General features: G+C 69.2%; 51 protein-coding genes and 1 tRNA gene (2 of these 52 running past the window's edge). 28 read left to right on the top strand and 24 right to left on the bottom strand.

What is annotated here, in order from left to right; translation table 11 throughout:
• From rpsD to DTS01S_RS01790, 4 genes are all read left to right on the top strand, one after another.
• Window positions 1-480, top strand: the 3' portion of a protein-coding gene (gene rpsD / locus DTS01S_RS01805) for a 30S ribosomal protein S4 (protein ID WP_034363487.1). It extends 144 nt beyond the left edge of the window; only the last 480 of its 624 coding nucleotides appear in the window; its start codon lies beyond the left edge, outside the window; the stop codon is at window positions 478-480.
• A 112-nt stretch (window positions 481-592) separates the two neighbouring features.
• Window positions 593-1591, top strand: a complete 999-nt coding sequence (locus DTS01S_RS01800) for a DNA-directed RNA polymerase subunit alpha (protein ID WP_012202978.1) — start codon at window positions 593-595, stop codon at window positions 1589-1591.
• 186 nt (window positions 1592-1777) lie between these two features.
• Window positions 1778-2170 carry a 50S ribosomal protein L17 gene (gene rplQ / locus DTS01S_RS01795; RefSeq protein ID WP_012202979.1) on the top strand — a complete coding sequence of 131 codons (393 nt, stop codon included), beginning with the start codon at window positions 1778-1780 and terminating at the stop codon, window positions 2168-2170.
• 21 nt (window positions 2171-2191) lie between these two features.
• Window positions 2192-2268 (top strand) — tRNA-Met (locus DTS01S_RS01790).
• 82 nt (window positions 2269-2350) lie between these two features.
• Here DTS01S_RS01790 and DTS01S_RS01785 read toward each other — a convergent pair.
• Window positions 2351-2668 carry a hypothetical protein gene (locus DTS01S_RS01785; protein WP_016449180.1) on the bottom strand — a complete coding sequence of 106 codons (318 nt, stop codon included), beginning with the start codon at window positions 2666-2668 and terminating at the stop codon, window positions 2351-2353.
• 294 nt (window positions 2669-2962) lie between these two features.
• Between DTS01S_RS01785 and DTS01S_RS01780 the strand changes: the two genes are divergently transcribed.
• On the top strand, window positions 2963-4468 hold the full coding sequence (locus DTS01S_RS01780; protein ID WP_016449181.1) for a DASS family sodium-coupled anion symporter: 1506 nt from the start codon (window positions 2963-2965) through the stop codon (window positions 4466-4468).
• Between the two features lie 12 nt (window positions 4469-4480).
• Here the strand turns inward: DTS01S_RS01780 and DTS01S_RS01775 are convergent, their stop codons facing one another.
• From DTS01S_RS01775 to DTS01S_RS01745, 7 genes are read right to left on the bottom strand one after another with little or no spacing between them, the layout of a single operon-like run.
• Entirely contained in the window at window positions 4481-5068 is a 588-nt protein-coding gene (locus tag DTS01S_RS01775) for an alkylhydroperoxidase domain protein (protein WP_047326319.1), read from the bottom strand.
• Window positions 5065-5757: a CMD domain protein gene (locus DTS01S_RS01770; RefSeq protein ID WP_061287248.1), complete on the bottom strand. Its 693-nt coding sequence runs from the start codon at window positions 5755-5757 to the stop codon at window positions 5065-5067. The genes DTS01S_RS01775 and DTS01S_RS01770 overlap by 4 nt, the downstream gene beginning before the upstream one ends.
• Window positions 5754-6866 (bottom strand): putative FMN-dependent luciferase-like monooxygenase, encoded by a 1113-nt coding sequence (locus DTS01S_RS01765; protein ID WP_046984430.1) that lies wholly within the window; start codon window positions 6864-6866, stop codon window positions 5754-5756. Before DTS01S_RS01765 ends, DTS01S_RS01770 begins: the two co-directional genes overlap by 4 nt.
• Window positions 6847-8538: a dipeptide ABC transporter ATP-binding protein gene (locus DTS01S_RS01760; protein WP_017406033.1), complete on the bottom strand. Its 1692-nt coding sequence runs from the start codon at window positions 8536-8538 to the stop codon at window positions 6847-6849. Before DTS01S_RS01760 ends, DTS01S_RS01765 begins: the two co-directional genes overlap by 20 nt.
• A complete protein-coding gene (locus DTS01S_RS01755; RefSeq protein ID WP_061287246.1) occupies window positions 8535-9491 on the bottom strand; it encodes an ABC transporter permease in 957 nt (318 codons plus the stop codon). The genes DTS01S_RS01760 and DTS01S_RS01755 overlap by 4 nt, the downstream gene beginning before the upstream one ends.
• Entirely contained in the window at window positions 9488-10435 is a 948-nt protein-coding gene (locus tag DTS01S_RS01750; protein WP_012202987.1) for an ABC transporter permease, read from the bottom strand. The genes DTS01S_RS01755 and DTS01S_RS01750 overlap by 4 nt, the downstream gene beginning before the upstream one ends.
• 28 nt (window positions 10436-10463) lie before the next feature.
• Window positions 10464-12137, bottom strand: a complete 1674-nt coding sequence (locus tag DTS01S_RS01745; RefSeq protein WP_061287244.1) for a TIGR04028 family ABC transporter substrate-binding protein — start codon at window positions 12135-12137, stop codon at window positions 10464-10466.
• A 250-nt stretch (window positions 12138-12387) separates the two neighbouring features.
• Here DTS01S_RS01745 and DTS01S_RS01740 point away from each other — a divergent pair, with 250 nt between their 5' ends.
• The 3 genes from DTS01S_RS01740 to DTS01S_RS01730 all read left to right on the top strand — a co-directional run bounded on the left by DTS01S_RS01740 (window position 12388) and on the right by DTS01S_RS01730 (window position 15177).
• Entirely contained in the window at window positions 12388-12939 is a 552-nt protein-coding gene (locus DTS01S_RS01740; RefSeq protein ID WP_061287243.1) for an OsmC family protein, read from the top strand.
• 25 nt (window positions 12940-12964) lie between these two features.
• Window positions 12965-13804, top strand: coding sequence for a VOC family protein (locus DTS01S_RS01735; RefSeq protein WP_061287241.1), 840 nt, complete (start codon window positions 12965-12967; stop codon window positions 13802-13804).
• A 116-nt stretch (window positions 13805-13920) separates the two neighbouring features.
• Window positions 13921-15177, top strand: coding sequence for an Hsp70 family protein (locus tag DTS01S_RS01730; RefSeq protein WP_016451995.1), 1257 nt, complete (start codon window positions 13921-13923; stop codon window positions 15175-15177).
• A gap of 167 nt (window positions 15178-15344) precedes the next feature.
• On the opposite strand, the gene rsmI is transcribed toward DTS01S_RS01730, so the two are convergent.
• Window positions 15345-16286 (bottom strand): 16S rRNA (cytidine(1402)-2'-O)-methyltransferase, encoded by a 942-nt coding sequence (rsmI, locus tag DTS01S_RS01725; protein WP_061287239.1) that lies wholly within the window; start codon window positions 16284-16286, stop codon window positions 15345-15347.
• On the opposite strand from rsmI, the gene DTS01S_RS01720 reads away from it, so the two are divergent.
• The 3 genes from DTS01S_RS01720 to DTS01S_RS01710 all read left to right on the top strand — a co-directional run bounded on the left by DTS01S_RS01720 (window position 16286) and on the right by DTS01S_RS01710 (window position 18112).
• Entirely contained in the window at window positions 16286-16702 is a 417-nt protein-coding gene (locus DTS01S_RS01720) for a YraN family protein (RefSeq protein ID WP_016450729.1), read from the top strand. The genes rsmI and DTS01S_RS01720 overlap by 1 nt on opposite strands.
• 73 nt (window positions 16703-16775) lie before the next feature.
• Complete coding sequence (locus DTS01S_RS01715; RefSeq protein WP_016451992.1) at window positions 16776-17384, top strand: SIS domain-containing protein; 609 nt, start codon at window positions 16776-16778, stop codon at window positions 17382-17384.
• Entirely contained in the window at window positions 17381-18112 is a 732-nt protein-coding gene (locus DTS01S_RS01710) for a BON domain-containing protein (RefSeq protein WP_017406038.1), read from the top strand. Before DTS01S_RS01715 ends, DTS01S_RS01710 begins: the two co-directional genes overlap by 4 nt.
• Before the next feature lie 199 nt (window positions 18113-18311).
• Here the strand turns inward: DTS01S_RS01710 and DTS01S_RS01705 are convergent, their stop codons facing one another.
• The 4 genes from DTS01S_RS01705 to DTS01S_RS01690 form a co-directional block, all read right to left on the bottom strand.
• Complete coding sequence (locus DTS01S_RS01705; RefSeq protein WP_016450726.1) at window positions 18312-19223, bottom strand: NAD(P)-dependent oxidoreductase; 912 nt, start codon at window positions 19221-19223, stop codon at window positions 18312-18314.
• 100 nt (window positions 19224-19323) lie between these two features.
• The gene (locus DTS01S_RS01700; RefSeq protein WP_016450725.1) at window positions 19324-20460 is read right to left on the bottom strand and encodes a PilT/PilU family type 4a pilus ATPase; all 1137 of its coding nucleotides are present in this window, start codon (window positions 20458-20460) and stop codon (window positions 19324-19326) included.
• A gap of 129 nt (window positions 20461-20589) precedes the next feature.
• Window positions 20590-21222 (bottom strand): cyclic nucleotide-binding domain-containing protein, encoded by a 633-nt coding sequence (locus DTS01S_RS01695; protein ID WP_017406039.1) that lies wholly within the window; start codon window positions 21220-21222, stop codon window positions 20590-20592.
• Window positions 21223-21253: 31 nt separating this feature from the next.
• Window positions 21254-22297 (bottom strand): type IV pilus twitching motility protein PilT, encoded by a 1044-nt coding sequence (locus tag DTS01S_RS01690; protein WP_016450723.1) that lies wholly within the window; start codon window positions 22295-22297, stop codon window positions 21254-21256.
• A gap of 37 nt (window positions 22298-22334) precedes the next feature.
• On the opposite strand from DTS01S_RS01690, the gene DTS01S_RS01685 reads away from it, so the two are divergent.
• Window positions 22335-23060, top strand: a complete 726-nt coding sequence (locus DTS01S_RS01685) for a YggS family pyridoxal phosphate-dependent enzyme (RefSeq protein ID WP_017406040.1) — start codon at window positions 22335-22337, stop codon at window positions 23058-23060.
• Window positions 23061-23098: 38 nt separating this feature from the next.
• Here DTS01S_RS01685 and DTS01S_RS01680 read toward each other — a convergent pair whose 3' ends face one another.
• Both DTS01S_RS01680 and DTS01S_RS01675 read right to left on the bottom strand, forming a co-directional pair.
• Window positions 23099-24382 (bottom strand): branched-chain amino acid ABC transporter substrate-binding protein, encoded by a 1284-nt coding sequence (locus DTS01S_RS01680; protein WP_061287237.1) that lies wholly within the window; start codon window positions 24380-24382, stop codon window positions 23099-23101.
• Between the two features lie 26 nt (window positions 24383-24408).
• Window positions 24409-25131: a TetR/AcrR family transcriptional regulator gene (locus DTS01S_RS01675; RefSeq protein ID WP_016446678.1), complete on the bottom strand. Its 723-nt coding sequence runs from the start codon at window positions 25129-25131 to the stop codon at window positions 24409-24411.
• Between the two features lie 159 nt (window positions 25132-25290).
• Between DTS01S_RS01675 and DTS01S_RS01670 the strand changes: the two genes are divergently transcribed.
• The 5 genes from DTS01S_RS01670 to DTS01S_RS01650 all read left to right on the top strand — a co-directional run bounded on the left by DTS01S_RS01670 (window position 25291) and on the right by DTS01S_RS01650 (window position 33009).
• Entirely contained in the window at window positions 25291-26886 is a 1596-nt protein-coding gene (locus DTS01S_RS01670) for an AMP-binding protein (RefSeq protein ID WP_061287236.1), read from the top strand.
• Between the two features lie 16 nt (window positions 26887-26902).
• Window positions 26903-30196, top strand: coding sequence for a carboxyl transferase domain-containing protein (locus tag DTS01S_RS01665; RefSeq protein ID WP_061287234.1), 3294 nt, complete (start codon window positions 26903-26905; stop codon window positions 30194-30196).
• Window positions 30197-30298: 102 nt separating this feature from the next.
• The gene (locus DTS01S_RS01660) at window positions 30299-31441 is read left to right on the top strand and encodes a pyridoxal-phosphate-dependent aminotransferase family protein (protein WP_061287232.1); all 1143 of its coding nucleotides are present in this window, start codon (window positions 30299-30301) and stop codon (window positions 31439-31441) included.
• A gap of 145 nt (window positions 31442-31586) precedes the next feature.
• The gene (locus tag DTS01S_RS01655) at window positions 31587-32006 is read left to right on the top strand and encodes an FKBP-type peptidyl-prolyl cis-trans isomerase (protein WP_047219586.1); all 420 of its coding nucleotides are present in this window, start codon (window positions 31587-31589) and stop codon (window positions 32004-32006) included.
• Between the two features lie 88 nt (window positions 32007-32094).
• Window positions 32095-33009 (top strand): DMT family transporter, encoded by a 915-nt coding sequence (locus DTS01S_RS01650; protein ID WP_061287230.1) that lies wholly within the window; start codon window positions 32095-32097, stop codon window positions 33007-33009.
• Between the two features lie 9 nt (window positions 33010-33018).
• Here DTS01S_RS01650 and DTS01S_RS01645 read toward each other — a convergent pair whose 3' ends face one another.
• Together DTS01S_RS01645 and norR are read right to left on the bottom strand one after the other, a co-directional pair.
• On the bottom strand, window positions 33019-34200 hold the full coding sequence (locus DTS01S_RS01645) for a Fic family protein (RefSeq protein ID WP_016451984.1): 1182 nt from the start codon (window positions 34198-34200) through the stop codon (window positions 33019-33021).
• A gap of 125 nt (window positions 34201-34325) precedes the next feature.
• Window positions 34326-35897, bottom strand: coding sequence for a nitric oxide reductase transcriptional regulator NorR (gene norR / locus DTS01S_RS01640; RefSeq protein WP_017407871.1), 1572 nt, complete (start codon window positions 35895-35897; stop codon window positions 34326-34328).
• A gap of 120 nt (window positions 35898-36017) precedes the next feature.
• Here norR and hmpA point away from each other — a divergent pair, with 120 nt between their 5' ends.
• A complete protein-coding gene (gene hmpA, locus DTS01S_RS01635) occupies window positions 36018-37244 on the top strand; it encodes an NO-inducible flavohemoprotein (RefSeq protein ID WP_017407870.1) in 1227 nt (408 codons plus the stop codon).
• A gap of 123 nt (window positions 37245-37367) precedes the next feature.
• On the opposite strand, the gene DTS01S_RS01630 is transcribed toward hmpA, so the two are convergent.
• Entirely contained in the window at window positions 37368-37625 is a 258-nt protein-coding gene (locus DTS01S_RS01630) for a DUF3297 family protein (protein ID WP_016446670.1), read from the bottom strand.
• Window positions 37626-37745: 120 nt separating this feature from the next.
• Here DTS01S_RS01630 and DTS01S_RS01625 point away from each other — a divergent pair, with 120 nt between their 5' ends.
• Window positions 37746-39050 carry a DUF445 domain-containing protein gene (locus DTS01S_RS01625; protein WP_016446669.1) on the top strand — a complete coding sequence of 435 codons (1305 nt, stop codon included), beginning with the start codon at window positions 37746-37748 and terminating at the stop codon, window positions 39048-39050.
• 166 nt (window positions 39051-39216) lie between these two features.
• Here the strand turns inward: DTS01S_RS01625 and DTS01S_RS30275 are convergent, their stop codons facing one another.
• On the bottom strand, window positions 39217-39384 hold the full coding sequence (locus tag DTS01S_RS30275; protein WP_156493763.1) for a hypothetical protein: 168 nt from the start codon (window positions 39382-39384) through the stop codon (window positions 39217-39219).
• Between DTS01S_RS30275 and DTS01S_RS01620 the strand changes: the two genes are divergently transcribed.
• Together DTS01S_RS01620 and DTS01S_RS01615 are read left to right on the top strand one after the other, a co-directional pair.
• The gene (locus tag DTS01S_RS01620) at window positions 39383-41410 is read left to right on the top strand and encodes a ligand-gated channel protein (RefSeq protein WP_016451981.1); all 2028 of its coding nucleotides are present in this window, start codon (window positions 39383-39385) and stop codon (window positions 41408-41410) included. The two genes, DTS01S_RS30275 and DTS01S_RS01620, sit on opposite strands and share 2 nt — an antisense overlap.
• An 81-nt stretch (window positions 41411-41491) precedes the next feature.
• Complete coding sequence (locus tag DTS01S_RS01615; protein WP_061287301.1) at window positions 41492-42436, top strand: siderophore ABC transporter substrate-binding protein; 945 nt, start codon at window positions 41492-41494, stop codon at window positions 42434-42436.
• Here the strand turns inward: DTS01S_RS01615 and DTS01S_RS01610 are convergent.
• The gene (locus tag DTS01S_RS01610; RefSeq protein WP_017406244.1) at window positions 42412-43413 is read right to left on the bottom strand and encodes an arsenic resistance protein; all 1002 of its coding nucleotides are present in this window, start codon (window positions 43411-43413) and stop codon (window positions 42412-42414) included. The genes DTS01S_RS01615 and DTS01S_RS01610 overlap by 25 nt on opposite strands.
• A gap of 127 nt (window positions 43414-43540) precedes the next feature.
• The gene (locus DTS01S_RS01605) at window positions 43541-45223 is read right to left on the bottom strand and encodes a sigma-54 interaction domain-containing protein (protein WP_061287299.1); all 1683 of its coding nucleotides are present in this window, start codon (window positions 45221-45223) and stop codon (window positions 43541-43543) included.
• Window positions 45224-45446: 223 nt separating this feature from the next.
• On the opposite strand from DTS01S_RS01605, the gene DTS01S_RS01600 reads away from it, so the two are divergent.
• Genes DTS01S_RS01600 through DTS01S_RS01575 form a run of 6 tightly spaced genes read left to right on the top strand, consistent with a single transcriptional unit; the run spans window position 45447 to window position 52190 of the window.
• Window positions 45447-46994: an acyl-CoA carboxylase subunit beta gene (locus DTS01S_RS01600; RefSeq protein ID WP_061287226.1), complete on the top strand. Its 1548-nt coding sequence runs from the start codon at window positions 45447-45449 to the stop codon at window positions 46992-46994.
• A gap of 29 nt (window positions 46995-47023) precedes the next feature.
• On the top strand, window positions 47024-48043 hold the full coding sequence (locus DTS01S_RS01595; RefSeq protein WP_061287225.1) for a tripartite tricarboxylate transporter substrate binding protein: 1020 nt from the start codon (window positions 47024-47026) through the stop codon (window positions 48041-48043).
• A 10-nt stretch (window positions 48044-48053) separates the two neighbouring features.
• Window positions 48054-50162 carry an acetate--CoA ligase family protein gene (locus DTS01S_RS01590; RefSeq protein WP_061287223.1) on the top strand — a complete coding sequence of 703 codons (2109 nt, stop codon included), beginning with the start codon at window positions 48054-48056 and terminating at the stop codon, window positions 50160-50162.
• Window positions 50159-51520 carry an acetyl-CoA carboxylase biotin carboxylase subunit gene (locus DTS01S_RS01585; protein WP_061287221.1) on the top strand — a complete coding sequence of 454 codons (1362 nt, stop codon included), beginning with the start codon at window positions 50159-50161 and terminating at the stop codon, window positions 51518-51520. The genes DTS01S_RS01590 and DTS01S_RS01585 overlap by 4 nt, the downstream gene beginning before the upstream one ends.
• Window positions 51521-51531: 11 nt before the next feature.
• Window positions 51532-51756: an acetyl-CoA carboxylase biotin carboxyl carrier protein subunit gene (locus tag DTS01S_RS01580; protein WP_016446660.1), complete on the top strand. Its 225-nt coding sequence runs from the start codon at window positions 51532-51534 to the stop codon at window positions 51754-51756.
• Entirely contained in the window at window positions 51753-52190 is a 438-nt protein-coding gene (locus DTS01S_RS01575) for a PaaI family thioesterase (protein WP_016451973.1), read from the top strand. Before DTS01S_RS01580 ends, DTS01S_RS01575 begins: the two co-directional genes overlap by 4 nt.
• A gap of 7 nt (window positions 52191-52197) precedes the next feature.
• Here the strand turns inward: DTS01S_RS01575 and DTS01S_RS01570 are convergent, their stop codons facing one another.
• From DTS01S_RS01570 to DTS01S_RS01560, 3 genes are read right to left on the bottom strand one after another with little or no spacing between them, the layout of a single operon-like run.
• Window positions 52198-52626 (bottom strand): hypothetical protein, encoded by a 429-nt coding sequence (locus DTS01S_RS01570; protein ID WP_034363519.1) that lies wholly within the window; start codon window positions 52624-52626, stop codon window positions 52198-52200.
• 35 nt (window positions 52627-52661) lie between these two features.
• Window positions 52662-54041: a heavy metal sensor histidine kinase gene (locus DTS01S_RS01565; protein WP_043789226.1), complete on the bottom strand. Its 1380-nt coding sequence runs from the start codon at window positions 54039-54041 to the stop codon at window positions 52662-52664.
• Window positions 54038-54727: a heavy metal response regulator transcription factor gene (locus tag DTS01S_RS01560; protein WP_026062596.1), complete on the bottom strand. Its 690-nt coding sequence runs from the start codon at window positions 54725-54727 to the stop codon at window positions 54038-54040. Before DTS01S_RS01560 ends, DTS01S_RS01565 begins: the two co-directional genes overlap by 4 nt.
• 153 nt (window positions 54728-54880) lie before the next feature.
• Between DTS01S_RS01560 and DTS01S_RS01555 the strand changes: the two genes are divergently transcribed.
• Window positions 54881-54960, top strand: partial view of a hypothetical protein gene (locus DTS01S_RS01555; protein ID WP_223275155.1) — the start only. It continues 331 nt past the right edge of the window; only the first 80 of its 411 coding nucleotides appear in the window; it begins with the start codon at window positions 54881-54883; its stop codon lies off the right edge, out of view.

Below are 54960 nucleotides of genomic sequence, written 5' to 3'. Positions count from 1 at the left end.
ACTTCCGACTTCGGCCTGCAGCTGCGTGAAAAGCAGAAGGTCAAGCGCATGTACGGCGTGCTGGAAAAGCAATTCCGCCGCTACTTCGAAGCCGCCGACAAGAAGAAGGGCAACACCGGTGCCAATCTGCTGTCGCTGCTGGAGTCGCGTCTGGACAACGTGGTGTACCGCATGGGCTTCGGCTCGACCCGCTCGGAAGCGCGTCAGCTGGTGTCGCACAAGGCCATCACGGTCAACGGCCAATCCGTCAACATCCCTTCCTACATGGTGAAGGTGGGTGACGTGGTCGCCGTGCGTGAAAAGTCCAAGAAGCAGGCCCGCATCGTCGAAGCCCTGCAACTGGCTGGTCAAGTCGGTTTCCCCGCATGGGTGGAAGTGTCGGCCGACAAGGTTGAAGGCACGTTCAAGAAGTCGCCTGACCGCGACGAGTTCGGTGCAGACATCAACGAATCCCTGATCGTTGAGTTGTACTCGCGTTAATTCCGCGCAGCGACATTTCTGTAAAACCGTCCCCCAGCCGCGAGGCATCGCGCTGGGGTGCTTCACCAGCCTTACCGGTGTAACGAGCCGGGGGTATTGAGAGGAAGTCTGCATGCAAACCAATTTGCTGAAGCCCAAGACGATCAATGTCGAGCAGCTTGGCCACAATCGCGCCAAAGTTGTTCTGGAGCCGTTTGAGCGTGGCTACGGCCATACGCTGGGCAATGCCCTGCGCCGTGTCCTGCTCTCGTCCATGGTGGGTTACGCAGCGACGGAAGTGACGATTGCTGGTGTGTTGCACGAGTACTCGTCCATTGACGGTGTCCAGGAAGATGTGGTCAACATCCTGCTGAACCTCAAGGGTGTGGTGTTCAAGCTGCACAACCGCGACGAGGTCACGCTCTCCCTGCGCAAGGATGGCGAAGGCGTCGTGACGGCGCGCGACATCCAGACGCCCCACGACGTGGAAATCATCAACCCTGATCATGTCATCGCCAACCTGTCGCAAGGCGGCAAGCTGGACATGCAGATCAAGGTCGAGAAGGGCCGCGGCTATGTGCCCGGCAATGTGCGCCGCTATGGCGACGAGTCCACGAAGTCGATCGGCCGTATCGTGCTGGACGCTTCGTTCTCGCCCGTCAAGCGCGTGAGCTACGCCGTCGAATCGGCCCGCGTTGAACAACGCACCGACCTCGACAAGCTGGTGGTGGAGATCGAAACCAATGGTGCGATCACTGCCGAGGACGCCGTGCGCGCCTCCGCCAAGATCCTGGTGGAACAGCTCGCCGTGTTCGCTCAGCTGGACGGCGGCGATATCGCCAGCGTCTTCGATGCTCCGGCCGGTGGCCGTGGTGCCGCAACCGCCTTTGATCCCATCTTGCTGCGTCCCGTGGACGAGCTGGAACTCACCGTGCGTTCGGCCAACTGCCTCAAGGCAGAGAACATCTACTACATCGGCGACCTGATCCAGCGTACCGAAAACGAGCTGCTCAAGACCCCCAACCTGGGTCGCAAGTCGCTCAACGAGATCAAGGAAGTCCTGGCTTCCCGCGGTCTGACGCTGGGCATGAAGCTGGAGAACTGGCCGCCTGCTGGCCTGGAAAAGCGCTAAGCACTATAATTGCGGGCTCTCCTTTTTGGAGAGCCTCAGTGCCTCGGGCAGTACCTGATACGGCTGCCCGAATTAATCAACAACTTGCGCAAATTCGGTTGAGGCAAGCTGCAGATCCGGTAACGGGTCCAGGCTTGCATCCTTGTTTGCGCAAGCCCTAATTACATATTTTAGGAATAAAGCACCATGCGTCACGGTCACGGCCTCCGCAAACTCAATCGCACCTCTTCGCACCGCCTGGCGATGCTGAAGAACATGATGAATTCGCTCATCGAGCACGAAGCCATCAAGACCACCGTTCCCAAGGCCAAGGAACTGCGCCGCGTGATCGAGCCCATGATCACCCTGGCCAAGGTCGACACCGTTGCCAACCGCCGCCTGGCATTCGACCGCCTGCGCGACCGCGACAGCGTGACCAAGCTCTTCAACGAGCTGGGCCCCCGCTTCGCAAAGCGTCCTGGTGGCTACACCCGTATCCTGAAGATGGGCTTCCGCGTGGGCGACAACGCCCCCATGGCCTTCGTGGAACTGGTCGAGCGCGCTGAAGAAGGCGCCGCCGAAGCCAAGGCAGCTGAATAATCTGCTATAATTTTGGAATACCGCGCGATGGAGCAGTCTGGTAGCTCGTTGGGCTCATAACCCAAAGGTCGGAGGTTCAAATCCTTCTCGCGCAACCAAATTGAAAAGGGCTACGACAACTGTCGTAGCCCTTTTTTCATGCCCTCGCGCCAGGGCAAAGGCCAGGCAGACAGCCCGGCATCAGCCGCCCAGCTGGTTGCCGATGCGCTGGCCCAGCCGCAGGCGCACGCGGTGGGCGATTTCCTGGGCGGCATCGGGGCTGAGCACCTCGCTGATGTGCAGCAGCTCGGTGTAGTGCATGTACAAGAGGCCGCGCAGGGTCTTGAAAGCGGCCTCGTGGTCGCCGCCGCAGACGCTGGCGTCATCGGCCAGCACGCGCTCCACCACGCCGGCCTGCAGCAGCGGGATCTTGCAGATGACGGCGTGGCGGGCGATCTCCAGGTCGATCTCCTGGAGCCGGCATTCCCATTCCTCGGGCAAGAATCGGTTGGCTGGCATGTCGGCTTTTCTCCTTTTTTCACTGCATGGGTACACCGGGGCGAAAGGCACCCGGTCTGGGGATGCTGTCATGTGAGCGGGGCTCGGTGGCCTGGGTCGCCAGGTTTACTGGCCCGGCCTTGATGCCTGTCAAACTTCGGTGGCGCAGGCGCCCGCTGGAAGCCGGGCTCATGCTGCACTGCATCATGATGTCAGTCATGCGGCGCGGCCGCCAGTGCCCGTGCAGGCTGGTGGGCTTTTGCTCCCGGCAGGCCATGCTCTCTCGGCGCCGCTCCGGCAACGCAAAGGATCCACATGCTCGAGAAGATTGCCTCGCTGTTCCGCTACTTCAAGTCGGCCGTGCCGTTCCGGCTGGTGCCGGCGCTGATCGCCACCGCCGTGCTGTTCGGGCTGCTGCTGGTGCCCGTGCCCGAGGGGCTGACGCCCAAGGCCTGGCAGCTGGTGGCCATTTTCCTGACCACCATCGTGGCCATCATCCTCAAGGTCATGCCCATTGGCGTGATGGCCTTGATGGCCATCGTGATCGTCTCGCTGTCCCAGGTCACGTCAGGCTCGTCCAAGGGCGCAGTCACCGATGCGCTGAGCAGCTTTTCCAGCCCGCTGATCTGGTTGATCGTGGTGGCCATCCTGATCTCGCGCGGCCTCAAGAAGACGGGGCTGGGCAACCGCATCGGACTGATGTTCATCGCGCTGCTGGGCAAGCGGACCATCGGCATCGGCTACGGCCTGGCGATCTGCGAGCTGGTGCTGGCACCGTTCACGCCCAGCAACACGGCGCGCGGCGGCGGTATCGTGCACCCCATCATGAAGTCCATCGCCAATGCCTTCGAGTCGGACCCGGCCAAGGGTACGCAGGGCAAGGTGGGCACCTATCTGGCCCTGGTCAACTACCACGCCAATCCCATCACGTCGGCCATGTTCCTGACCGCCACGGCGCCCAATCCGCTGGTGGTGGACTTCGTGGCCAAGGCCACGGGCCAGGCGCTGCACCTGAGCTGGACCACCTGGGCGCTGTACATGCTGCTGCCGGGCCTGCTGTGCCTGCTGCTGATGCCGCTGGTGATCTACCTTCTGTCGCCTCCCGAACTCAAGGCCACGCCCAATGCCGTGGAGTACGCGCGCAGCGAGATGGCACGCATGGGGCCGCTGTCGGGCAAGGAGCGCGTGATGCTGGGCACCTTCGGCCTGATGCTGCTGCTGTGGGCCAACGTGCCGCAGATGCTGTTCGGGCCTGCCTTCACGCTGGACCCGACGGTGGTCGCCTTCCTGGGCCTGTTCGTGCTGATCATCACGGGCACCATCGACTGGGATGACGTGCTGTCCGAGAAAAGCGCCTGGGACACGCTGGTGTGGTTCGGCGCCCTGGTCATGCTGGCCGAGCAGCTCAACAAGCTGGGCGTGGTGTCCTGGTTCGCGGTGGGCATGAAGAACGCCATCGTCGCCAGCGGTCTGGACTGGCTGCCGGTGGCGGCCATCCTGGTGGGCGTGTTCGTGTTCTCGCATTACCTGTTCGCCAGCACCACGGCCCACATCAGCGCCATGATGCTGGCCTTCCTGACCGTGGGCGCGCAGCTGATTCCGGCCGACTATGTCGTGCCCTTCATGCTGATGATGACGGCCGGCTCGGCCATCATGATGACGCTGACCCACTACGCCACCGGCACTTCGCCCATCATCTTCGGAAGCGGCTATGTCACGCTGGGCAACTGGTGGCGCGTGGGCGCGGCCATGTGCGTGATCGAGCTGCTGGTCTTTGCCGTGGTCGGCAGCGCCTGGTGGAAGCTGCTGGGCCTGTGGTGAGGGCGAAAGCCCTCATGCGGTGGTCCGTGGCTCGCCCAGCGACAGCATGAGCCGGTTGGCCCAGTTGAAGAAGGCCGTGCCGTGCAGCACATCGGAGATGGCGGCATCGTCCAGGCCGGCGGCGCGCAGCGCATCGATGTGGGCGGGCTCCAGCGCAGGCGGCGTCTGGGTCAGCGCCACGGCCGCCGTGACGATGGCGTTCCAGCGCGGTCCCAGGTCCGTGCCCGGACCCTCGGCGAGCAGGCGCTGCACGTCGCCGCCCCGGCGCGAGAAGTGCGTGGCAAAGCGCGCATGGACCGAGGCGCAGTAGATGCAGCCATTGGCGCGCGAAGTGGCAGCGGCCGCCAGCTCCCGCTCGGCACGCGGCAGGCCGGCGTCGGGGTTGTAGAAGATGTCCTTGTCGGTGCGCGTGCGTGCGCCCAGCGTGTCGGGGTCGCGCGCCAGCAGGCGGAAGTAGGGGGACTGCGCGCGTGAGGCATCGACCAGGCCTGCATGGTGGCGTTCGGTCAGCTCGCTTTCGTCCAGCGGCTCAATCCATGGCAGCCAGTCGAGCTGTTCCTGGGTGAAGACCTGGGGAGCGGCGGAGTTCGTTGAGGTCATGGCTGGGCTTGCAGGGTGGGTTGATGGGCTGCCGGGGACGCGGGGCGTGCAGCCAGCACGCGCAACCCCGCCACCACGCGGATCTGGAAGGACAGGAAGGACGCCAGCTGGGACACGATGACGATGTCCGTCTCGCTCCAGCCCGCCTGTTGCAGCGCCTGCAGGGCCCCGGCGCTGGCGTCGCGCGGGTGGTAGGCCAGCAGGTGGGCATGGGCCAGCGCCGCGGCCAGGCGCGCGCCCAGCAGCGCGGCATGGGCCGGGTCCACGGCATAGGCGGGGCCGCTCTGGTCTTCGCGGCTCAGCGGGCCTGCCGGGTAGCGGCCGTACGGCCCGTGCGGGCCGCTGCCGGGCTGAAGGCTTTGTGCACGGCCCCGCACGACTTCGGATGCCACGGCGGCAGCCAGTTCCGCATCTTCGGCCGCCAGCGCCTTCGCATAGAAGGCGGCGCTGCGCGGCTCGCCATGAAGCCCGGCCGTGAAGGCGGCCAGGGCCAGCCGCTCGCGCAGCGAGACCGTGCCGGGCACGGGCTCGGCGGGCGTGAACAGGGCGGCAAAACTCTGCTGGGCCTGCGTGCGCGCCTCGGTGCGGTGGCGGCGCACGCGGTCCAGGGCGCTGCCGGGGGTGATGCCGGCGAGGTGGTCGATGACGTCGTCCGGAAAACGGGGCTGTACGGTGGTGTTCATGGTCATGCGGCTTGCAGCAGTCCGGCCCGGGCTGCGGGGAGGGAAGAGGGTGCCTGCAGATCTGCACGGCGCCAGCCCAGGGCTGGTGCCACATGGGCGGCCGTCAGCTCGATGGAGCGCAGGATGGCGTCGTGCGGCGGGTCGATGGAATGCACCTGGAAGACGATGTCGCTCACGCGCGCCAGCGCCGTGTCGGCGCGCAGCGAGGCGATGACCTCGTCGGGCGTGCCCACATGCACGTCGTAGGCGGCGATGAGATCGGCCAGCGGCGCCTGCGGATCGACGCGGGCCGCCCACTGCGAGGGCTGGGCGGCATGGCGCCGGGCCACGCGGCGCAGGCCGGCCTCGGCCCAGCGCAGCGCCTCGTCTCGGCGGTCGGCAACGAACAGCGTGCGCGAGCCCAGGATGCGCGGCGCCCGCCCTGCGGGCAGGCGGGCGAGGTAGGCGTCGATGATGGGGTTCTGGATCTCGGACAGCGTGGCCTGCGGCGCGCCTTCGGGCCGTGGCTGGGTGCGCGACAGCATCAGGCCGTCGCCGTTGGCCCCGGCCCGCGCGCCGCCCTCGGCCGAGAACGTGGCCTGCCAGATGCGCTCCAGCAGCTGCGGCGCGGCCGGGTACAGGTGGACGCCACCGGCCAGCGCGCGCCCGGCCCAGGCGTCCTGCAGCACGCCGAAGTTGCGTGCGAAGACGGCGCCGCGCTCGGCGCCCTGCACGCCAAAGGCCTCGAAGGATTCGGCCGTGCCGCCCGTGCCCAGGCCCACCTCCAGGCGGCCGCCGGTCAGCAGGTCCAGCACGGCCGCGTCCTCGGCCACGCGCAGCGCGTTTTCCAGCGGCAGCGTGATCACGCCCGTTCCGATGCGGATGCGCCGCGTGCGCGCCGCCACATGGGCGAGAAAGACGAAGGGCGAGGGCAGGCCGCCCTCGCTTTCATGGAAATGGTGCTGGGCCACCCAGGCCGAGTCGAAGCCCTGGGCCTCGGCATGGGCGATCTGCTCGGCCACCAGACGGTAGCGTTCGCCGGCCGGCACATCGTCGAGCAGGCGGCTGAAGAAGCCCAGGCGCGGGCCGCTGCGGGGGGTGGCGCCAGCGTGTGTGTCAGGCGGTATGAGGGACAAAATCAATGCTCCTTTTGCCGGGAATGGCGTCCATGAGTTCGCGCGTGTAGTCGCTGGTGGGGCGCTGGAACACTTCCTCCACGCTGCCCGCGTCCACCACCCGGCCCGCGCGCAGCACCGACACCGTGTCGGCAATCTGGCGCACCACGGCAAGGTCGTGCGAGATGAAGAGATAGGTCAGCCCCAGGTCCTGCTGCAGCTGGGCGAGCAGGGCGAGGATCTGCGCCTGCACGGTCACGTCCAGGGCCGATACGGCCTCGTCCAGCACCAGCACCTGCGGCTGCAGCACCAGGGCGCGCGCAATCGCCACGCGCTGGCGCTGGCCGCCCGACAGCGCATGCGGGCGCCGCTGCAGCACGGCGGCCGGCAGGCCCACGCGCTCCAGCATGTCGTGCACGCGCCGGCGGCGCTCATCGGCCGGCAGCGGGTCGAAGTTCAGCAGGGGCTCCTCGATGATGTCGAACACGCTCTGGCGCGGGTCCAGAGAACTGAACGGGTTCTGGTAGACCAGCTGCACGCGGCGGCGCAGCTGGCGCAGGGCCTCGCCGCGCAGGCCCGTGACCTCGGTGCCTTCGATGCGGATGCGGCCCGCCGTGGGCCGGCCCAGGCCCACGATGGCGCGGATGGTAGTGGTCTTGCCCGAGCCCGACTCGCCCACGATGGCATGCGTGCTGCCCCGGCGCACGCGCAGCGACACGCCGTCCACGGCGCGGAAGATGCCGCGCCCGTGGGCCGAGGCATGGCCGGGCGCCGCGAACTCGTGCACCAGGTCCTCGACCTCGATGGCCCAGTCATCGGCCGTGGCGGGCCTGGGCGTGCGGCGCGGCGCGGGCGCCAGCGAAGGCGCATCGGCCAGCAGCCGCCGCGTATAGGCGCTTTGCGGATTGCGCAGCAGCTCCAGCGTGGGACCCTGCTCCTGGATGCGGCCGCCCTGCATGACGACCAGGCGGTGCGAGCGGTCGGCCGCCACGCCCAGGTCATGCGTGACCAGCAGCACGGCCGTGCCGGTCTCGCGGCGCAGCGCGTCGATCAGGTCCAGGATGCGCCGCTGCACGGTCACGTCCAGCGCGCTGGTGGGCTCGTCGGCAATGATGAGGGCGGGCCGCAGCGCGATGGCGATGGCGATCAGCACGCGCTGGCGCATGCCGCCCGACAGTTCGTGCGGATACTGGCGTGCGCGCAGCGCGGGCTGGGACAGGCCCACGCGGGCCAGCAGCTCCAGCACGCGCGCCTCCACGGCCGTGCGGTCGCGCAGTCCGTGGATGCGCAGGATCTCGCCCACCTGGTCGCCCACCGTGCGCACGGGGTTCAGCGACATGGTGGGGTCTTGCGGCACCAGGCTGACCACGCGGCCGCGGATGGCGTTCCAGCGTGCGGCCGGCCAGCCCGAGACCTCGGTGCCCTGCAGGCGGATGCTGCCGTGCTCGCGCCGGCCGTTGTCGGCCAAAAGGCCGATCACGGCCTGGGCCGTGGTGGTCTTGCCCGAGCCCGATTCGCCGACCAGGGCCACCACCTCGCCCGGCGCCACGGAAAACGACACGCCGTGCACCACGCGCTGTGCCTGGCCTGCGGCATCGCGGTAGGCCACGGCCAGGTCCTGCACTTCGAGCACGGGGGCGGTGGTTGCCACCGCTGGTGCGGCGTGGATGCGTTCCTCGATGGCGGCGCTCATGCAGGCCTCCGTGCGAAGGCCGTGGCGATGCGGTTGGCCGCCAGCACCACGGCCACCACGATCAGGCCCGGCGCCGTGGTCAGCCACCAGGCGGTGGCGATGTAGTTGCGGCCCTCGGCGATCAGCAGCCCCCATTCGGGCGTGGGCGGCGGCGCGCCGTAGCCCAGAAAACCCAGCGTGGAAATCGCAAGGATCGCCGAGCCGAACTGCAGCGCGGCCATGGCGATGACCGAGGTCAGCGAGTTGGGCAGCACATGGCGCCACAGCACGGCGGCAAAGCGCCCGCCGCTGCCGAAAGCGGCCTCCACGTAGTCGGAGCGGCGCACGCGCACCACCTCCGAGCGAACCAGGCGCGCGAAGCTGGCCACCGAGACCACGCCCACGGCAATGGCCGCGTTGATGGTGCCAAAGCCCAGCACGATGATGATGGTCAGCGACAGCAGCAGAGAAGGCACGGCCAGCAGCACATCGACCAGGCGCATCAGCGCATCTTCCGTGCGCCCGCCCGTGGCCCCGGCCAGCAGGCCGATCAGCGTGCCCACGGCCAGGCCCACGCCCACGGCCACGAAGGCGCCCGACAGCGAATGCACTGCGCCATGCACCACGCGCGCCCACAGGTCGCGCCCCAGCGCGTCCGTGCCCAGCCAGTGCGCGGCGCCGGGCGCCAGCAGCTGCTGGCCGGCCTGGCCCGCGATCGGGTTCTGGTGGGCAAACCAGCCGGGCGCCAGCGCCCACAGCGCGGCCACGGCAATCACCAGCCAGGCCAGGGCCAGCGTGGGTGGCAGGCGTTTCAGGGGTTGCAGGCGGGCCGGCAAGGCGAAGCTGCGGCGCGGGGCGGCTGGCGCAGGGGCCAGGGACGGCGCTGGCAGCGCCGTGGGAATGGGAGTAGGAGTGGCGGGCGCGGCCTGGGCATCCAGGGCCGGGGAAAGAGCGCTTGAGACGGCAGTGTTCATGGCCGGTTCTCCACGGAATGGCGCAGGCGCGGATCAAGCAGCGGGTACAGCAGGTCCACGGCGAGGTTGATGAGTACGAAGGCGGCGGCCGAGACGACCACCACGGCCTGGAGCACGGCCGTGTCCTGGTTGCCCACGGCCTGCTGGGTCAGCGTCCCCAGGCCGTTGAGGCCGAACACGGCCTCCGTCACCACGGCCCCGGCCAGCAGCTCGCCGAACAGCACGCCGGCAATGGTCAGCGTGGGCAGCAGGGCATTGCGTGCCACATGGCGCAGCAGCACCCAGCGGCGCGAGGCGCCCTTGGCCCGCGCCACGGCCACGAAGGGCTGGGCCAGCACGGCGTCGATATTGCGCAGCAGCACCTGGGCCAGCGGCGCCGAGATCGGCACGGCCAGGGTCAGCGTGGGCAGCACCAGCCCTTCCCAGGGGCCGGGATTGATCACGGCGATCCAGCCCAGGCGGAACGACACCACCTGGATCAGCATGATCCCCAGCCAGAACACGGGTACCGAGACAAAGACCGAGGGCAGCGAATACAGCGCGTTGCGCAGCCAGGCAAAGGGCGCCAGGCTGGCGGCCGCCGCCAGCGCCACGGCCAGCAGCGCGGCTGCGGCAAAGCCCAGGGCCGCGAGCTTGAGCGTGGGCGGCAGGCTGGTGGCCAGGCCCTGGCTCACCGGCACGCCGGCCTGCAGCGAATAGCCGAAATGGCCTGTGAGGAACTGGCCCAGTGTATGCAGGTACTGCTGCCACACGGGCTGGTCCGAGCCGTAGGCGGCGCGGATGTCGGCAATCTCCTGCGGGCCCAGGCCCAGCTCGGGGTTCAGGAACTTGATCAGCACGGCGTCGCCCGGCAGCAGCTGCAGCAGGATGAACGAGACCGTGAAGGCCGCCCACAGCACCAGGGCGGCCTGTGCGATGCGGCTGAGCAGATAGCGGCGCGGCATGGGAGCGGTTCCTCAGGGAGCGTTCCGGTCAGCGCCTGGCCAGCCAGGTGCTGTAGAAGCTGGGCCGGCCCACGGCCTCGAAGCCCACGTCACGCACCCAGCCTGCGCCCGCAAAGGCCTGGGGTTCCTCGAAGATGGGGATCACATAGGCCTGGTCGATCAGGTAGTTCTGCACTTCGCCGGCCAGCGCCAGGCGCCTGGCGGCATCGGTCTCGGCCGCGATGGCGTCGAACAGGCCGTTGAGCTTGGTGTCCTCGAAGGACTTGACCTTCTGGCTCACGCCGCCTTTTTGCAGCAGCACGTTGCGGTTGGTCGGGTAGTAGTTGCTCTTGATCACGTCGGGATCGGCGCGGCCCACCATGCCGGGCAGCACGCCGGTCTTGTCGGGGTCCAGCGTGTCCACGGCGCGGCTGCCCGCGTCGCCCGACAGCACGTTGAGCTTGATGCCCAGGCGGGCCCACTGCTGGGCCACCAGCTGCAGCGTCTCCTTGTTCTGCGGCTGGGGCAGGGACTCGTAGGTGGAGAGCACGAAATCGCGGCCGTCCTTCTGGCGCAGGCCGTTGGCGCCCAGCGTCCAGCCGGCCTCGTCCAGCAGCTGTTTCGCCTTGGCCTCGTCATAGGCCAGCTTGGCCGACAGGTCCACGAAGCCGGCCGCCGTGGAGGCAATCACCGAGCGCGCCTGCGGATAGCGCGGCGAAAACAGCGTCTCCACGATCTCCTTGGCGTTGGTGCCATGCAGCAGGGCCTGGCGTACCCTGAGGTCGGCCACCAGGGCGTTGTCGGGGCGGATGGCCACGCTGTTGTTCACGCCGCGCGTAGGCGGGGCGTAGATGCTGAACTTCTGGTCCTCGACGCGCTTTTCGTCGTAGGCCTGGATCTGGCGGATCAGCCCGGCCTGGCCGGCCAGCAGCGCGCCGATGCGCACGCTGTCCTCGGGCGTGACGATGAACTTCACCTCGTCCAGCCGCGCGCGGCCCTGGTGGGCCAGCTTGGCGGGACCCCAGGCGTAGTCCTTGCGCACCTTGAGCACCAGCTCCTTGCCCAGCGTCTCGCTGGCCACCACGAAGGGGCCGGAGCCGATGATGCGCGTGGCGTCGCCCAGCTCCTCGAAGGGGCGGTCCAGCGTGGCCGGCGAGACCAGGCCCGAACCGATCACCGAGGTGCCCTGCAGGAAGCCCGGCGAAGGCTTCCTGAAGAAGAACTTCACCGTCAGTGGGTCGACCACTTCGCTGCGCTCGTAGTTGTTGATCACCTCGGACACGGGCTGCTTGAGCGCCTTGTTGCCCAGGCCGTAGGTGTCGAAGTTGCGCGCCACGGCCGCTGCGTCCAGCGGCGTGCCGTCGGAGAAGGTGACGCCGGGCCGCAGCTTGAAGCGGTACTCGGTGGCGTCGGCATTCACGGTCCAGGACTCGGCGATCCAGGGCTGGATCTCCAGCGTCTTCGGGTCCTGGTAGGTCAGCTTGTCGGTGATCTGGTTGAGCACGCCGCCGTTGGGATAGAAGCCCCCGGCCGGCGGATAGAGGTTGGTATGGGCCTGCTGCTCCAGGTAGACCAGGGTGCCGCCTTCCACGGGGCCAGCAGCCGCGCCCGCCTGGGCCGTATCGGCCTGCCTGGAGCACGCCGCCAGCAGCAGGCTGCTGCCCGCCAATACCGCTATCGCGGCCTTCCATGCCGCCTGACCCGCCTTCGATTGGGAAAACACGTTCGTACCTCGCCGCCGCTGGGGCGCTGAAAAACAAGACTGCCGGCCACAGGACCGGCTCCATGTTTTTCATGCTATCGATGGCAAATATTTGCGCTCATATATCGAGTTGCATCGTTATTTGGAAAACGACTAAGGGATGGGGCCCCGCATATCTGCCCAGTGCATAAGCGCAGACGGATTCGTTTGTTTGCCGCGCATGCGGCGGTCCCAACAATGGGCTGGTACTTCCTTCACCGAAAGCCCGTCCATGAGCCATCTCAACGAATACCTTGCCGAAAAGCGCGCCGCCGTGCTCGCCCGCAGCGCCGCCGTCGCGGCCGGCACGGCCCAGCCCGCCCACCTCAAGGCCCATGTGCGCGCCGAGGGCCGCAGCGGCGTGCGCCGCCTGCGCATACGCGAGCACCAGGTCATCAGCGACAGCCCGCCCGACTTCGCGGGCTACAACCTCGGCCCCAGCTCGCCCGAGCTGCAGCTGGGCGTGCTGGGCACCTGCGTCACCCACATCTTTCTGATCCAGGCGGCCGAGCGCCAGGTGCCCGTGGAGAGCCTGGAGGTCGAGGTCACGGGCATCATCGATCCGCGCGGCGGCAAGCCCGGCCACGAGGCCACGCCCATCTGGCCGCACGAGATCGGCTACACCGTGCACATCGACTCGCCCGCCAGCCGCGCCGAGATCGAAGCGCTGTTCGAGGCCGTGGAGCGCACCTGCCCCATCCTCAACCTGCTGCGCAATCCGCAGAACATCCGCGCCGAAGTGCGCCATACCGACTCCAGCGCCGCCGCGCGCCTGGCGGCCTGAACACCGTGCGGAAAGCACCCCTGTCATGACCCTGCCACTCGACCACATCGTCATCGCGGTCCAGGACCTGGAACGCACCATTGCCGACTACACCGCGCTGGGCTTCAACGTGCTGCGCGGCGGCGAGCATCCGGGCCGCTCCACGCACAACGCCCTGGTGGTATTTGCCGACGGCGCCTACTTCGAACTCATCGCCTGGCGGGCGCCCGCGCCCGAGGAACGCTGGTGGCAGCAGCTGCAGCGCCATGGCGAGGGCATTGTCGATTTCGCGCTGCTGCCCACCGAGACCGGCGCCGTGGTCGCCGCAGCCCAGGCGCGCGGGCTGGACTACGAGGCGCCCTACGAAGGCGGCCGCCTGCGCCCCGACGGCGCGCAACTGCGCTGGCGCAATGCACGCGCCCGCAGCCAGGACCTGCCCTTTCTCTGCGGCGACCTCACGCCGCGCGCCCTGCGCGTGCCTGAGGGCGATGCGCGCGTGCATGCCAACGGCGCCACCGGCGTGGCCCGGCTGCACGTGGCCGTGCATGACCTGCGGGCCAGCCTGGCGCGCTGGCGCGCGCTGCTGGGCGAGGGCGCCGACATCGGCGAGGCCCGCCTGTCGGCCGATGGCGGCGCCTACCGCGCCTCGCTGAAGCTGGGGGGCACGGGGCCGGGCGCCACCGAGCTGGTGCTGTCTGCCCCAGCCCAGGGCGTGGCCACGGGCGCCCTGGGCCACCGGCTGGCCACGCGCGGCGAAGGCCCTTATGCGATCGGGCTGGACGTGCGGCGGACTGCGCCTGCACGGGCACTGGACGAGGCCGCCACGCATGGCGTGCGCATCGTGCTCGCCCAGGATTCCCTGCCCCGGGAAACCGCTGCCGCCTAGGCGCAATGCGCGGGCGATAGAATGGCGCCCCGCTGACACCCATGCCCACTCCGGTGGGCGTTTTCGTTGCAGCCGCTGCAGCCTTCGCAGGCTGCCGTGGCGCGGCGCCGCTTGCCATGACGACTGCTTCCTCTCCTGCCACGCTGGGCATAGATTTCGGTACCTCCAACTCCGCCATGGCCTGGCGCGTGCCCGGCCAGCCCGCACGCCTGCTGCCGCTGGAAGGCGATGCCTGCGGCATGCCCACGGCGCTGTTCTTCCATACGGATGAGCACAGCACGCATTTCGGGCGCGACGCCATGGCCCAGTACCTGGATGGCGAGCCGGGCCGGCTCATGCGCTCGCTCAAGAGCCTGCTGGGCAGCGCGCTGCTGCAGGAAAAGACGGCCGTGCACGACCAGCTGGTCAGCTACCAGGATGTGATCGGACTGTTCCTTCGCCGCGTGGCCGACCGGGCGCGTGCCTCGCTGGACGGGCGCCTGCCCGAGCGCGTGGTGCTGGGCCGGCCCGTGCACTTCGTGGATGACCATCCCGAGCGCGACCGCCAGGCCCAGCAGGCCCTGGCCGACGCCGCGCGCGCCGCCGGCCTGGGCGAAGTGGATTTCCAGATGGAGCCCATCGCCGCCGCGCTGGACTACGAGCAGCGCCTCACGCAGGAATCCGTGGTGCTGGTGGTGGACATCGGTGGCGGTACCTCCGACTTCACCGTCGTGCGCCTGGGGCCCGAGCAGGCCGGCCGCCGCGACCGCCGCGACGACATCCTGGCCACCAGCGGCGTGCACATCGGCGGCACGGACTTCGACCACCGGCTCAACCTGGCCCAGATCATGCCGCTGCTGGGCTACCGCCACACCGGCCCCAGCGGCCGCGAAGTGCCCAGCCGCGTGTTCTTCGACCTCTCGACCTGGCACCTGATCCAGTGGCTGTACTCGCCCAAGGCCCTGGCCGAGGCGCGCAACCTGCGCACCGACTACAGCGACCAGCGCCTGCACAAGCGCCTGATGGACGTGCTGGAACTGCGCGAAGGCCACCGCCTGGCCGCCGTCGTGGAGCAGGCCAAGATCGAGGCTTCCACGCGCCATGCCGAGTCGCCCATCGAGCTGGGCTGGCTGGAATCGGGCCTGTCCGCCGCCATCTCGCCCGAGGTGCTGCACGAGCAGCTGCAAGGCCCGCTGCAACAGGTCGTGGCCTGCGCCCAGGACTGCCTGCGCCTGGCCGGCGTGGCGCCCCAGGCGCTGGACGCCATCTACCTCACGGGCGGCTCATCGGCCCTGCGCACGCTGCGCGATGCGCTGCGCGAGGCCTTCCCCGGCGTGCCGCAGGTCGAGGGCGACCTGTTCGGTGGCGTGGCCACCGGCCTGGCGTACGCATAAGTCCCCCTGAGCGGCTGCGCCGCTTCCCGTTGCACGGCGCCCCCTCTCGCTACGCGGGGGGCGTACGGGCAACCGGCGACACCCTCGCGGCGGGGCGGCGCGGCCGGCGTAGGCCCTTGCTCGGTGTCCCTGAGGGTGAAGGCCACTGTGGTGCTGCCGCCTTGGGCTTAATCCTCTATCGGGTCCTCCTCGGCGGCCTGCTTGATCGCCAGCGCGGCGTCATAGAGGCGGTTGCGCGGTGCGCCCGTGATCTCGGCGGCCAGGCGCACGGCCGTCTTGGTGGGCAGCTCGGCCAGCAGCAGGCGCAGCACGCGCAGGGCGTCGGCGTCGGCCTCATCGCCACCCAGGGCCACCGGGTGCAGCACCACGGCGAACTCGCCCTTGCTGCGCTGGGGCACGGCCTGCAGCCAGGCCGGCAGCGCGCTGGCGGGCATGGTGGCAATGTCCTCGAACTGCTTGGTGATCTCGCGCGCCAGCGTCACCGGGCGCTCGCCCAGCGTGGCCAGGGCGGCGGCCAGGTCGGCAATGCGGTGCGGCGCCTCCAGCAGCACGGTGCAGCGCGGCTGCAGGGCCAGTTGCTGCACGGCGGCCAGGCGCTCGGCCGACTTGGTGGGCAGAAAGCCCGCGAAGACGAAACCTCCCTCGCCCTGCGAAGGCGTGACCGCGCCGGCCACGCTGATGGCCGCCGTGATGCTGCTGGCGCCGGGCAGCGGAATGCAGCGCAGGCCTGCCGCCTGCACGGCCGCGCACAGGCGCGCGCCGGGGTCGCTGACGCCGGGCGTGCCGGCATCGCTGACATAGGCGATGCGCTGGCCCTGCTGCAGCCGGGCCACGATCTGCTGTGCCGCCTCGGCCTCGTTGTGCTGGTGCACGGCCAGCAACTGGCCGCCGGGGCGGTCCAGTCCATAGGAGCGCAGCAGGCCCTGCGTGTGGCGCGTGTCCTCGCAGGCCACGCAGTCCACCAGCTGCAGCACATGCAGGGCGCGCAGGCTGATGTCGGCCAGGTTGCCTATGGGAGTGGCCACCACGTAGAGGGCGCCCTGCGGATAATGCTGGGATGCCGCAGCATCCTTGGCTGCGCCCAGCGCGGTGGCGAAAGAGGTAGTCAATGGGTTTCCTTGCGAAAAAGCCGGCAGGCGCGGGGCCGTCTGCCCTCACGACCCGGCACCGGGGCCAGCAGGCCGAGGATGCGGCGCTGGCCCATCTGCAGGCGGCCGGCCTGCGTCTGGTCGAGCGCAATTATCGGACGCCGGGGCGCGGCGGCGGCGAGATCGACCTCATCGTGCAGGCGCGCGACGGCACCGTGGTCTTCGTCGAGGTGCGCAGCCGCGGCACGCGCGCCTTCGGCGGTGCCGGCGCCAGCATAGGCGCCACCAAGCAGCGGCGCATCGTGTTTGCCGCGCGCCACTACCTGATGCGATGGGCCGCGCCGCCGCCGTGCCGCTTCGACGTGGTGCTGGTCGAGCCCGGAGCCGGGCCTGCCGTGCAGTGGCTGCAGGCCGCCTTTGATGCCGAAGGCGCCTGATCCGTTACCGCTGCAGCACAAATAACGCCTGGCTACGAAAGACTTCAGGGGCGGCAGTTATCATCGGGCCTCCATGCTTGAGCAACGTATCCAACAGCATTTCATCGACAGCGCCGACCTGAAATACCAGGCCGCCCAGGCGCTGAGCCAGCCCATTGCGTCAGCGGTACAGGCCATGCTGGCCTGCGTGACCAGCGGCGGCAAGGTCCTGGCCTGCGGCGCTGGCGCCTCGGCCAGCGACGCCCAGCTCTTCGCCGCCCTGTGCGTGGCCGGTTTCGAGCGCGACCGGCCCGAGCTGGCCGCCGTGGCCCTTGTGTCCGACGGCGGCCTGCTGGGCACCGTGGGCGCCACGGGCTCGGGCGGCAACGCCACCCAGTACCTGGCGCGCCAGATACGCGCCCTGGGCCAGCCCGGCGACCTGCTGCTGGTGCTGTCCGCCACGGGCAACGACGTGGCCGTGCTGGAGGCCCTGGATGCCGCCCATGAGCGCGACATGATGGCCGTGGTGCTGACCGGCCGCACGGGCGGCTCCCTGGCCGGCCGCGTGCGCGAGACCGATGTTCTGATCTGCGTGCCGCACGACCGTGCGGCGCGCGTGCGCGAAACCCATACGCTGGTGCTGCACTGCCTGTGCGACGGCGTGGATGCCCAGTTACTTGGTGAACAGGAGATGCCTCTATGAAGTTCCGTTGGTCCCGCGCCGCCTGCGGTGTGCTCGCCGTTGCGTCCCTGGGCGCAGCCCTGTCGGGCTGCGTCGCCCTGGTGGGTGGCAGCGCCGTGATGGCCGGCATGTCGGTGGCGGACCGCCGCACCACCGGCACCCAGGTGGAAGACCAGGGCATCGAGCTGCGCGCCAACAACCGCATCTCCGAAGTGCTGGGCGACAAGGCCCATGTCAACGTCACCAGCTACAACCGCCAGGTGCTGCTGACCGGCGAGGCCGGCAACGAGGCCGACCGCCAGACCATCGAGAAGCTCGTGCGCGAGCAGCCCACGGTGCGCAATGTCTTCAACGAAGTGGTGGTGGCGCCCTTCACTTCCACGCTGAGCCAGCGCTCCAAGGACACCCTGATCACCACCCAGGTCAAGGCCAGCCTGCTGGACGCCAAGGACATCCAGGCCTCGGCCTTCAAGGTCGTGACCGAGAACAAGGTCGTCTTCCTGATGGGCATCGTCACCCCGCGCGAAGCCAAGCGCGGCGCCGAGATCGCCCGCGGCATCAACGACGTGACCAAGGTCGTGCGCGTGGTGGAAGTCATCTCCGAGGACGAACTGGCCCGCATGCAGCCCCAGTCTGCCCCCGTGGTCACCGACGACTCCGGCAAGGCCGCCGCAGCCAGCGCTCCCTCCAGCCCCACGGAAAGCAGCCTGTCCACTCCCGTGGGCGCCACCGTCACCCCGGTGAAGTGATCACCGCCGCCTGAAAGCAAAAGCCGGAACATGTTCCGGCTTTTTGTTTTGGACATAGGAAGATCTCGTTCCTCAGGGCATAGCACTTGAATCTGGCAGGGCCTAAAGCCAGGGACACCAAGCAAGGGCCGCCCCGCAGCGATGGTGTCGTCCCCCTCCCTTGCGAAACAAGTAGAGAGGGGGAAGCGGCGTAAGCCGCTCAGGGGGTGAGCCTCTTGATGAGGCTGGAGGTATCCCAGCGCCTGCCCCCCATCTGCTGCACATCGGCATAGAACTGGTCCACCAGGGCCGTGACGGGCAGGCGGGCGCCGTTGCGCTGGGCCTCGGCCAGCACCAGGCCCAGGTCCTTGCGCATCCAGTCCACGGCAAAGCCGAAGTCGAACTTGCCTTCGGCCATGGTGCGGCCGCGATTGTCCATCTGCCAGCTCTGGGCGGCGCCCTTGCCGATGACGTCGAGCACGGCGGGAATGTCCAGGCCCGCGTGCTGGCCGAAGGCGATGGCCTCGGACAGGCCCTGGACCAGGCCGGCGATGCAGATCTGGTTGACCATCTTGGTGAGCTGGCCGGCGCCGCTGTCGCCCATCAGCGTGCAGGCGCGCGAGAAGGCCATGGCCACGGGCTGCATGGTGGCGAAGGCGGCCTCGTCACCGCCGCACATCACGGTGAGCTGGCCGTTCTGGGCGCCTGCCTGGCCGCCCGAGACGGGCGCGTCGATGAACTGCAGGCCCAGCTCCAGCCCGGCCGCATGCAGCTCGCGCGCCACTTCGGCCGATGCCGTCGTGTGGTCGGCAAAGATGGCGCCGCGGCGCATGCCCGCGAAGGCGCCGTCCGGCCCCAGCACGACCGAGCGCAGGTCATCGTCATTGCCCACGCAGCTGAACACGATGTCGGCGCCGGCCACGGCCTCGCGCGGCGTGGCCGCATGGCCGCCGTTGAACTCCTCGCACCAGGCGCGGGCCTTGGCCTGCGTGCGGTTGTAGACCGTGACGCGGTGGCCTGCCGTGGCCAGGTGGCCGGCCATGGGATAGCCCATGACGCCCAGCCCCAGGAAGGCTACGGAGAGGGGAGCGATGGCCGCATAGCTGCGGGCGGCGATGGAGGAGTCGGACATGGGGGATTCCTGAGAGGTGGTGGGAGCGGGTGGCGCAGGGGCGCGCGGTGTGCGGCCCTGGAAGGAGCCGGTGTCCCGGCTCGGCGCGCTGAAGGCGCGTTCAGACGATGGCGAAATGCTCGGTGCCCGCCGCCAGGTCCAGCGACTTGGCGCGCTGGCTGCCCAGCTTGATCTGCAGCCGCAGGTCGTTGACCGAGTCCGCATTGCGCAGGGCATCCTCGTAGGTGATGAGGTTGGACTCGAACAGGTCGAACAGCGCCTGGTCGAAGGTCTGCATGCCCAGGTTGCGGCTTTTCTTCATGATCTCCTTGATCTCGGTGACTTCGCCCTTGAAGATCAGGTCGGAGATCAGCGGCGAGTTGAGCATCACCTCGATGGCGGCCACGCGCCCCTTGCTGTCCTGCTTGGGCAGCAGGCGCTGGGAGACCATGGCGCGCAGGTTCAGCGACAGGTCCATCAGCAGTTGCGGGCGGCGCTCTTCGGGGAAGAAGTTGACGATGCGGTCCAGCGCCTGGTTGGCGCTGTTGGCGTGCAGCGTGGCCAGGCACAGGTGGCCGGTTTCCGAGAAGGCGATGGCGTGCTCCATGGTCTCGCGGTCCCGGATTTCGCCCATGAGGATCACGTCCGGTGCCTGGCGCAGGGAGTTCTTGAGCGCTGCTTCCCAGCTGTCCGTGTCCAGGCCCACCTCGCGCTGCGTGACCACGCAGTTCTTGTGCGGGTGCACGAATTCGATGGGGTCCTCGATGGTCACGATGTGGCCGTAGGAATTCTCGTTGCGCCAGTCCACCATGGCGGCCAGCGTGGTGGACTTGCCCGAGCCCGTGGCGCCGACCAGGATGCACAGGCCGCGCTTGGTCATGGTCACTTCCTTGAGCACCTGGGGTACGCCCAGGCTGTCGATGGTGGGCAGGGCCAGCGGAATCGTCCGCATCACCATGCCCACGCGGCCCTGCTGGATGAAGGCGTTGACGCGAAAGCGCCCTATGCCCGGCGGCGAGATGGCGAAGTTGCACTCCTTGGTGCGCTCGAAATCGGCGATCTGCTTGTCGCTCATGACGGAGCGCGCCAGCGTCAGCGTGTGCACCGGCGACAGCGGCTGCGGCGACACCTTGGTGATGCGCCCGTCGATCTTGATCGCCGGCGGGAATTCCGCCGTGATGAACAAGTCGCTGCCGTTGCGGCTGACCATGAGCTTGAGCAGGTCGTTGATGAACTTGGTGGCCTGATCTCTTTCCATTGCCGTATTCCCCCGGGCATTGCGCGCCGTCGTGGCGCGCAGGTTGTTTTGTTATGTGCAGGTGGTCCGGTCCGGCCCGGATGGGCCAGGCGTCCTCATATTCGACTCATTCGCCGACTCATTCGCCATCTAAGTGTGCTGCTCCTCGCCCAGGCGCACGCTGATGGCACGCAGCCGGAACGAGAGCTTGCGCGCCAGCAGCGCCATCAGCTTGGCGGCCAGCGCGGCATCCTTGACCATCATTTCGTCCAGCGCCTCTGCGCTGAGCACGCCGATCTCGCAGTCGGTCAGCGTGGTGCAGCTGGAAAAGCGCGGCCCGCCGTCGAGCAGCGACATCTCGCCGAGGATGTCGCCGGGCCGTGTCTGCGCCAGGCGCATGCGCTCGCCCCAGGGCTGCTGGCGCTCCACGGCGATCTGGCCGGACAGCACCACCGCCATGAAGCTGCCGTTCTCTTCCTGGCGGATCACGTCGCGTTGCGGTGCCACGGCCGCGTAGATGAAGTATTCACTGAGCCGCTGCAGGCTGGCCGCATCCAGCTGGCCCAGGTAGCGGTCGCGCGACCACAGCTGCTCCAGCTGGGTGACGCTGCCGCGCGGCAGCCGCGTGGCGCCCACCTCGATGGCGCGCGCCTCCCAGGGAACGGGAGGCGTGTGCGGGTCCATGAAGCCATGCGCCGCCAGCGTGGTCGTGAAGAAGGCCGACTCGGAGGCCGGGGCCGAAGGGTCCTGGCCGCTTCGCAGCTTGCGGAAAATGCTTTTCATGGCGCGTGGCGAGAGGCTGGGCCGGTGGCGGTCAGCCCGGGAAGTTGTCCGGTATCTTGGCCTTGGCGCGCGCTTCGGCCGGGCTGATCAGGTTGCGCCGCACCAGATCGGTCAGGTTCTGGTCCAGCGTCTGCATGCCCACATTCTGACTCGTCTGGATGGTGGAGTACATCTGGGCCACCTTGGCCTCGCGGATCAGGTTGCGGATGGCGCTGGTGCCCAGCATGATCTCGTGGGCCGCGATGCGGCCCTGGCCGTCCTTGGTCTTGCACAGCGTCTGCGAGATCACGGCCTGCAGCGATTCGGAAAGCATGGCGCGCACCATCTCCTTTTCCTCGGCCGGGAAGACGTCGATGATGCGGTCGATGGTCTTGGCGGCGCTGGAGGTGTGCAGGGTGCCGAAGACCAGGTGGCCCGTCTCGGCCGCGGTCATGGCCAGGCGGATGGTTTCGAGGTCACGCATTTCGCCCACCAGGATGGCGTCCGGGTCCTCGCGCAGCGCCGAGCGCAGGGCGGCCGAGAACGACTGCGTCATCGGCCCGACCTCGCGCTGGTTGATCAGGCACTTCTTGGAGTCGTGCACGAATTCGATGGGGTCCTCCACCGTCAGGATGTGGCCGTACTCGGTCTCGTTGAGGTGGTTGACCATGCCGGCCAGCGTGGTGGACTTGCCCGAGCCCGTGGGGCCGGTCACCAGCACCAGGCCGCGCGGCTTCAGGGCCAGGTCGGCGAAGATGCGCGGCGCGTTGAGCTGCTCCAGCGTCAGGATCTTGCTGGGAATGGTACGGAAGACGGCGGCCGCGCCCCGGTACTGGTTGAAGGCGTTGACACGAAAGCGCGCCAGGCCCTCGATCTCGAACGAGAAGTCCACCTCCAGGAACTCCTCGTAGGCCTTGCGCTGGGAGTCGCTCATGATGTCGTAGACCATGGCGTGGACCGTCTTGTGGTCCAGCGGATCGACATTGATGCGGCGCACATCGCCGTGCACGCGGATCATCGGCGGAAGCCCCGCGGACAGGTGCAGGTCGGAGGCCTTGTTCTTGACGCTGAAAGCCAGCAATTGGGTGATGTCCACGGAGTTCGCTCCCTCGTTTGGTACGCTGGCGGCAATTATGACGACGATTGAAAACAAGCTTCAACAGATTCACGAACGGATTGCCTCGGCCTGCGCGCAGGCGGGCCGGGCGGCCGGCTCGGTGCAGTTGCTGTCCGTCTCCAAGACCTTCGGCGCCGACGCCGTGCGCCAGGCCGTGCTGGCCGGCGAGCGCAGCTTTGGCGAGAACTACATCCAGGAAGGCGTGGACAAGATCGCCGCCGTGCGCGCCATGGGCCTGCCGGGCGGAGAGGCCCTGCAATGGCATTGCATAGGCCCCATCCAGAGCAACAAGACGCGCCTGGTGGCCGAGCATTTCGACTGGGCCCAGACCGTGGACCGCCTGAAGATCGCCGAACGCCTGTCGGCCCAGCGCCCCGAAAGCCTGGCGCCGCTGCAGGTCTGCATCCAGCTGAACGTGGATGGCGGCGAGACCAAGGCCGGCGTGGCGCCCCAGCAGGCGCTGGAGCTGGCCGCTGCCATCGTGCAGCTGCCGCGCCTGGCGCTGCGCGGCGTGATGAGCATTCCCGACGATGTGCCGGGCTTCGAGGCCCAGCGCGAGGTGCATGCCCGCGCCACGGCCGTGTTCACGCAGATCCGCGCCAGCGGCCTGCCGGGGCTGGAGCGCTTCGACACGGTATCCATGGGGATGACGGGCGACCTGGAAGCGGCCGTGGCCGCCGGATCGACCATGGTGCGCGTGGGCAGCGGCATCTTCGGCCAACGAAACTACGCCCCGCATTGAGCGGGGCGTAGCTGGCTTGGCTGGCGGGGCAGGCCGCCTCAGCGCCCGCCGGGCCGCTTCATCTGGCAGTCCGTGGGCAGCTCCACCTGCTCGGGCGTGTAGACGGCGTCGGTGCGAAAGCCGTAGTTCGTGCCTTCCCAGCCGGTCTTGACCAGCTTGCCATCCACGGGCGCGATGGTGTTGACCACCTGGGGCAGCAGCAACTGGTGGTCCTTGCCGCGCATGCGCACGGGGCCGACCACGGTGTCCATCTGCAGGTCCTCCAGGGCCAGCGCGATCTTCACAGGTTCGGTGGACTGTGCCTTGGCCATGGCGGCGGCCAGCATGCGCGGCACCAGGTCCATGCGCGGGGCCAGGAAGTCCTTGCCCATGCGGGCCTTGTATTCCTGGGCGCGGGCGTCGGCCAGCGGGCGGCCGGCCTGGCCCGGGTGCCATTCGGCCACCCAGGTCAGCTGGCCGATGCGGGTCTGGGCGAAGGATGTCACCGTGCCCGGCATGCCGCCCGCGCTGTGGTTGAAGTAGCGCAGGTCATAGCCCGAGTCGGCGGCCGACTTGAGCAGCAGGGTCAGGTCCTGGCCCCAGTTGCCCGTGATCACCGAGTCCGCACCCGTTTCCTTGATCTTGGCCACATAGGGCGCGAAGTCCTTGACCCGGCCTATGGGGTGGAGCATCTCGCCCGTGAACTGGATGTCGGGCCGGGCCGCGCTCACCATCTGGCGCCCGTAGGCCGCCCACTGCTTGCCGTGGGCGTAGTCCTGGTTGAGCAGGTAGACCTTGCGGATGCCCGGCTGGGTCTTGATGTAGCTGGCAATCGCCTGCATGCGCATGGCGGTGTTGGCATCGAACATGAAATGCCAGAAGCTGCAGGCCTTGCCCGTCAGCTCGGGGTCGATGGAGGAGTGGTTGAGCACCAGCACCTCCTTGCCCGGATTGCGCTGGTTGTGGCGCGATGCCGCCTGCACCAGCGCCGCCACCACTGAAGAGCCCGAACCTCCCGTCACCACCACGCGCGCGCCCTGGTCGATGGCCGCCTGCAGCGCGGCCTGGCTTTCCTGGGCCGAGAGCTTGCTGTCGAACTGCAGCAGCTGCAGCTTCGCGCCGTTGAACAGCCCGCCCTTGGCGTTCACATCCTCGACCGCGTATTGCACGTGGTCGCGCATCAGCTCGCCCGTGCTGACGAAGGGGCCGGACAGCGGATCGATGAAGGCGATCTTGAAGCTGTCGGTTCCCTGGGCGTGGGTGGCCGTGCTGCACAGCAGGGCGGCGGCGAGTGCCATGGATGGCTGGGAATATCGTCGGATGCAATGGCGGCGGATCGGCATGTCTTGTCTCCTCGAAGGAATGGTCGTCAGTCCTTGCCGGGCGGCTCGGCCCGGGGCCGGCTGCGCCGTGCAGGCGTCTTTTTCGCGGGGGATGCGGCAATGGCTTCGGGCGCGGTGGCTGGCGCCGTGCGCAGGCCCAGCACGCGGCTGGCCAGCTCGGTCAGCTCGGCCACCATCTCGGCCGTGCCCAGGCGGCCGCCGGGGCGGTACCAGTTGTAGAGAAAGCCCGGCAGGCTGCAGGCGGCCTGGGCGGTGATGCGTGTCTCGCGAAAGTCCAGGTGGCCGCTGGCGCGGCCTTCTTCGAGCAGCGCGCAGAACTGACGGTAGAACTGGCGCGCCAGCGTGCGCGAGGCCTTCATGTACGCCGGGCTGAACGCCTGGGGCTCGCGGTAGGGAAAAAAGGCCGCAGGGTAGTGGGCAATGGTGGCCGCGATCAGGCGCTGCAGGCCGTCCACGGCCTTCTCGTGCGCGGCGCGCGGATCGTCGGCTGCGAAGTCCAGCACCGTGAAGCAGGCCTCGGTGGGCGCCCAGCACAGGGTCTCGAAGATCTCCTGCTTGTTGCGGAAGTAGTAGTAGACGAAGGGCTTGGTCACGCCCAGGGCCTGGACGATCTGCTCCATCGTGGTGTTGGCGTAGCCGTTGCGGTCGAACAGGGCCTCGGCCGCCTTGAGGATGCGTTCGCGCTTTTCATCGGAGCCGGCCGTGGGAAGGCGCTGGCGGCCGCGCGGGGTGACAGGGGGCTTGGGCATGCGGGAAATCTCGTGTCGCGTCGGTGGCTGCGATGGTTATACCGATGGGTAGCAATGTTCTACCAGCGGGTATATATTGGCAAGCCGCTGGACCCCAAAACAAATCAAGGCTATCCCTTAGGACTGGTTCCGGGATGGCCAGACACCCAGGAGACAAGCATGGCGGATTCCGAGACCCTCATTCCCCTGCATGAGGCCCTGCGCCGCAATGCGCGCAACCACCCCGGCCGCGACGCCTACATCTGGTATGGCCGCCACATCAGCTGGGCCGAGGTGGATGCGGCCAGCGACGCCTTTGCCGCGCGGCTGCAGGCGCTGGGCGTGGGCCGGGGCGAGCCCGTGGCGCTGTTCATGAACAACTGCCCGCAGTACATCGTGGCGCACTACGGCATCCAGAAGGTCGGCGCCATCGTCTGCCCCTGCGGGCCGCTGAACAAGGAGCATGAGTTGCAGTACCAGCTCGATGACCTCCAGGCCCGCGTCATCGTCGCGGCCGATGTGCTGCTGCCCGTGGTGGACAAGGTGCGCGCCAGCACGGCGCTCAGGCATGTGCTGGCCGTGCGCTATGGCGACTGGCTTCCTGAATCGGCCACGCTGGCGCTGCCGCCCGAACTGCAGGCCCCCGTGCAGCCGCTGCCCGAGGGCGTGGAATCGTTCTGGGATGTCATGCACAGCGGCGCCAAGCCCGTGCCCGTCGATGTCGCCATGGACGATGTCTCGCTGATGACCTATACCTCGGGCACGACGGGCCTGCCCAAGGGCGCCATGCTCAGCTACGGCAACGCGGCCAGCAAGACGGCCGGCGCCTCCAGCGCCACGGGCGTGAACGCCGGCGACATGCTGCTGGCCGTGGCGCCGCTCTATCACATTGCCGGCATGTCCATGGGCGTGAACATGCCCGTGCACAGCGGCGCCACCTGCGTGCTGCTGCACCGCTTCAACCCGCTGGCCGTGGCCCAGGCGCTGGAGCGCTACCGCGTGACCTGGTGGTACAGCATCGCGCCCATGAACGTGGCCGTGATGCAGCTGCCGGGCGTGGAGGCCATGGACTTTTCCGCGCTGCGCCGCAACACGGTGACCAGCTTCGGCATTGCCTACACCGAGGAGCTGGCGCGGCAGTGGAGGCGCTTCACCCCGAACTGCATCTCCAGCGAGGCGGCCTACGGCCTCAGCGAGACCCACACCATGGACACCACCATGCCCGGCGATGCCATCCGCTGGGGCACGCACGGCAAGCCGCTGCCCGGCAACGAGGTGCGCATCATCGACCCCGAGACCGGCGAGCCGCTGCCGGCCGGCGAAGTGGGCGAGATCACCATCCGCGGCCCCGGCAACTTCAAGGGCTACTGGAACAAGCCCGAGGCCACGGCCAGGACCCTGAAGAACGGCTGGGTGCACACGGGCGACATGGGCCGCTTGGACGCCGAGGGCTACCTGACCTTCATCGGCCGCTTCAAGGAAATGATCAAGGTCTCGGGCTACAGCGTCTTTCCCGAGGAGGTGGAAGCCATCCTCATCAAGCATCCGGCCGTGGCCCAGGCCGCCGTGATCGGCGTGCCCGACCCGCAAAAGGGCGAGGTCGTGCGCGCCTTCATCGTCACGCGGCCGGGCCAGCAGATCGCGGCCGAGGACCTGGTGCAGTGGTCGCGCGAGAACATGGCCAGCTACAAGGCGCCGCGCGAGGTGCGTTTCATCGAGGCGCTGCCCGCCACCGGAGCGGGCAAGGTGCTGCGTCGCTTGCTGCGCGATCAATGAGAAAGACCGAAGACCCATGTTCCAGAAGATCCTGATTGCCAACCGCGGCGAGATCGCGCTGCGCATCGTGCGCGCGCTGCGCGAGCTGGGTGTGCCCAGCCTGGCCGTCTTTGCCGCAGACGATGCGCAGGCGCCCCATGTATCCGCTGCCGATGCAGCCGTGCCCCTGGACGCCAGCGGCCCCTCGGCCTACCTGGACGGCGCCCACCTGCTGCGCATTGCGCGCGAGCACGGCTGCGACGGCATCCATCCGGGCTACGGCTTTCTCAGCGAGAACGCCGGCTTTGCCCAGGCCTGTGCCGATGCGGGACTGCGCTTCATCGGTCCCGCGCCGGAGCACCTGGCGCTGCTGGGCGACAAGGCCCGCGCACGCGATCTGGCGCGCCGCTGCGGCGTACCGCTGATGCCGGGCAGCAGCGAGGCCGTCACGCTGGAACAGGCCCAGGCCTTCTTCGAGGCGCAGCAGGCCGGGGGCGCCAGCGGCATCATGGTCAAGGCCATCGGCGGCGGCGGCGGGCGCGGCATGCGCGCCGTGGCGCGTGCCGAGGACCTGCCCGCTGCCTACGAGCGCTGCCGCAGCGAGGCGCGCGCCGCCTTCGGCGTGGACGGTGTCTATGTGGAGCGTCTGATGACGGGCGCGCGCCATATCGAGGTACAGATCCTGGGCGATGGCGGCGCCGCCCCCATCGCGCTGGGCGAGCGCGAATGCACGCTGCAGCGGCGCTTCCAGAAGCTGGTGGAGATCGCGCCCAGCCCCAGCCTGGCGCAGCCGCTGCGCGAGCGCATCACGCGCGACGCGCTGCGCATGGCCGCCGAGATCGGCTACGAGAGCCTGGGCACCTTCGAATTCCTGGTCGATGCCTCCTCCGACTCCCTGCCCTATGTCTTCATCGAGGCCAACCCGCGCCTGCAGGTCGAGCACACCATCACCGAGGAAGTCTTCGGCATCGACCTGGTGCAGGCCCAGATCCGCATTGCGGCGGGCGATCACCTGGGCGAGCTGGGCCTGGATGCCAGGACACCCCCCGCGCCGCGCGGCTATGCCATGCAGTGGCGCATCAATGCCGAGACGCTGGATGCCACAGGCCAGTCGCGCCCCGGCAGCGGGCGCATAGGCGCACTGCAGTGGCCGGCCGGGCCCGGCATCCGCATCGACACGCATGCGGTGGCGGGCGCCAGCCCCTCGCCGCACTACGACACGCTGCTGGCCAAGCTCATCGTGCACAGCAGCGGGTCGCGCTTCGAAGACGTGCTTCGACGCGCACGTCGCGCGCTGGACGAATGCCGCATCGACGGGCTGGCCACCAACCTGCCGCTGCTGCAGGCGCTGGCCCGGCGGCCCGAGATGGCATCGCAGGCCGTGCACACACGCTGGCTCGAAGAGGCCCTTCCCGAATTGGTGGCGGACGCCCAGGCGCTGGCCGAAGGCGCGCAACGCACGGCTGTGGCCGCCGATGTTCCGGTGGCGGACGAGGCTGCTGGCGCGCCCGTCCCCGAAGGCGCCATCACGGCCCCCATGCCCGCGCGCATCGTGCAGTGGAGCGTGGCCGTGGGCGATGTCGTAGCCGCAGGCACCGAACTGGGCGTGCTCGAAGCCATGAAGATGGAGCATGTTCTGCTGGCGCCGCAGGCCGGCACCATCACCCAACGGCTGGCCGAGGCCGGTGCCTATGTGGCCCAGGACCAGCCCCTGCTGGTGCTGGCCGCCGCCGAAGGCGTGCAGGCCGACGCACGCGCGCAGCAGATCGCCCAGGACCCGGACCACATCCGCGCCGACCTGCGCCGCGTCATCGACCGCCATGCCTTCACGCTGGACACCGCCCGGCCCGAGGCCATGGCCAAACGCCATGCCCAGGGCGGCCGCAGCGCGCGCGAGAACATCGCCGATCTTTGCGACGCAGGCAGCTTCATCGAATACGGTGCGCTGGCCATTGCCGCGCAGACGCGCCGACGCAGCATGGACGACCTGATCGCCAACACGCCGGCCGACGGCATGGTCACGGGCATGGGCTCCATCAGCGGCGCGCAGTTCGGCCAGGAGCGCTCGCGCGCCGTCGTCATGGCCTATGACGCCACCGTGCTGGCCGGCACCCAGGGCGCGCGCAACCATGCCAAGACCGACCGCATGCTGGGCATTGCGCTGGCCCAGAAGCTGCCCGTGGTGCTGTTCGCCGAAGGCGGCGGCGGGCGGCCCGGCGATACCGACACGCCCGTGGTCGCCGGCCTGCATGTGCACACCTTCGCCGCCTACGCGGCGCTGTCGGGCCAGGTGCCGGTGATCGGCATTGCACACGGCCGCTGCTTTGCGGGCAATGCAGCCCTGCTGGGCTGCAGCGACGTCATCATCGCCACGCGCGCCAGCACCATCGGCATGGGCGGGCCAGCCATGATCGAGGGCGGTGGCCTGGGCGTGTTCCGCCCTGAAGAGATAGGACCCAGCGGCATCCAGCATGCCAATGGCGTGATCGACGTGCTGGTCGAGGACGAGGCCCAGGCCGTGGCTGCAGCGCGCCACTATCTTTCGTTCTTCCAGGGCCGCACCACGGAGTGGACCGCGCCCGACACGCGCGCCCTGCGCCATGTGGTGCCCGAGAACCGGCTGCGTGCCTATGACACGCGTGCGGCCATGGCGCATCTGGTGGACGAAGGCAGCCTGCTGCCGCTGCGCACGGGCTTTGGCGCAGGCATCCACACGGCGCTGGCGCGCATCGAAGGCCGGCCCGTGGGGCTGATGGCCAACAACCCCTCCCACCTGGGCGGCGCCATCGACGCCGATGCGGCCGACAAGGCCGCGCGCTTCATGCAGCTGTGCAACGCCCATGGCCTGCCCATCGTGAGCTTGGTGGACACGCCGGGCTTCATGGTCGGCCCCGAGATCGAGAAGACCGCCCAGGTGCGCCATGTCAGCCGCCTGTTCGTCACGGCGGCCAAGCTGCGCGTGCCGTATTTCAGCGTGGTGCTGCGCAAGGGCTACGGCCTGGGGGCCATGGGCATGACGGCGGGCAGCTTCCATGCGCCGGTGTTCAACGTGGCCTGGCCCACGGGCGAGTTCGGCGCCATGGGTCTGGAAGGCGCCGTGCGCCTGGGCTTTCGCAAGGAACTGCAGGCCCTGCCCGAGGGCGCCGAACGCAACGCCCTGTTCGACCGGCTGCTGGCCCAGCAGTACGCCCACGGCGAGGCCATGCACATGGCCGGCACGCTGGAGATCGACGCCGTCATCGACCCCGCCGACACGCGCGTCTGGCTGTCGCGCGGCCTGGCGGGGGCGCGCGTGGCACCCGCCCAGGCGGGCTTCGTGGACACCTGGTAGGCCCTGAAAACGCGGCAGGCGGCGTGCTAAGCTGATCCTCTTTTCGACGAACACGATGGCGGGCCCGCTCAAGCGGGCCCCGCTGCCTCTGGAGACCTTCCCATGCCCGGACTTCTGCCCGATATCGATCCCGACGGCCTGCTCGAATTCTCGGTGGTCTACACCGACCGCGCGCTCAACCACATGTCCAAGCGCTTCGCGGGCGTGATGCAGGACATCCTCACCACGCTGCAGGAGGTCTACCACGCCCACACGGCCGTGCTGGTGCCGGGCAGCGGCACCTTCGGCATGGAGGCCGTGGCGCGCCAGTTCGCCAACCGCGAAAAGGTGCTCATCGTGCGCAACGGCTGGTTCAGCTACCGCTGGACCCAGATCTTCGAGGAAGGCGGCCTGGGCGGTGGCGCCGTGGTCTGCAAGGCGCGTCGCCAGGGACCGGGCAGCCAGGACCCCTGGGCGCCCTGCGCGGCCGAGGACGTGGCCGCCGCCATCCGCACTGAAAAACCCAAGGTCGTGTTCGCCCCCCATGTGGAGACGGCCAGCGGCATCATCCTCAGCGACAGCTACCTGCGCACCGTGGCCGATGCCGCGCACGAGGTGGGCGCGCTCTTCGTGCTGGACTGCGTGGCCTCGGGCGCCATGTGGGTGGACATGGAAAAGACCGGCGTGGACGTGCTGATCAGCGCGCCGCAAAAGGGCTGGAGCAGCTCGCCGTGCTGCGCCATGGTCATGCTCTCGCAGCGCGCGCGCGAAGCCATCGAGCACACGCAAAGCTCCAGCTTCTCCTGCGACCTCAAGAAGTGGATGCAGATTGCCGAGGGCTACGAAAAAGGCCAGCACGCCTACCACACCACCATGCCCACCGACGCCCTGGTCCGCCTGCGCGACGTGATGCTGGAGACGCGCGCCTACGGCTTCGCCAAGGTGCGCGACGAGCAGATCGCCCTGGGCGCCAAGGTGCGCGCCCTGCTGGAGTCGCGCGGCTTTCCCAGCGTGGCGGCCGAAGGCTGGAAGGCCCCTGGCGTGGTCGTCAGCTACACCACCGACCCCGGCATCCAGAGCGGCAAGAAGTTCATGGAAGCCGGCCTGCAGACCGCCTCGGGCGTGCCCCTGCAGTGCGACGAAGGCCCGGACTTCAAGACCTTCCGCATCGGCCTGTTCGGCCTGGAAAAATGGCATAACGTGGACCGCACCGTCGGCCACATCGCCAAAGCGCTGGACGACATCGGTGTAAATGGCACCCCCTGAGCGGCTGCGCCGCTTCCCCCAGGGGACGACGCCCTCGCTGCGAGGCGGCTCTTGCTCGGCGTCCCGCCTTCAGGCAGTGTCAGCGCTTGAGGCCGCACGGCATGGCATTGCTGTTGAATGCATTTTTTGATTTGAAGGAACCCTCATGAACAAGACCCTCACCACCCTGGCCGCCTCCTGCGGCCTGATGCTCGCCGCACTGACCGGCGTGGCGGCCCATGCGGCCCAGCCCGTCACCACGGCCAGCGGCCTGGTCTATGAAAGCCTCAAGGAAGGCACGGGCGCCAGCCCCAAGGCCAGCGACACGGTGCGCGTGCACTACCGCGGCTACTTCCCCGACACGGGCAAGGACTTCGACAGCTCCATCACGCGCGGCCAGCCCATCGAGTTCCCCCTGACCGGCGTGATTCCCTGCTGGACCGAAGGCGTGCAGAAGATGAAGGTCGGCGGCAAGGCCAAGCTGACCTGCCCGCCCTCCATCGCCTACGGCAGCCGTGGCGCGGGCAGCGTGATTCCGCCCAACGCCACGCTGAACTTCGAGGTGGAACTGCTGGGCATCAAGTGATGGCCGGCCCGCTGGCCGGGCCATCCCCCGCCTGATGCGAAGCCGGCCTGCGGGCCGGCTTTTTCACGGTCGCTGAAAGGAAGACGTCGTGGACCCACGCAAACCGCTGGACGCGCGCGCCGCCGCGCTGATGCTCATGCTGTGCCTGATCTGGAGCCTGCAGCAGATCCTGCTCAAGGCCACGGCCGATGCCATCGCGCCCACGCTGCAGATCGCGCTGCGCTCTGGCGCGGGCGCCGTGCTGGTGTGGCTGTTCATGCGCTGGCGCGGCATGCGCGTGCAGTGGGGCGACGGCAGCTGGCGCCCGGGCCTGGCCGTGGGCACGCTGTTTGCGCTGGAATTCCTGCTGGTGGGCGAGAGCATCAACCACACCTCGGCCGCCCATGTGGTGGTCTTCCTGTATTCCGCTCCCGTGTTCGCGGCGCTGGGCCTGCACTGGAAGCTGCCCTCGGAGCGCCTGGCGCCGCTGCAATGGCTGGGCATCGCACTGGCCTTTGCCGGCATAGCGCTGGCCTTCCTGGGCGGCGGCAAGCCTTCGAAGGCAGCCGGCGCCGCCATGCTGCTGGGCGACCTGCTGGCGCTGGCCGCCGGCATGGCCTGGGGCGCCACCACGGTGGCCATCCGCACCACGCGGCTGGCATCGCTGCCCGCCGCGCAGACCCTGCTCTACCAGCTGGCCACCGGCTTTGCGCTGCTGCTGCCCGCCGCCTTCCTGCTGGGCCAGACCCGCTTCGAGCCCACGCCCCTGGCCTGGGCCGGCCTGGCCTTCCAGTCCGTGCTGGTCTGCTTCGTGAGCTTCCTGGTCTGGTTCTGGCTGCTCACGCAATACCTGGCCTCGCGCCTGGGCGTGTTCTCTTTCATGACGCCCATCTTCGGCGTGGTCTTCGGGGCCTGGCTGCTGAGCGAGCCCATCGAGCCCAACTTCCTGGCCGGGGCACTGATGGTGCTGGCAGGGGTGCTGCTGGTGAGCGGGTATGGGTGGCTGATGTCGCTCAGGCGGTGAGGCCAGGGATCAGGCCGGCCGGGGTAGCGGATCCGTGCCCTCGTTGAGCACGGAAAGATAGCGCCGATAGCTGAAGACACGGCCTCGCTTGCGGCCGGTCACTTCCTCGATGATGCCCAGGCGCTGCAAGTCGGCGAGCGCCGTGTTGACGGTGGGCGAGGACAGTCCCGTCTGCCGGACCAGCTGGTTGGACGTCAGGAAGGGGTTGAGCTGGAACAGGTCGTGGATGCGCAGCGTGGAGCTGGCGCGCTCGCCTTCGGTCGCGATGCGTTCGCGGTCCTGCCTGAACAGGTCGACGATATGCGTGGCGGCCTCGAAGGCCTGGTTCGCGGTCTGTGCCACGCCGGTGAGAAAGAAATCGAGCCAGGCTTCCCAATTGCCGTTCTCGCGCACTTCCTGGAGCAGCCGGTAGTACTCGGCCCGGTGCGTCTTGAGAAAAAGGCTGAGGTAGAGCAGCGGCTTGTTCAGCACGCCGTTGATGCAGAGATACAGCGTGACCAGCAGGCGGCCGATACGGCCATTGCCATCGAGGAACGGATGCAGTGTCTCGAATTGCACGTGCAGCAGGCCGGCCTTGATGAGGGCGGGCAGGCGAGAGGCATCTTCGTGCATGAAGCGTTCAAATGCGTCGAGGCAGGGGCCAAGCTCGTTGACAGGCGGCGGCACAAACAAGGCATTGCCTGGACGCGTGCCGCCAATCCAGTTCTGCGAGCGCCGGAACTCGCCGGGGCTTTTGGTGCCGCCGCGTCCGCTTTGCAACAGCCGGCCATGCATCTCGCGGATCAGGCGCAGTGACAGCGGCAGGTCCCGCAGGCGCTCCAGTCCGTACATCATCGCGTCCACATAGTTCGAAACTTCGCGGATGTCGTCGATGGGCTGGCCCGCCTGGGCCTCGGCTTCGAAGCGCAGCAGGTCCGACAGCGTCGATTGCGTGCCCTCGATCTGCGAAGAAAGCACGGCCTCCTTGCGCACGTACATGTAGAGGAACAGCTCTTGGCGGGGCAGCAGCATGGTGATGCCATCGAGCCGTCCCAGCGCACGCTCGGCAAGGCTGAGCTTTTCCAGGAGGACGAGCACATCGATGGCCGGCTCCGGCGGCAGCGGTGGCGGCACGAAGGCGCGCACCTTTTCGCCTGCTGCGGATGTCTCGATGAAGCGGCCAAGCCGCTGGCTGGTAGGGGAATCGGGCATGGGGCTGACTATGGCTTTGGACGCTTATTTAAGCAAATGCGGTTTTTCTTAAATAACGAGAGCGCCAAGTTAAGCTGACTTAAATAAGCCTTCGTCTCAAGGCGGCGGGCCGGCCGCATGACCCCTCATGCCAGTCCCAGCCGCCGCGCCAGCCGCTGCAGGTTGGCGCGGTCCATCTGCAGCTCGCGTGCGGCGGCGGCCCAGCTACCGTGGTGGCGCTGCAGGCTGGCCTCGATCAGCTGGCGCTCGTAGCTCTCCACGGCATTGCGCAGGCCTTGGGGGCTGGCGCCGGGCGATGCGACCTGTGGGACGGGCAGGGTCGGGGTGGCCGTCGCCGGGGGCTGCGCGTCATCCCAGAGATCGGCCTGCCCCAGCGTGACCATGCGTGCCCGGCCACCGGCCGGAGTGCCGGAGGGCGCACGGCTGAGCGCCCGCAGCACGCCGCGGCTGATGAGGTGCTCCAGTTCCCGGACATTGCCGGGCCAGTCCTGGGCGAGCAAGGCCGATTGCGCAGCGGGGTGCAGGCGCAGTCCGCCCAGGCCCAGGCGCGAACGGTTTTCCTCGAGGAAGAAGCCGGCCAGCATCAGCACGTCGCTGTCGCGCTCGCGCAGCGCGGGCACGCGCAGCGGGTAGACGCTCAGGCGGTGGAAGAAATCGGCGCGCATGCGGCCTGCCGCCACCTCGGCGGCCAGGTCGCGGTTGGTGGCGGCGATCACGCGCACGTCCACATGGTGCTCGCGGTCCGAACCCAGGCGCTGCAGCTGGCCGCTTTGCAGCACGCGCAGCAGCTTGGCCTGCACGGGCAGGGACAGCTCGCCCACTTCGTCCAGGAACAGCGTGCCCTGGTCGGCCTGCTCGAACTTGCCGCTGCGCTCGGACAGCGCGCCCGTGAAGGCGCCGCGCACATGGCCGAACAGCTCGCTTTCGACCAGGTTGTCGGGCAGGGCCGCGCAGTTGATGCTGACCAGCGCCCGGCCTGCACGCGCCGACTGCGCATGCACGGCCTGGGCCACCAGTTCCTTGCCCGTGCCGGTCTCGCCCGTGATCAGCACATTGAGGTCGCTGGCCGCGACCAGGGCGATGTCCTTTTGCAGCGCGCGCATGGCCGGGCTCTGGCCGATCAGCGGACGCGATGAATCGCCCCCCGGGGCGGCGCCGGGTGCGGGCAGGGCGCGCGCACTGCGCGCCAACCGGCGCAGCCGCTCGGCCGTGGTCACGGTGGCCGCCGCCAGGTTGCTGAAGGCCTGCAGCGCCGCCAGCGCGGCCGGGTCGGCAAAGCGCCCCGGGTCCAGCGCGTCCAGCGTGAGCAGGCCCCAGGGCAGGCCGCCGGTCTGCAGCACGCAGCCCATGCAGTCGTGCACCTCCAGCGGCCCGTGGCCCTGGGCCACCAGGCCGTCATAGGGATCGGGCAGCGGGCTGTCTGGCGCAAAGCGCATGGCCTGGCCCGCGGCCAGCAGCTGGGCGAAGCGCGGGTGCTCGGCAATGCGAAAGCGCCGGCCCAGCGCATCGGGCACCAGGCCGTCGATGGCCACGGGCCGCAGCCACTCGCCTTCCAGGCGCAGCAGGGCGGCGGCATCGGCCGGCAGCACGGCGCGCAGGGCTGCCAGCAGGCGGCGAAAGCGCTCGCGCTCAGGCAGGTCCTGGGCCAGGTCGGCCACCAGAGGGGTGAGGGCGTGCAGGGCGGTGGATGTGGTCATAAAGACTGCGATTGCTGTCAAAAGGACTCGATTTGACGAGAGTCATATTGACGCATGAAACGCCAAGCCCTTGTTCTTCAAGGGTCGCAGGACTGGCACGGGCCTTGCCTTTGCCAAGGCATGTCCGGCATCGCACCGGGCATGTCCGTCCCCGTACCCAAGGAGTTTCCCGTGCTGACCGACCGCCAACGTGCCATCGTCCAATCCACCGTTCCGCTGCTTGAAACCGGCGGCGAAGCGCTGATCACGCATTTCTACCAAACCATGCTGGGCGAGTACCCCGAGGTGCGCGCCCTGTTCAACATGGCCCACCAGCAAAGCGGCGCCCAGCCGCGTGCCCTGGCCTACAGCGTGCTCATGTACGCCAGGCACATCGACCGGCTGGACGCCCTGGGCGACCTGCCCGCGCAGATCATCAACAAGCACGTTGCGCTGCAGGTGCAGCCCGAGCACTACCCCATCGTCGGCACCTGCCTGCTGCGCGCCATCCGCGAAGTGCTGGGCGCCGAGATCGCCACCGACGAGGTCATAGCTGCCTGGGGCGCCGCCTACCAGCAGCTGGCCGACATCCTGATCGGCGCCGAGCGCCAGGCCTATGACCGCACGGCGGCGGCCGAAGGCGGCTGGCGCGGCGAGCGCGCCTTCGTGGTGGAGGACAAGGTGCAGGAAAGCGCCGAGATCACGTCCTTCTACCTGGTGCCCGCCGACGGCGGCCCCGTGATCGCCCACCAGCCCGGCCAGTACATCGGCCTGCGCCTGGTGGTGGACGGCCAGGAGCAGCGGCGCAACTACTCCCTGTCCGCACCCGCAGACGGGCGCAGCCTGCGCATCAGCGTCAAGCGCGAGGCGGGTGGCAAGGTCTCCAACTTCCTGCACGACCGGGTCCGGGTCGGCGACACGCTGCAGCTGTTCCCGCCCGCAGGCCACTTCACGCTGCAGCCCGGCGAGCGCCCGCTGGTGCTGATCAGCGGCGGCGTGGGCATCACGCCGACCCTGCCCATGCTGGACGCGGCCTTGCCGACCCGGCGGCCCGTGGTCTTCATCCACTGCGCACGCGAGCGCGGGGTGCATGCCTTCCGCGAGCATGTGGATGCGCTGGCTGCCGTGCATCCGCAGCTCACCCGTTATTACTGCTATGACCGGGCGGAGGAGGGCGATGGGGTCGATGCGCAGGGCCTGCTGACCGCCCGCCAGCTGGGTGAATGGCTGCCCGCCGTGGATGCCGATGTCTACTTCCTGGGGCCTCGGCCGTTCATGCGGTCGGTGAAGGAATCGTTGAAGGCCCTGGGGGTGCCGCAGGAGCAGGTGCGGTATGAGTTTTTTGGGCCGGCCGAGGCGCTCCAGTAGGCTTTGCCGGAGCCTGCCCTGGGTGGTTCCTGGCTCTGCCGCACCCCTGGCATGCCTTTGTCGCGCCCTTGTCGCGCCCCTTGTAGCACCTCTGTGGCAAGAGGCGCGACAAGGTCCGAAGGCTCAGCGGTAGAAGGCTTGCACGGTGCCCTTGAGCTTGATCAGCAAGGGCCTGCCCTTGCGATCCACCGTCTTGCCCGCGGGCACCTTGATCCATCCCTCGCTCACGCAATACTCCTCCACGTCGAACCGCTCCTTGCCGTTGAAGCGGATGCCGATGTCGTGCTCGAACACGGCCGCCACGTGGTGCGGGCTGCGCGGGTCGATGGACAGGTGGTCGGGCAGGGCGGGGCGCTCGGCGGATGCGTTGGCGTCGGTCATGGTCTTGTTCTCGCAAGAGGGTTCTGAAGAAAGCCGGTATTGTCCGCGCAATCCGGGGTCAGGCGCTGGCTGACAGGCATTGGCGGCAGGCATCGCCACGCGGGGCCCGGCGGGCGTCGTATGCTGCGCTCCATGCTGTCGCCAGAGCAACGTCAAACACTGAAGTCGGCCAAGCGCCTGCCGCTGGCGTTGCTGCTGCTCATGGCGCTGGGCTTCGTGGCCTCGTCGGTGGCGGCAGCGCACTGGCAGCAGGTGCCGCTGTGGCTGGCCTGCATCAAGGCCGTGACCGAGGCCTCGCTGGTCGGCGCGCTGGCCGACTGGTTTGCGGTGTCTGCCCTGTTCCGGCACATTCCGCTGCCCGTGGTCGGGCGCCACACGGCCATCATTCCGCGCAACAAGGACCGCATCGGGCTGAACCTGGCGAATTTCGTGCGCGACAAGTTCCTGGACGGGCCTTCGCTGGTGGCGCTGATCGAGCGCCATGATCCCGCGCGCGTGCTGGCGGGCTGGCTGACCTCACCGGCCAACAGCACGCTGCTGGGGCGGCAGGTGGCGCGGCTGGCGCTGGCGGCGCTGGAGATGGTGCAGGACCGGCAGGTGGAGCGCTTTCTTTCGCACTCGTTCAAGGCCTTGCTGGAGCATCTGGACCTGCCGCGCGCGGCGGCGGACCTGCTGTCGGGCCTGACCCAGGACGGGCGCCACCAGGCCGTGCTCGACGATGTGCTGGCGCGCGTCAGCGGCGTGCTGCGCGAATCCGAGACCCATGTGCTGATCGCCCGGACCATCGTGCTGTGGCTCAAGCGCGAGCATCCGCTCAAGGAAAAGATGCTGCCTACGGACTGGCTCGGCGACAAGGGTGCCACGGCCATCGCCGGGGCGCTGGACAGCCTGCTGCAGGACATCGCCAGCGATCCCGGGCACCACATGCGCAAGGCGTTCGATGCCTCCGTGCAGCGGCTGATTGACCGGCTGCAGTCCGACCCGGCCATGGCCGATCGCGCCGAGCGCCTGCGCGACTACCTGCTGCACGACGAGAAGCTGGCCGGCTACCTGCGTTCGCTGTGGCTGGGCCTGCGCGCCAGGCTGCAGGCGGACCTGGCCAACGAGCATTCGCAGGTGGCGCGCAAGACCGCGGCCATGGGCCGCTGGCTGGGCCAGTCGCTGGCGCATGACGAGGCGCTGCGCCACTCCATGAACGAACGCCTCAAGCGCTGGGCCCAGGCGCTGGCGCCCGATGTCTCGCAGTTCCTGGCCCAGCACATCGCCGACACCGTGCGGCGCTGGGATGCGCGCGAGCTGTCCGAGCTGATCGAGCTGCACATCGGCAAGGACCTGCAGTACATCCGCATCAATGGCACCGTGGTCGGCGGTGCCGTGGGGCTGCTGCTGTTCCTGGTCTCCAATGCGGGGCGGCTGTGGTCCTGATCTTCGTATCAGGATGTTGCCTGCCGGCCACATCGGGCCAACTTTACAAAGCCGCCGTGTTCGCCGGAACGCCGTGAATCGGGCCGGGCGCTGCACGCGCCCGGGCACTGGCAGCCCTGCATGTCATTGATGAACAAGGCAACATTCAGCATCCTGAATGAATTGCTCACAGATCGGCCCGCTTGTAAAGAAAAACAGCAGCTGCGCTGCCGTCGGCCAGGCCGTTGTCGTCGGGAAAATAAAATAAGAACGATTCGCACTCATCAAAAACAACAGAGCGGATGCGCACCCCGGTCGTTCGACCGTCCGTGATTCTTCTTGCGAGCTTTCCCATGCACAACTGCACAGCCCCCGCGGCGGGCCGTGGCTTTGCCCTGTCCGCCCTTTGCACCTCCCTGCGTGCTTCGTTTCCCTCCACCGTCGTTCCCCTGCGCCGCACCGCGCTGGGCGCCTGCCTGGGCCTGCTGGCCTCGGGCAGCGCGCTGGCCCAGGCAGCAGGCGGGGCCGCGCTGGAAACCCTGGTCGTGACGGCCAGCGGCTTCGAGCAGGAGATCAGCCAGGCGCCGGCCTCGATCTCGGTGATCACGCGCCAGGAACTGGAGCAGGGCGCCTACCGCAACCTGCACGATGCCCTGCGCGATGTGCCCGGCGTGATCCTCACGCCCTCGGACAACAACTCCAACGACATCTCGTTGCGCGGCATGGGCGCCAACTACACCCTGATCCTGGTGGACGGCAAGCGCATGAGCACGCGCGAGACCCAGACCAACGGCAGCACGGGCACGGACCAGAGCTGGATTCCGCCGCTGGAGGCCATCGAGCGCATCGAGGTGGTGCGCGGTCCCATGTCCTCGCTGTACGGCTCGGACGCCATGGGCGGCGTGATCAACGTCATCACCCGCAAGGTGGCGAAGAACTGGCATGGCTCGGTGCGCGCCGACGCCACGCTGCAGGAGCGCTCCACCTCGGGCGATGCCTACCAGACCAACTTCTACCTGTCAGGCCCGATCAAGACCGACCTGCTGGGCCTGAGCCTGTACGGCAACTACGGCAAGCGCGACCAGGACCGCATCTACCAGGGCTACAACAAGAGCGACAACCGTTCGCTGAACCTGCGCCTGGCGCTGACCCCCAGCAAGGACCACGACCTGATCGCCGAGATCGGCACTTCGCGCCAGCACTTCGTTTCGTCGCCTGGCATGACCCTGCTGCCCACCGATGCGCCCAGCGACCGCAAGTTCGAGCGCGAGAACTACTCGCTGCAGCACAAGGGCCGCTGGGGCTGGGCTTCCTCCGACACCTATCTGCAGCGCGAGGAAACGCGCAACCTGTCGCGCGACATGACCATCAGGAACACGGTGTTCAACAGCAGCTGGGTGGCGCCGCTGGGCCGCCAGCACCTGCTGACCACGGGCGTGTACTACAACCAGCAGGACCTGCGCGACACGACGACCAATACGCTGCCGGGCTCGGCGCGCACCACGGCCGATCGCACGCAGTACGCCTGGTTCGCCGAGGACGAGTGGCGCCTGCGCGAGAACTTCGCCCTGACCGGCGGCCTGCGCTACGACCACGACAGCAAGGGCGGATCGCAATGGAGCCCGCGCCTGTACGGCGTGTGGAACCTCGACGCGCAATGGACCGTCAAGGGCGGCGTGTCCACCGGCTTTCGCGCGCCCTCGCTGCGCCAGACCCTGGGCGACTGGGGCCAGTCCAGCCGCGGCGGCAACATCTACGGCAACCCCGACCTGAAGCCCGAAACCTCGCTGAGCAAGGAACTGGGCGTGCTCTACAACAACGGCGCCGGCCTGTCGGCAGGCCTGACGGTGTTCGACAACGAGTTCAACGACAAGATCACGCGCATCGCCTGCCCGGAGTGCGGACCGGCCAATTCCTCGGGCAACACGCCCACCACCAACGTCAATATCGACAAGGCCATCACGCGCGGCATCGAAGCCACGTTCAAGGCCCCGCTGGCGCGCACGCTGGACCTGAGCAGCAGCTACACCTTCACCAAGTCCGAGCAAAAGAGCGGCGAGTTCGCGGGGCAGCCGCTGAGCCAGCTGCCGCGCCACATGCTCAACCTGGCGCTGAACTGGAAGCCTTCGCAGCAATGGGCGGGCTGGGCCAAGCTGTCCTACCGGGGCAAGGAAAGCCAGCCCACGGGCGGCCGTTCGGCGCGCACCTGGGTGGCCGGCAGCTATGCCATGTTCGACATGGGCGGCTCCTACAACTACAGCAAGGACGTGACCTTCTACGCAGGCATCTACAACCTGTTCGACAAGGACGTGTACTACGAGGACTACGCCACGGTGCAGGACGGCCGGCGCTACTGGATCGGCATGAACGTGAAGTTCTAGGCATCCCGGCCGCAAGGGCGGCCGCTGCCCGTGGCCTCCGGAGGCCGGAACTCCTTTCATTTTTTCCTGGGATTCTTTGCCATGACCTTCGATATCACGCGCCGTGCGGCGGCGCTGGCCTTGCCGGCCTTGTTCCTGGGGACTGCGGCGGCGGCCCCGCTGTCCGTGCGGCATGCCGGGGGAGTGGCCAGCCTGCCCGGCGCACCCCGGCGCGCGGTGGTTTATGACCTGGGGGCGCTGGATGCACTGCATGCGCTGGGCGTGCCCGCGTCGGCGGTCGCAGGCGTGCCCCGGGCGCAGCTGCCCCGGTACCTGGACAGCTTCGCGCAGCGGCCTGCGGCGGGCGGGCTGTTCGAGCCCGACTACGAGGCGCTGAGCCGGCTGGCGCCCGACCTGATCGTCGTGGGCGGGCGCTCGGCCGGCAAGGCCGAGGTGCTGGGACGCATCGCGCCCACGCTGGACCTGAGCGTCAGCGGCAAGCACATGCTGGCCGATATCGAACGCAACATCGCCACGCTGGCGCTGCTGTTCGGCCGCCAGGCGCAGGGCCGTGCGCTGGTGCAGCGCCTCCACGCCGAGCTGCAGGGCCTGCGTGCCCAGGCCTCGCAGGCCGCGCCGGGCCTGCTGCTGATGGCCGTGAACGACAAGCTCCTGCCGCAGGCGCCGGGATCGCGCTTCGGCTTTCTGTTCGATGTGTTCGGCGCGCGCTCGGCGCTATCGGCCGCGCAGCTGCCAGCCCGCGGCACCGCCTACGGCTTCGATGATGTGGCGCGGCTGGACCCCGAGTGGATCTATGTCATCGACCGCAACACGGCCACGGGCCAGGCGGCAGGCGGCGGCGAGATCATGGCTTCGCGCAAGGTGTTCGACAACGCGCGGATCCACGCCACGGCGGCCGGCCGCAAGGGGCAGGTCGTCTTCCTCGATCCCAAGGGCTGGTACCTGATGGGCAGCGCCGGGCCGACGGCGCTGCTGGACAATATGGCGCAGCTGCGCCAGGCCTATGGCGCGGCGTCATCGCGTTGACCGCGGGCCAGGGCCGGCTCCCGGTCCCGGCCCCACAGCGCAATCACGCGCACATAGGCCAGCTCGGCCAGCAGCTCCACCAGCGTCTGCGTGACGATGACGGCCGGCAGCACGGGAATGGCGCCGGGCACGGCCAGGGCCAGCGGCAGCACGACCAGCGAATTGCGCGTGCCCGCGCTGAACGCGACCGCGCGGCCTGCGGGCGCTGGAAGCCGGAAGGCGCGCGCCACCAGCCAGCCCAGCGCGGGCGCTGCCACCGCAAAGGCCGCGTAGACGGGCACCACGCTCCAGGCCGCGTGCGTGGCAGGGCCCAGTTGGGGCAGCACGGAGGCGATCACCACGAACAGCACCAGCGCGGTGGCCGGCACGGGCAGCAGGCCCAGCCATGCCGAGGCGCTGGCGCCGCGCCGGCTGCGGGCCGCCCACAGCTGCGTGGCAGCGGCCAGGGCCAGCGGCACGGCGATCAGCCACACGAACGCATGCAGGAAAGGCCCCGCCTGCACCAGCCGCGCCGCATCGTCTCCCAGGAACAGGCCCAGGTAGCCGGGCAGGGCCAGCATCTGCGCGATCAGCAGGGCCGGCGTGGCCGCCAGCAACAGGCGCGCATCGGCGCGCCCCAGGTGGGAGAAGGTGACCACGTAGTCGATGCAGGGCGCCAGCAGCACCAGCAGCGCGCCCAGGCGCAGCAGGGGGTCGGCGGGCAGGAACTGCAGCAGGGCCCAGACCAGCAGCGGCACCATGATGAAGTTGGCCGTCATCAGCGCCGCCAGGAAGCGCACCTGGCCGAAGGCGCACCGCAGCTCGGCCAAGGGCACCTGCAAGAAGGTCACATAGAGCATCAGTGCCAGCGCGGGGTTGATGGCGCGCTCCAGCACGCCCGTGCCGGGCAGCGCCCAGGCGGCAACTGCGGCCAGGGCCACGGCGGCGAAGTAGATGGGGATCTGGCGCTGTTCGAGCGCGTCTCGGGTGTCTTGCATTCAGGAGGCCGATGGCGGCGGGTACGGGGCGGGTACGCGGATGTGGGGCGGATGTGGGGCGCCTAGTATGGCAACGGCACAGCCGGCCCGCTGCTTCATTCCCCTGCAGGCCCTGGGCCCGCAGGGATCAGCCCTGGTTTGCCGCGCCCAGCACCTTGTACAGATAGGAGCGCGAGATGCCAAGCTCCTGCGCGGCCAGCTTCTTGTTGCCGCCGCAGCGTGCAATGGCGTCGAGGATGGCGTTGCGCTCCTGGTCCTTGAGCGGGGCCACGGCGCCGGTGGCGGGCAGGCCGGGCTCGGCAACGGGCGAAGGCCGTGCGCCGGCCAGCGGGTCCTCGTGGCGCGCGAAGTTGTCCACGCCCAGCAGGTGGCCGTCGCAGAACACCAGGGCCTCTTCCACGCGCTGGCGCAGCTGGCGCACATTGCCGGGCCAGGCCTGCCGGGCCAGGTAGGGCATGACGCCGGGCGCGATGCGCGGCAGCGCGATGCCGTTGCGCTCGCAGAACGACTGGGCAAAGCGCTGCACCAGGGCCGGGATGTCCTCCAGGCGCTGGCGCAGGGCCGGCACATGCAGCACCACGCCGCTGAGGCGGTAGAACAGGTCCAGCCGGAAGCGCCCGCTGTCGATGAGGCCGCGCAGGTCGCGGTGCGTGGCGGCCACGATGCGGAAGTTCACCTGCCGGCCGCTGTGCGCGCCCAGGCGCTGCACCTGGCGGTCCTCCAGCACGCGCAGCAGCTTGACCTGGATCTCCATGGGAATGTCGGCCACTTCGTCGAGGAAGAGGGTGCCGCCCTCGGCCTGCTCCAGCTTGCCTGGCTGGCCCTGCCGGCGCCCGCCCGTGAAGGCGCCGGCCTCGTAGCCGAACAGCTCGGACTCGATCAGCGTGGCCGGCAGCGCCGCCAGGTTGAGGCTGACCAGGGGCGCGTCGGCATCGCGCCCGCGCGCATGCAGGGCCTGGGCCACCAGCTCCTTGCCGCTGCCGCTCTCGCCCAGGATGAGCACGGGCACGTCCAGCCGCGCCACGGCGTCGATCTCGCGGGCCAGCCTTTGCATGGGGGCACTGGCGCCCACCATCTGCGCCGTGGGCGTGCCGCCGCGCAACTGGCTCAGTTCGCGCTTGTAGTGCTGCACCTCGTCATGCAGCTGGTTCAGCCGCTGCTGCATGCGGTTGAGTGCCTCCACGCCGCTGAAGCTGACCTGACCCACGGCGCCCACCACGGCGCCGCCCTCGTAGACCGGCATGCGGTTGACGATGCGGCTCACGCCAGGCCCCAGCTGCTGCAGGTCGCCGATCTCGGCCCGGCCGCTGCGTGCCACATGGGGCAGGCGCGAGTTGGGGATCACGTCCTCGGCGCGCCGGCCTGCGGCCGTGCCGGGCGCCAGGCCGAAGAACTTCTCGTGCACGGGGCTGATGTAGCGCATCAGCCCTTCATGGTCGGCCACCGTGATCGCCTGGTACGGGTTGGTCAGGAACATGTTGAGGATGGCGAAGGCGAAGGGCACGCTGGCCACCATGTCGAACAGCGCCGCCGCCTCGTCGGCCGGGCGCAGCAGGGCGACCTCGCCCTCGGCATCGGCCAGCACCACGGCCACATGGCGGGCCACCGTGCCGCGCTGGCCCGGTGTTTCCACGTGCAGCAGCTGGCCATGGCCGATGGGGTTGTGCCCGTCGCCGTGCGCGCGGGCCAGGGCCTCGGTGACGGCTGCATGCAGCAGCGGCTCCTGCGCCAGGCCCAGCCGCGCCACGGGCTCGGGCGAGTCGCGCCGCCAGACGAGAACGCCGAATCGGTGGTCGGGGGAGCTGGGCATGGGCATGGCGGGCAGTGGCTGGGATTGAACGCACTCTAGCGGCGCGCAGGCCACGGGTCTGTCCCCGTGGTGTCTCCATTGAAGACAGTGCCCGACCCGTGTCTTCGAGGTTGTCCTTGATGTGGACATGTGTAGGTCGGCTGTGGAAAAAATCCTTTGAATTCAACGCGCTGCGTTCTGGCACGCCTTGTGCATCTTTACAGGAACAAGGAGACACGACGACATGAGCTGGCAACCCGAAGTGGACGAGATCGCATACCGCCGCGCACTGGCGGCCAAACTGGGCGGAGAGGACAAGGTGGCGCGGCACAAGGCCGCCGGCAAGCTCACGGTGCGCGAGCGCATCGATGCCTGCACGGACGCGCAGTCCTTCGTGGAGGTGGGCTCGCTCACCGGCTCGGGCCAGTACGACAGCCTGGGCAGGCTGACGGACTTCACGCCCTCCAACCTCATCATGGGCCGGGCGCGCGTGGGCGGGCGGCCCGTGGTCGTGGTGGGCGACGATTTCACGGTGCGCGGCGGCGCCAACGACGGCGCCGTGGGCGACAAGCTGATCTTTGCCGAGAAGATGGCGCACGACCTGCGCCTGCCCATGGTGCGCCTGGTGGACGGCACGGGCGGCGGCGGCTCGGTGCGCAATATCGAGACCAAGGGCTACACCAGCGTGCCCACCATGAAGGTCTGGAGCCAGGTGGTGCAGAACCTGTCCACCGTGCCCGTGGTCTCGCTGGCCCTGGGCTCGGTGGCCGGCATGGGCGCGGCGCGCGTGGCCTCCAGCCATTACTCGGTGATGGTCAAGGAGACCGCCCAGCTGTTCAATGCCGGCCCGCCCGTGGTGGCGCGCATCGGCCAGAACGTGACCAAGAACGAGCTGGGCGGCAGCCAGGTGCACACGCGCAACGGCGTGGTCGATGACGAGGTGGCCACCGAGCAGGAGGCCTTCGAGCGCGTGCGCCGCTTCCTGTCCTACCTGCCATCGTCGGTGTACGAGCTGCCTGCGCGCACCGCGCCGCAGGACGATCCGCGGCGGCGCGACGAATGGCTGCTGTCGGCCATTCCGCGTGATGGCCGCAAGGTCTACAAGATCCGGCCCATTGTCGAATGCCTGGTCGATGAGGGCTCCTTCCTGGAGACGGGCCACCACTGGGGCCGGGCCATCGTCACGGGGCTGGCGCGCATCGACGGCTGGCCCGTGGCCGTGGTGGCCAGCGACCCGTACTTCTACGGCGGCGGCTGGGACGGCCCCTCGGCCGAGAAGTTCACGCGCTTCGTGGACATGGCCCAGACCTTCCACCTGCCCGTGGTCAACCTGGTGGACATCGCGGGCTTCCAGATCGGCGTGGAGGCCGAGAAGGCCGGCGTCATGCGCTACGGCGTGCGTGCCCTGGCCGCCGTCTACCAGGCCACCGTGCCCTGGTGCAGCATCCTCATCCGCCGCGCCTACGGCGTGGCGGCGGCGGGCCACCAGCACATGGGCCGCTTCAACTTCCGCTATGCCTGGCCCTCGGCCAACTGGGGCTCGCTGCCCATCGAGGGCGGGCTGGAGGTGGCCTACAAGGCCGAGATCGAAGGCGCCGACGACCCCGTGCAAAAGCGCGCCGAGATCGAGCAGCGCGTGCGCAGCCTGACCTCGCCCTTCCGCACGGCCGAGGCCTTCGGCATCGACGAGGTGATCGATCCGCGAGACACGCGCGCCCTGCTCAGCGAATTCGTGGAACTGGCCGCGCCGCTGCGCGAGGCCGGAGCGCCGCAGTTCGGCCTGCGGCCCTGAACGCATAAAAAACCCAAGGAGACAAAGCAATGGCAACCAGACAACCGCGCGCGCCCTCGCGCCGCACCGCCCTGGCCCTGTGCCTGGCGCCGTGCCTGACCATCTGCGCCGCGACGGCGGCCCAGGCCCAGGCCCCCCAGGAGGACAAGTGGCCCACGCGCCCCGTGCGCATCGTGGTCGGCTTCCCTGCAGGCTCGTTCACCGACACCATTGCACGCGCGCTGTCCGAGCCGCTGAGCAAGTCGCTGGGCCAGCCCGTGGTGGTGGAGAACAAGCCCGGCGCCAACGGCGCCATCGGCGTGGGCGAGGTGGCGCGCGCCGCGCCCGACGGCTACACCCTGCTGGTCACCAACTCCAGCAGCATCACCATCAACCCCCAGATCTACAAGAAGATCACCTACCGCGCCAAGGACTTCGCGCCCATCACCATGGTGCTGGATGCGCCCTTCATCCTCACCGTCAACCCCGAGTGGGCGCAGAAGCACCAGATCCGCTCGGCCAAGGATGTGATCGTCTTCGCCAAGGGCCATCCCGACAAGCTCAGCTACGGCTCGGCCGGCCCCGGCAACATCGCCCACCTGGCCTATGCGGCCTGGAGCAACCGCACGGGCGTGAAGACCACGCATGTGCCCTACAAGAGCGCGTCGCAGGCCCAGATGGCCGTGCTCAGCGGCGAGCTGGACACGCAGTTCGACACCTGGAGCGCGCTGCCCCACATCGCCAGCGGCAAGCTCGTGGCGCTGGCCGTCACCGCGCCCCGGCGCATGCAGCAGCTGCCCGAGGTGCCCACCATGGCCGAGGCCGGCTATGCCGATTTCGACGTCACCTTCTGGGCCGGCCTGCTGGCGCCCGCGGGCACGCCGCCGGCCATCGTCAACCGGCTCTACGAGGCCTCCAGGGGCGTGCTGCAGGACGCACGCATCCGCGCCGTGCTCAGCAGCCAGGGCGAGCCCGTGATGATGCCGCCCGCGCCGTTCGGCCAGCGCATCGCCAAGGAAGTGGCCGACTGGGGCCAAGTCATCCAGCGCGAAGCCTTGTCTTTGGATTGATGAGGTACGCATGTCTCTGTTGCAAGCACTGAACCCCCGCTCCGTCGCCATCCTTGGCGCCTCCGACAACCCCATCAAGGCCGGTGGCCGGCCCATCGACTACCTGCGGCGCCATGGTTTCGCAGGCCGCATCCTGCCCGTCAATCCCAAGCGCGCCGAGGTCCAGGGCCTGGCTGCCTACCCCTCGCTGCGCGCGCTGCCCGAGGCGCCCGATGCCGTGGTCATCAGCCTGCCCGGCGAGGACGTGGCCGCCGCCATCGACGACTGCGTGGCCGTGGGTGCGCGCCTGGGCGTGATCTATTCGTCCGGCTTTGCGGAGCTGGGCGAGGAGGGTCGCCGGCAGCAGGCCGACCTGGTGGCGCGGGCGCGCCGGGCGCCAGGCGGCGGGCTGCGCCTGTTCGGCCCCAATTGCCAGGGCGTGGCCAACTTCGCCACGGGCGCCATCCTCAACTTCTCGACCATGATCAACGAGAACGCGCCGGCCGACGGCCCCGTGGCCATCGTCAGCCAGAGCGGTGCGGGCGCGGCCATTCTCTACGGCGGCCTGCGCCGCGCGGGCATCGGCGTGCGCTACATGCTGTCCACGGGCAACGAGGCCGATGTCTGCGCCGCCGAGGCCGTGCGCGCCGTGGTCGAGGATGAAGGCATCCGCCTGGTCGTGCTCTACATCGAGACGCTCAGGCAAAGCGCCTGGCTGGCCGAGGCCGCGCGCCTGGCGCATGCGCGCGGCGTCACCATCCTGGCCGTGAAGGCCGGCCGCACGCGCGCAGGCCAGGCCACGGCCAGCTCGCACACGGGCGCGCTGGCGGCCGAGGACGCGCTGGCCGATGCCTTCCTGCGCCAGCACGGCATACCGCGCCTGGCCGACTTCCGCGAGCTGATCGACTACGCGCCGCTGTTCCTGTCCCAGCCTGCGCCGCGCGGTCGCCGCGTGGTCAGCATCAGCAATTCGGGCGCCACCTGCGTGCTGTCGGCCGACGCGGCCGAGGAATACGGCCTGGCCCTGGAGCCGTTCGATGCTGCCACGCTGGACAGCCTGTCCCAGGCCCTGCCGTCCTATGTCACGGCGCGCAATCCCATCGACATGACCACGGCCCTGCTGGGCAGGCCGCAGACCTTTGGCGACACGCTGCGGGCCTTGTCGGGCAGCGGTGCGGCGGACCTCGTTCACGTGGGCTTCCCTATCGGTGGCGAGGGCTATGACTTTGCCGACTTCGCGGGCCAGGCCAGCCGCTTTGCGCGCGACACCGGCGTGCCCATTGCGGTCAGCATCAACCAGGACTGGGTGGCCCAGGCCTTCCAGGACCAGGGCGTGCCCACCTTCTGGAGCGAACGCGCCGCCATGCGCGGCCTGGCGCTGCTGGCCGAGCAGGCCGGTGGCAGGCAGGCACAGGCGCCGTCTGCCGAGGCATCGGTGCCGGTGGCGGCCTCCCGCTCCCTCACGCTTGACGAGCCCTCCAGCCTGTCCGAACTCGCCCGCGCCGGCCTGCCGGTGATGCGCCATCTGGTCTGCAGGAGCGAGGACGAGGTGCGCGCCGCCATCGAGTCCCTGCCACGGCCCCTGGTGGCCAAGGGCGTGTCCGCCGATCTCTCGCACAAGTCCGAGCATGGCCTGGTGCGGCTCAACATCCGCGAGGCGGAGCAGGCGCTGCAGGCCTTTGGCGACTTCGCCGCCACGCTGGCCCGCCTGGGCGCGGCCGATGGTGGCCTGCTGCTGGGAGCCCAGCACAGGGCCGACTTCGAGCTGGCGCTGGGTGCCCATGTGGATGCCGAATTCGGCGTGGTGGTCATGGTCGGCCAGGGCGGCGTGCTGGTGGAGGCGCTCAGGGACGTGCAGTTCCTTGTCGCCCCCTTCAGTGCGCGGCAGGCGCTGGATGCCCTTGCGCGCCTGTCCATCGCCCCGGCCTTTGCGGCCGTGCGCGGCATGCCGGCCGTGGAGCTGGATGCCGTGGCCGCCATGATGGTGCGGCTGGGCGACTGGATGCTGGCCCAGGGCGGGCGCGTGCAGTCGGTCGACGCCAATCCCGTGCTCGTGGCGCGCGGCGCGCAGGCGCCGGTGATCGTCGATGCGGTGGTGGCCGTGGCCGCCACGCCAGCGGCGTCCTCGGAGGCGGCATGAGCGGCGCCCCGCACCCCATCCGCCGCGTGCTGGTCGCTAACCGGGGCGCCGTGGCCGCGCGCGTGATCCGCACGCTGCGGCGCATGGGCCTTGAATCCGTGGCCGTGTACTCCGAGGCCGATGCCAGCCTGCCCTATGTGCGCGCGGCCGACCAGGCCGTGTGCATAGGCCCTGCGCCCGCCGCGCAAAGCTATCTGGACCAGGCGCGGCTGCTGCAGGTGGCGCGCGAGACCGGCGCCGATGCCGTGCACCCGGGCTACGGCTTTCTCTCCGAGAACGCGGACTTCGCCGAGGCCGTGCAGCGCCAGGGCCTGTGCTTCATCGGCCCCTCGCCGCACTGGATACGCACGCTGGGCCACAAGACCCAGGCGCGGGCCTTCATGGCCGCCCAGGGCATGCCGCAGGCGGCCAGCTCGGCCGTGCTGCACAGCGTGCAGGAGGCGCAGGCGGAGGCGGCGCGCATCGGCTTTCCCGTGCTGGTCAAGCCCGCAGGCGGGGGCGGCGGCATCGGCATGCTGCCCGCGCACGATGCACCGCAGCTGGAGGCCGCCTGGTCCAAGGCCAGCGGCATGGCCGCCAAGTACTTCGGCACGGCCGAGCTGTACCTGGAAAAGCTGATCGAGGCGCCGCGCCACATCGAGTTCCAGGTGCTGGCCGACCGCCATGGCGAGGTGCGCGTGCTGTTCGAGCGCGACTGCTCGGTGCAGCGCCGCCACCAGAAGGTGGTGGAAGAGGCCCGCCCCGCAGGCATTCCCGCGCAGGCCCTGGCCGACATGCGGCAACTGCTGGCCGGCCTGCTGGCGCGCACGGGCTATGACGTGATCGGCACCGTGGAGATGCTCTACACGCCGCAGCACGGCTTTGTCTTCCTGGAGATGAACACGCGGCTGCAGGTCGAGCATGCGGTGACCGAGGAGATCACGGGCATCGACATCGTCGAGGCCCAGATCCGCCTGGCCGCCGGCGAGCGCATGGGCGACGTGCTGCCCGCCGAACCCGTGGCCAGCGGCCATGCCATCGAGGCGCGCATCTATGCCGAAGACCCCGTGCGCTTCCTGCCCTCGCCAGGGCGCCTGGACCGCTTCGAGATGCCCCAGGGCGAAGGCCTGCGCGTGGAGACCGGCTATGCCCAGGGCTGCAGCGTCACGCCCTTCTACGACCCCATGGTCGCCAAGCTCGTGGCCCATGGCAGCGACCGCGCCCAGGCCATCGCACGGCTGCGCCAGGCACTGGCGCAGACCCGCATCGAGGGCGTGAAGACCAACATCCCCTTCATCGAACGCATCCTGGGCCACGCCGATTTCCTGGACCTGCGCATCGACACCGGCATCGCCCAGCGCGTACTGGCCCCCCTTTGAAAGCCCTACCCATGACCACCACCCCGAACCTGATCACAAGCCCCATCGCCGGCCTCGTGGCCGCTGTGGAAGCCGCCGAAGGCGGCACCGTCGCCCTGGGCGACACCCTCATCATCGTGGAGTCCATGAAGATGGAGATTCCCGTGGAAAGCGAGGTGGCAGGCGTCGTGCGCCGCATGCTCGTGGCCGTGGGCGAGCCGGTGGCCGAAGGCCAGGCGATTGCGGAGATCGGATGAACGCCGTTGGAATCTCCACCACCCCGGACCTGGAGGCCGCCGCGCTGGCGCGCGGCTACTTCGGCATCGACGTGCCCTTCATGTCCCATATCGGCCTGGAGCCCGTGAGCCTGGCGCCCGGCCTGGCGCGCACGCGGCTGCCCATGCGCCCGCACCTGGCCAACAGCCGGGGGCATGGCCATGGCGGTGCGCTGATGAGCGCGCTGGACTTCACGCTGAGCGCGGCCGCGCGCTCGTCCAACCCGCTGGGGCTGGGCGTGGTGACCATCGAGATGAGCACGCATTTCCTCGCCTCGGCCACCACCGACCTGCTGATCGAGGCCCGCGTGCTGCGCGCAGGCGCGCGCACCGTGTTCTGCGAGGGCAATGTGCTGGACAGCGCGGGCCAGGCCGTGTGCACGGCGCGGGCCGTGTTCAAGCTGATCGCGCTGTAGCCTGGCTTCAGGCGCCGTCGCCTTCGGGCGCCGGCGGCAGCAGATGCTGGCCGATCTGCTGCCAGGCCTTGGCCGCGTCATGCTGGCCGCCGAACATGTGGCAGCTGGCGGCCGTCATGGCCAGGCGGCCGTTTTCGGGCTCCAGGTCGAACGCCAGCTCGCATTGCGCGGCGGCGTTGCGCCACATCACCACGGCGTCTGGCGATTCTTCCTTTTGCAGCGCATGGGCTTCGGCCATCCAGGCCTGGGCCAGGCGAAACGCGGCTTCCGCCTGTTCCGGGTCGGCCTTGTGGGCCAGATAGAAATGCTTGCCGGCCTGCTGCCACAGCGCCCGGGCCTGGGCGAAATCCTGGGTGGCGGCCCGCTGCGCCTGGGCCACCAGGGCATTGCCTTCGGCCAGCAGCGTTGCGTAGGAGGAGGGGGCGTCTTGCGTCATGGGGCGCCATTGTGCCGCCGCTCCGGTGCCTGTGTTCAGGCCGGGGAATCGCGCGGCGGGCTCGGGCTGTCGGGCAGTTCCAGGCCGATGCGCGTGAAGCCGCCCTCGGACTCGGCAAAGCAGCGCCCGCCGTGCATGCGCGCGATGGCGGCCACGATGGCCAGGCCCAGGCCATGGTTGCGGTCGGCCTGGCTGCGCGCGGCGTCGGCGCGGTAGAAGCGGTCGAACAGGCGCGGCAGGTGGACGGGATCGATGGCCGGGCCCCGGTTGAGCACCGCCAGCGCCACATCGCCGGCGCCCCCGTGGTGGGTACAGGGCCGCGCGCCGATCTGCACGGTGATGGTGGAGCCGCGCTGTGCATAGCGTGTGGCATTGCCCAGCAGGTTGGACAGCGCCCGGCGCAGCAGCCGCGCATCGACCTCGGCGGCCGCGTCGCCCTGGACGACGACCTGCAGGTCGGCCTCCTGCAGCGCGGCCTCGTGGAAGTCGATGACCTCGTGGGCCAGCGCGGCCAGGCTGGCCCAGGGCGCCAGGCGCGCGCCCTGGCCCCGGTCGGCCTGGGAGAGAAACAGCATGTCGGCCACGATGCCGGCCATGCGCCGCAGGTCCTCCAGGTTGGAAGCCAGCACCTCGCGCAGCTCGGCCTCGCTGCGCGGCTTGCGCAGGGCCAGCTCGCAGCTGCTGATCAGCGTGGTCAGCGGCGTGTTCAGCTCATGGGCCACGTCGGCGTTGAAGGCCTCCATCTGCCGGTAGGCCACGGACAGCCGCTCCAGCAGGGCGTTGAACTGTGCGATCAGCGGCCGCAGCTCCTGCGGCTGCCCGCTGTCGTCCAGGCGCCGCTGCAGGTCCTGGGCCGACAGCTGGCGCGTCTGCTCGGTCAGCTGTCGCAGCGGCGCCAGGCCCAGGCGCACCAGCCAGATGCCGGTCAGCGACACCAGCAGGGCGCCGCCCACGGCAGCCAGGGCCAGCGTCCAGGCCAGCAGGGACAGTTGCCGGTCGTCTTCGGCCCGGTCCAGCGTGAGCTGGGCACGGGCCTGCTGGCCGGAGTCGGCCAGCACGACCTCGAAGCTGCGCTGCAGCGTGCGGCCGGGATTCTTGGGCGTGCGCAGGCGCTCGTAGAGCACGCGGCCCTGCAGGTCGGTGATGCGCAGCGACATCTCGTCCAGGCCCGTGAGAAAGTCGTCCAGCATGTGGGCCAGCCCGGCTTCGTTGTGGGCGCTGCGGCTTTCCGTCATCAGGTGCAGCACGGCCTGCTGCTTGAGGTCCAGCGTCTCGTGCTGGTGCTGCTCCAGCGTCATCGATGCCACCCCGTAGACGGCCGCGCACACCAGGCCCAGGCCCAGCATGGTCTGCAGGGCCAGCCAGCGCGACAGGCGCCGGCCCAGGTGGGGAATGTCGGCAGGGGCAACGCTCACGGTGCGCGCGACTCCAGCACATAGCCCATGCCGCGCACCGTGTGCAGCAGGGGCTGCGCGAAGGGCTGGTCCAGCTTCAGGCGCAGGCGGCGCACGGCCACCTCGACCACATTGGTCTCGCTGTCGAAATTCATGTCCCAGACCTGGGAGGCCAGCTCGGTGCGCGACAGCACCTCGCCCTGGCGGCGCAGCAGCAGGCTCAGCAGGTTGAATTCCTTGGCCGTCAGGTCCAGGCGCTGGCCGGCGCGCGTGGCGCGGCGGCGTATCAGGTCCAGCTCCAGGTCGGCCATGCGCAGCGTGGTGGCCTCGGCCGCAGGCTGGGCCGTGCCGCCGCCGCGGCGCAGCAGCACATGCATGCGCGCCACCAGCTCGGAGAACGCGAAGGGCTTGACCAGGTAGTCGTCGGCGCCGCCCTGCAGGCCGCGCACGCGGTCCTCCACCTGGCCGCGCGCCGTCAGCATCAGCACCGGTGTCTGGCGCGACTGGCGCAGCGCCGCCAGCACGGCCAGGCCGTCGATGCCGGGCAGCATGCCGTCGAGCACGATGAGGTCGTAGGCCAGCTCGGTGGCCAGGTGCAGTCCGTCGATGCCGTTGTGCGCGACATCGACCACGAACCCCTCCTCGGTCAGGCCCTTGCGGAGGTAGTCGGCCAGCTTGGTTTCGTCTTCGATGACCAGGACTTTCATGCCGAGCATTGTCGGGGCAGGCAAGGGTTTTCGGAGATGACAAATTTGTCATGTGCCCGACAGCGCCGGGTCGCTGCGCCGCCCTAGACTCGCCGGCATGGGGCAGTCGCGATTGGTGTCAAACGCCATGCCCGACAATCCCGCACTTCTGCCATGCCCTCTTCCATGACCCGGCCCCGTCTTGCCGCCCTTGCCATCCTCGTGATCGCGCTGCTGTTCCAGTGGACCTGGAT

The sequence above is a fragment of the Delftia tsuruhatensis NBRC 16741 genome (assembly GCF_001571325.1).
In the GTDB taxonomy this organism is placed as follows: Bacteria; Pseudomonadota; Gammaproteobacteria; order Burkholderiales; family Burkholderiaceae_C; genus Comamonas; species Comamonas tsuruhatensis.
This window is presented reverse-complemented; position numbering and strand designations above follow the sequence as displayed.

Bases quoted from the DNA above. Each gene is read 5' to 3' on its own strand.
- DTS01S_RS01685 (WP_017406040.1), top strand. From the start codon at position 22,335: ATGACGACGATTGAAAACAAGCTTCAACAGATTCACGAACGGATTGCC.
- DTS01S_RS01560 (WP_026062596.1), bottom strand. From the start codon at position 54,727: ATGAAAGTCCTGGTCATCGAAGACGAAACCAAGCTGGCCGACTACCTC.
- DTS01S_RS01780 (WP_016449181.1), top strand. From the start codon at position 2,963: ATGCTCGAGAAGATTGCCTCGCTGTTCCGCTACTTCAAGTCGGCCGTG.
- DTS01S_RS01600 (WP_061287226.1), top strand. From the start codon at position 45,447: ATGAGCTGGCAACCCGAAGTGGACGAGATCGCATACCGCCGCGCACTG.
- DTS01S_RS01645 (WP_016451984.1), bottom strand. From the start codon at position 34,200: ATGCCCGATTCCCCTACCAGCCAGCGGCTTGGCCGCTTCATCGAGACA.
- DTS01S_RS01575 (WP_016451973.1), top strand. From the start codon at position 51,753: ATGAACGCCGTTGGAATCTCCACCACCCCGGACCTGGAGGCCGCCGCG.
- DTS01S_RS01710 (WP_017406038.1), top strand. From the start codon at position 17,381: ATGAAGTTCCGTTGGTCCCGCGCCGCCTGCGGTGTGCTCGCCGTTGCG.
- DTS01S_RS01695 (WP_017406039.1), bottom strand. From the start codon at position 21,222: ATGAAAAGCATTTTCCGCAAGCTGCGAAGCGGCCAGGACCCTTCGGCC.
- norR (WP_017407871.1), bottom strand. From the start codon at position 35,897: ATGACCACATCCACCGCCCTGCACGCCCTCACCCCTCTGGTGGCCGAC.
- DTS01S_RS01580 (WP_016446660.1), top strand. From the start codon at position 51,532: ATGACCACCACCCCGAACCTGATCACAAGCCCCATCGCCGGCCTCGTG.
- DTS01S_RS30275 (WP_156493763.1), bottom strand. From the start codon at position 39,384: ATGGGAAAGCTCGCAAGAAGAATCACGGACGGTCGAACGACCGGGGTG.
- DTS01S_RS01730 (WP_016451995.1), top strand. From the start codon at position 13,921: ATGACGACTGCTTCCTCTCCTGCCACGCTGGGCATAGATTTCGGTACC.
- DTS01S_RS01595 (WP_061287225.1), top strand. From the start codon at position 47,024: ATGGCAACCAGACAACCGCGCGCGCCCTCGCGCCGCACCGCCCTGGCC.
- DTS01S_RS01610 (WP_017406244.1), bottom strand. From the start codon at position 43,413: ATGCAAGACACCCGAGACGCGCTCGAACAGCGCCAGATCCCCATCTAC.
- DTS01S_RS01625 (WP_016446669.1), top strand. From the start codon at position 37,746: ATGCTGCGCTCCATGCTGTCGCCAGAGCAACGTCAAACACTGAAGTCG.
- DTS01S_RS01585 (WP_061287221.1), top strand. From the start codon at position 50,159: ATGAGCGGCGCCCCGCACCCCATCCGCCGCGTGCTGGTCGCTAACCGG.
- DTS01S_RS01655 (WP_047219586.1), top strand. From the start codon at position 31,587: ATGAACAAGACCCTCACCACCCTGGCCGCCTCCTGCGGCCTGATGCTC.
- DTS01S_RS01770 (WP_061287248.1), bottom strand. From the start codon at position 5,757: ATGACCATGAACACCACCGTACAGCCCCGTTTTCCGGACGACGTCATC.
- DTS01S_RS01800 (WP_012202978.1), top strand. From the start codon at position 593: ATGCAAACCAATTTGCTGAAGCCCAAGACGATCAATGTCGAGCAGCTT.
- rplQ (WP_012202979.1), top strand. From the start codon at position 1,778: ATGCGTCACGGTCACGGCCTCCGCAAACTCAATCGCACCTCTTCGCAC.
- DTS01S_RS01605 (WP_061287299.1), bottom strand. From the start codon at position 45,223: ATGCCCAGCTCCCCCGACCACCGATTCGGCGTTCTCGTCTGGCGGCGC.
- DTS01S_RS01760 (WP_017406033.1), bottom strand. From the start codon at position 8,538: ATGAGCGCCGCCATCGAGGAACGCATCCACGCCGCACCAGCGGTGGCA.
- DTS01S_RS01615 (WP_061287301.1), top strand. From the start codon at position 41,492: ATGACCTTCGATATCACGCGCCGTGCGGCGGCGCTGGCCTTGCCGGCC.
- DTS01S_RS01620 (WP_016451981.1), top strand. From the start codon at position 39,383: ATGCACAACTGCACAGCCCCCGCGGCGGGCCGTGGCTTTGCCCTGTCC.
- DTS01S_RS01705 (WP_016450726.1), bottom strand. From the start codon at position 19,223: ATGTCCGACTCCTCCATCGCCGCCCGCAGCTATGCGGCCATCGCTCCC.
- DTS01S_RS01720 (WP_016450729.1), top strand. From the start codon at position 16,286: ATGGGTTTCCTTGCGAAAAAGCCGGCAGGCGCGGGGCCGTCTGCCCTC.
- DTS01S_RS01675 (WP_016446678.1), bottom strand. From the start codon at position 25,131: ATGCCCAAGCCCCCTGTCACCCCGCGCGGCCGCCAGCGCCTTCCCACG.
- DTS01S_RS01570 (WP_034363519.1), bottom strand. From the start codon at position 52,626: ATGACGCAAGACGCCCCCTCCTCCTACGCAACGCTGCTGGCCGAAGGC.
- DTS01S_RS01740 (WP_061287243.1), top strand. From the start codon at position 12,388: ATGAGCCATCTCAACGAATACCTTGCCGAAAAGCGCGCCGCCGTGCTC.
- DTS01S_RS01750 (WP_012202987.1), bottom strand. From the start codon at position 10,435: ATGCCGCGCCGCTATCTGCTCAGCCGCATCGCACAGGCCGCCCTGGTG.
- DTS01S_RS01735 (WP_061287241.1), top strand. From the start codon at position 12,965: ATGACCCTGCCACTCGACCACATCGTCATCGCGGTCCAGGACCTGGAA.
- hmpA (WP_017407870.1), top strand. From the start codon at position 36,018: ATGTCCGGCATCGCACCGGGCATGTCCGTCCCCGTACCCAAGGAGTTT.
- DTS01S_RS01670 (WP_061287236.1), top strand. From the start codon at position 25,291: ATGGCGGATTCCGAGACCCTCATTCCCCTGCATGAGGCCCTGCGCCGC.
- DTS01S_RS01660 (WP_061287232.1), top strand. From the start codon at position 30,299: ATGCCCGGACTTCTGCCCGATATCGATCCCGACGGCCTGCTCGAATTC.
- DTS01S_RS01590 (WP_061287223.1), top strand. From the start codon at position 48,054: ATGTCTCTGTTGCAAGCACTGAACCCCCGCTCCGTCGCCATCCTTGGC.
- DTS01S_RS01700 (WP_016450725.1), bottom strand. From the start codon at position 20,460: ATGGAAAGAGATCAGGCCACCAAGTTCATCAACGACCTGCTCAAGCTC.
- DTS01S_RS01715 (WP_016451992.1), top strand. From the start codon at position 16,776: ATGCTTGAGCAACGTATCCAACAGCATTTCATCGACAGCGCCGACCTG.
- DTS01S_RS01665 (WP_061287234.1), top strand. From the start codon at position 26,903: ATGTTCCAGAAGATCCTGATTGCCAACCGCGGCGAGATCGCGCTGCGC.
- DTS01S_RS01680 (WP_061287237.1), bottom strand. From the start codon at position 24,382: ATGCCGATCCGCCGCCATTGCATCCGACGATATTCCCAGCCATCCATG.
- DTS01S_RS01630 (WP_016446670.1), bottom strand. From the start codon at position 37,625: ATGACCGACGCCAACGCATCCGCCGAGCGCCCCGCCCTGCCCGACCAC.
- DTS01S_RS01755 (WP_061287246.1), bottom strand. From the start codon at position 9,491: ATGAACACTGCCGTCTCAAGCGCTCTTTCCCCGGCCCTGGATGCCCAG.
- DTS01S_RS01785 (WP_016449180.1), bottom strand. From the start codon at position 2,668: ATGCCAGCCAACCGATTCTTGCCCGAGGAATGGGAATGCCGGCTCCAG.
- DTS01S_RS01775 (WP_047326319.1), bottom strand. From the start codon at position 5,068: ATGACCTCAACGAACTCCGCCGCTCCCCAGGTCTTCACCCAGGAACAG.